Here is a 57671-nt window from a genome sequence, read left to right as displayed (position 1 = left end):
CCCAACAAATTCACCATTACAGCTCCGGCTGAGGTCATCGCAGTGCTACCCAGCGGCAAACCACAAATTGCTCTTAATTGCTGCTCAAACTGAGACGTTTCGCAGGCATCCAAGGTGTAGTGTCCAGAATTATGGGTGCGGGGTGCAATCTCGTTGATCAACACCGTGCCATCTTTCGTCAAGAAAAACTCAATTCCAAAAATGCCCACCACTTGCAGGTGTGTCAATAAGGTCCGAACAATTTTTTCAATCAATGTGGTGGTTGATTGATTGACCCTCGCAGGCGCAATCACCCGGCGACAAACTTGGTTCTCTTGCTGCGTTTCCACAATGGGATAGATGACAATTTCTCCAGCTTGCGAGCGCGCTGCCATCACAGCAAGCTCTTGTTCAAAAGCTACAAACTTTTCCAAAAGCACTGGCACCGATGCTAAATCAGCCAAGGTTGCTTCTAATTCGGCTGGGGTATGAACAATGAAAGTGCCCTGCCCGTCATAGCCATGCCGCCGGGTTTTAAGCACCACTGGAAAAGATTCTGCGTGAGGAGCTAGCTCCTTCAGGGTGAAGGAGGGAGTCGGCAATCCCAGGCTTTCCATGAGGGTTCGCTGATCGTATTTGTCGAGCAACGGTCTAAGAGCATCCAAACTAGGGCGAAAGCAGGTGCCTTGCTGGGCAAGGTGTGCCAATGCTGGGAGGTTCACAAACTCATTTTCAAAGGTGATCACATCACAGTGGACGGCAAGTTGAGCAGTTGCGATCGCGTCATCAACAGGCGCAAGAATAGTTTGGGCAGTGATCGCCACCGCTGGATCGGTATGACTTGGCGTTTGCACCCACAATTCAATCCCTAGTTTCTCAGCGGCTTCTGCCATCATCCAGGCGAGTTGTCCGCCGCCGATCACTCCCACCCGTTGCACCGAGATTTGCGAAGATGTCACAGAATCTTGGGACATTGGTACTGTCATATATCTAAGTTAAAAAGAACAGGTTTAGGAAGAGCAGCCGAGGGATTCTCGTGTGGAGATTCCAGTCTTCGTGTTAGTGCCCGCAGCCACTTTACATAACTGGCGGATTTGGGCACCATCCAAAATGGCCTCGGTAAAATCTGCCCCGGCAATTTCTGGATGATCAAAGTTGGTGCGAAGCAGGATGGCGTTGACCAGAACAGCATCTTGCAGATTAGTGCGAGTCATTCTGACTTGATCCATCATAGATTGGGTTAAATCGGCTCCTTGCAGGTTCGTTTCAACCATCGTAGAGGCACTCAGCACGGCACCCGTCAAATCTGCGTTAGTGAAATTTGCCCCGTTAAGATTGGCATTGGAAAATTCTGCCACGCGCAGGTTTTGTCCAGAAAAGTCCTGATTTTTTAACTCAGCGTTGCTATAGGAGGGTGGCGGAGCGTACTGCTTAGTATATTTTGCCCCAATAGGAGCAGCTTCGGCGGGCAAAGTGCCGCAGAGAAAGGCGATCGCGCAGAGTACCCCAACCAGCCAACGACTAAGCCGGGAAAAGAGAAACGGATGATGAGTCAGCATGGACAGCGATCGCGACAGAGCATCTTTTAGTGTAATCATTCTGCTGTACTCAATCATAAAGTGCTTCAAGCCAGTGGGATCACTGGATCGGTGTATTCTTGCTCAGCTTGGGCGATCGCGAGCGTCACGGCTCCGGAGTGATCGGGGAGCCGGAAGATTTGTTTTGAGACTAGAAGAGGTTGGGGAGTGCGGGGTGCGGAGTGCGGAGATAGACACTCTAGAGCGGCGAGGATGGCGGCGGCTTCGGCAACGCTGGGAGTTCCTACTTCAGCTTTTACAATTGCAGAGGGATTGGGAACCGCGATCGCTTGCAGCTTTTGGGCTGAAAAACAGTTGAGCGGCAAATTTTGCTCGCGGCAATAGTCTACAAGTCCAACTTCATCGGATTTATGATCAATGGTGGCAATTCCAGCGATCGCGCCTGCTGCCAAGTGGTGCGTCCGCAGGGCTTGGTGAATGGCATGGGCAATGACCACTTGGGGTGTACCGCGTTCACAGCCTACGCCGACCCACAGCACCCGTGGATGCCACTGTACTTTGGGCAATTCCACGCTATGCCCAAAGCGGCGCTGAATCGGACTGATCCACACTCTCGCTTTGGGGTTGGTCGGTCTTCTCGCACCTCGGCAGTGAATTCTGGAAACCCAAATTGAAACGGATGATGGGCTGGCAAAGCGGCTTGCCACAGGGTTGACCCAGCTTCCTGAATCACCTGAACCGAATCCCCACGAGCGATCGCGGCACGGACACCTGCCCAATCTCCCGTTCCTTGCCGCCAGCCAAGAGGCGTTCCTAACACATCAATTTCCGGCAAACTTGAAATATCTTTGGTCATTCGTTCGTAAAGATTGTTCGTTCCTAAACCTTGCAAAAAGCCCCTCCTGATGGAAGGGCTAGCTTTCAGGAAATTGGAAAATTGAGCAGTTTATGCAGCTAGATTAGCAGCAGCAAAATCCCAGTTCACCAAATTATCCAAGTAGTTCTTGATGAAAGCGGGTCGAGCATTGCGGAAGTCAATGTAGTAGGCATGTTCCCACACATCCAAAGTCAGCAACGCCTTTTGACCTTCTGCCACAGGGTCAACCGCATTGGGAGTTTTGGTCACTTTCAAGGTGCCGTTGTCATCAATTAACCAAGCCCAGCCACTACCAAACTGAGTGGTGGCAGCAGCAGTGAACTCTTCCTTAAACTTGTCAAAGCTGCCGAAATCTTTGTCAATCCGAGCAGCGAGATCACCTGTAGGAGCGCCACCACCACCGGGCTTGAGGCTGTTCCAAAAGAAAGTGTGGTTCCAAACTTGAGCGGCGTTGTTAAACACACCCTGTTTGCTGGCATCGTTGTAAGTAACTTTAATGACTTCTTCCAGGGGCAAACTTGCCAATTCGGTGCCATCGGTGAGCTTATTTAAGTTGTCCACATAGGTTTTGTGATGTTTGCCATAGTGGTATTCAAAGGTTTCGGCTTTCATGCCATATGGCTCTAGCGCGTTAAAGTCGTAGGGTAGCGGGGACTGTTCAAATGCCATGAGTTCTTCTCTTTACTAAATCTAGGATCAGGATCTAAAGCCTTTCTGCAAGGTCGTTACCTGGACGGATTACACGTTCCGCAATGGGAACCTCTCATCTAGCAGAAACAGAACTTTACAACTAGATTCTAATGCGAAACGTCCATTTCAGGGAATGTCCGCAGGGTTGATGGGAGTAATTTATTGGGTGAAATGCAGGGTTTGGGATATTAAAAATGACCTTGGTGAAGTGGGAGTTAAAAATTAGCTTGATGAAGCAGTCGATTGTTGGATTGGCAATGGGTTGGGCAGTGGTATCGCTGGCTAGCTGTACGCCGGAGGGTGGGTTGGTGAGTGAAACGGAGTGTACAGAGGCGATCGCTCGTGCAACTCAAGCATGGCGAGTCAACTACTATAGCGATCGCAACCGCCAGAACCCAAACAATCAGCGTCTCGTCGAGTTTGGCAGTGCCGAATTGGTAACCCGCAATGGCAAAGTAGAGCCGCCCAAGCCGCAAGCTAAACCGATAGAACCCGGCACCCAGGAAAATGGGGTGTGGTATTCAGCCGTGCCGACTCAGCCAACGGCTAGAGAAATGGCAGAGAGTCGCCAAACGGGGGAACGGATTGGTTCGCCGGAGCTTTATCGAGCCGTGAAGTATACCTTGGTGTGTGGTGCGGGAGAATTGGAAGCGCGAGCAGGTATCTATCAAGCGGTGCTAAAGCAAATTCAGGCGGAACAGACGGTACGGGTTAACTACAGCATGGGACGGGTGCTGAGAACGATTCTGCCTAACGATGCGATGATTGGCAACAATCCAGAGCCAGAGTGGACTCCACCAGCAGATGACCCTAGCTCCAAGTCTGTTGAGCCGCAGAAGCCAGCGCCCTTACCCACAATTTTGTATGTGGATGCTAAAAATGGTAGCGATCGCAATCAGGGCAAGGATCAATCGCCATTTAAGACCATTACCCAGGCGATCGCCCAAGTGCGTCCCGGCATGACCATTCAACTCAGTCCTGGTGCTTACAGTGCGGAAACAGGCGAGGTATTTCCGCTAAAGCTGCCCCAAGGTGTAACTTTGCGAGGCAACCCAGAATCTCAGGGTAAGGGCATTCAAATTACCGGAGGCGGTAAGTTTCTCAGCCCCAGTTGGGCAGGGCAAAGTGTAACGATAGTGGCGACCGATGGCAGTCAGGTTGTGGGGGTAAGCCTGACCAATCCGAATACTCGCGGCACGGCAGTTTGGGTCGAAGCAGGTGCAACCTTGATTGAAGCCAATCGCTTTGTAGGCAGCGATCGCGAAGGTGTGTTTGCTTCGGGCACTGCCACTCCAATGATTCGCAACAATCTGTTTGAGCAAAACGGCGGCAATGGCATTTCCTTTACCCGTGACAGTGGCGGCACCATGGAAGGCAATACGGTGCGCTATAACGGCTTTGGCGTGTCGATTAGCGATCGCGCCACGCCCAACCTCATTCGTAATCAGGTTAGCCAAAACAAAGACGGCATGGTGATCAACGGCGATTCACGCCCCATGCTCACCTCCAACAAGATCACCGACAATGGACGAGACGGTATCGTGGTCACCAACAACGCCAGCCCCACCCTCAGGCAAAATTCCTTCAGCGACAACGAACAATTCGACTTGCACAACACCAGCAAACAGCCCCTTAATGTGGAGGCAGGCGCGATCGCGGGATTAAAAGTGGAAGGTAAAGTGAATTAAATAGGGGCGTGGCTTTCGTCGATCTGCTGCCGTGAAGTGCTAGCTGGCTGCATTATATAGAACCCAGAAAAAGCAACAAGCCTTACTAACATCAATTCCTCTGGACTTCCAAAACTCGATACGTTCTTGTCTTACTTTCTCAAGCTTCACTTGTCTTAAATTCTCATTCAGCACTTCTGCAACTTGTTGGCTCATGAAGCTACTGTGGTTGTCCTGTAAACTCTGGACTGGTTGCAAAAGACTAATAACTTCTGCCCCTAAGCATTTCCACCATGTGTGTTGCTGGGAAGAAAAATTAATGCCATGGAGGACATATAATGCCATGGAGGACATAGTTAGCAAAATGCTCACAGTTGTTGACTGCGATACCGTATCTAGCAACGGAGATAAACCTTTTTACACGTTCAAGCTCTTTCGGCGTTATTCTGACTAATCCATGCAACTCAAGCCCACTCGCACCCCAGCTCATAGAGTCATAAAGATTTGCGGTTTCAGCAAGGTAATAGTGATCAGCAAAACCTGCAAGTTCCTGGATCGGCATTTTGAAAAGTTCTAACACGCTGGATTCTACAACTTCAAATCCCACACTGTACCTACAGTAAACAGTAATTACAGATAGGATGCCCCTGTAAAATTGTAAATGTCCCACAAACAATCTTGTGGGGGCTTGTCTCAAAGATCAACAGATAGCCCCGCGCTACCTGCTAAAACCCAGCGCAAACTACTGTTTAGACTGACTCGATTCTAAGGGGGCGATCGCAGAGGTTTGACCGGTTGCAGGCAGCCAGCGGTTAGCGATCGGCATGCGCCAGCCCACACCAAAGGCGCGATCGGTGATTTTGAGTACGGGGGGAGCCTGCCGCCGTTTGAATTCAGCGCGGGAGACGAGGCGAATGATTTTGTTGACGATCGCGGGATCGTGTCCGGCCGCCACAATTTGGTCGGGCGTTTGCTGATTTTGGATCAGTCGCGCCAAGATATCATCCAAAACCTCGTAGGCAGGTAAGGAGTCTTGATCCACCTGTCCCGGCTTAAGTTCGGCGCTGGGCGGCTTGGTCAGGATATGGGTGGGAATAACAGCAGGAAGAGAAGAGAAAGTCTGATTGTTCGCCCTTCTATTTAGCCATTCGCAGATGGAATAAACGCGGGTCTTGGGCACGTCGGCGATGACGGCAAGACCGCCATTCATGTCGCCGTAAAGGGTGCAATAGCCGACTGCCATTTCAGATTTGTTACCTGTGGACAGGAGTAGCTGCCCAAATTTGTTGGCGATCGCCATTAGCAAGTTGCCACGAATTCTGGACTGGATGTTTTCCTCGGCGATGCCAAACTCAGTTCCGGTGAACATGCTGTCCAACGTGTGATCGTAGCCAGTCATCAGTTCGCCAATCGCTAAGGTGTGCGTATGGATGCCCAGATTTTCTGCTAATTTCAGCGCATCGTTGACGGAGTGGTCAGAACTATAGGGCGAAGGCATTAGCACACCGAGTACCTGCTCTGCACCCAAGGCTTCAGCAGCGATCGCGGCAACTAAAGCAGAATCAATCCCACCGCTCAATCCAATCACTGCCTTGCTGAAACCACACTTCCGGGCATAATCGCGTACACCCAACACCAAAGCTCCCCAAATTTCCGGATCTTCATCTTCGGGAGGCAGGGCAATTTCCTCTGGCATGGCGACTAAATCTTTCGCTTCCAGGTCATATTCCACCACTACTAGATCAGTGGCATAGGCATAAGCGCGGCAAATTAATTCTCCCTGTCGATTGAATGCCACGCTATTCCCGTCAAAAATCAGGTCATCGTTGCCACCAACTTGGTTCACATACACGAAGGGCTGATTGAACCGGGTGGCAGCGTGCTTCAACATAGCTTCCCGCAACTGCTGTTTGCCTGCGGTAAAAGGTGATGCCGAAAGATTAATGATTAGATCGACTCCAAGATCTGCCAAGTCAGCGATCGGGTTGACCTGATAATTGCGTTTGCCCCAAAACTCTTCGTCGTTCCAAAGGTCTTCGCAGATGGTTACGCCGACGTGGAGAGGGCTAGTAGTTTGTTCTGTCGTCAGCCGAACGGGACTAGGAGTGAACCAAAAATGGCTGGCTTCCTGTCCCGATTCAAAGTAGCGGTCATCATCGAACACGTCGTAGGTAGGCAGTAGGCGCTTGTGAAACACTTGCTGAATGCATCCGTTTGCCACCAACGCCATGCTATTGAATAACGGCTTGCCACCATCCTGTCTGGCTTGGGGGTTGACTGTGACAATGCCAATCAAGGCAGTCAATTGAGGCGGCAGGTCGGTGGCTAGCTGATTTAGGGCGATCGCCATCGACTCAATAAAATCGGGATGCATCAATAAATCACGGGGCGGATAGCCGCAGAGGGAAAGCTCTGGTGTGAGAAGTAACTGTGCGCCTTGCTCAGATGCCTGGAGCGCCGCCGCTAAAATCTGCTGGGCGTTGCCAGCAATATCTCCGATGGTAGGGTTGAGTTGGGCGATCGCAATTTTTATCATTCTTGTGTGGTTATACAATTTGCAATATCGCTAATGTAAACGTAATCATCTGTCATAAGAGTATTGACTCTTTCAAAAAGCGATCGCGAGTCGGTTTTGTGCCTTAGCGACATCCGCTATGAGTTTCGGATACATTTCTGGATGGACGAAATGACCATGGGTTGGGTCTGTAATTTAGTCTGCCTGCGGGTGCAGTTTGCCTCATATCACGGGTCTAGCAGTGTGCCAAACACCTTTCTTTTACTCTTAAACTTATTCTTAAAAATGTCTAATCTACGAGCGACTATATAGCCATGCGGTGACTCCATCAGCGATCGCTCGTGCTAGTTTCTTTTGCTCTGTCCCATTCACAATCCATTCATATTCATTGGGGTTAATCATAAACCCTAGCTCTAGCAGCACCGCTGGAGTGGTGGATGGGCGAGTCAATGCCAAATTGTTCCAAAACACTCCATAGGAAGAACGCTTAAGCGTTTTGACCAGGTAGTTGTGTAAAAACACTGCCAGACTGTGACCTTGAGTTTGATACCAAAAAGTTGAAATGCCCTGAGTTTTGATTGCATCTCCACTATCTGGGAGAGCGTTGTAGTGAATACTCAGGGCAAGGGTTGGCTGTGATGTAGCAATTAGGTTCACACGGTCTTGCAGCCCTACATCTGCATCTTTGTCACGGGTCATCACCACGGTTGCGCCACGCTGAATCAATTCGTCTCTTAGTAGTTTGGAAGTCTTTAATGCTACGGCTTTTTCTGGCAGCCCCGTGGGACCGACTGACCCCAAATCTTCGGGTCCTCCATGCCCTGGGTCAAGCAGAATTTTCGTCCCGGCAAGAGGTTTTGCTGCGATCGCGTTTTTCCCACCACTTTTCACATTGGGTGGATGCTTGAGCGCTAGCACTAGACTGGTGCCTTCATACCGCAGCGTGTAGCCCCACTGCTGAGTTGTTTTTAGGTTAAAGGTATATTGCACCTGCCCTGGCTGATTTTGTTGCCAGTCCAGACGAGCAATTAACGGGTCGTCGTCTAGCCTGACGGTATCTGTTTGGGCGGTGGTGTTGTGGAGGGTAAGGGTGAAGGTGCGATCGCCCTGCTGCACAGTCACCGGAACAGGCACCTGTAACGGAAACACAATCTCTGTCCAATTGCCTGCGGATCTTGCTTTGACGCTCCGAATTAAAGAAGTGGGCGGAACCGCCATACGACGCACTTGCACTTCCTGGCGCTTAATCCAGGCACCATAATCCAATCGCACCCAGTCGCCTTCATAGCCTGTGACGCTTGCGAGTGTACCTTTAGGCAACGGAGTTAGGCGAGAGTAATCGGTGCTGGGTCCTGTGCGTGCGGTGCCAATGTCGGCGGTGACTTCTGCTACTTCTAGCTGCGTGGGCGAAAGAATTTGGATATTGCCCGTTCCCAGTTGTCGTGTGGTATTACCGCCCAAGTTTAGTTCAAATACAGGTCTGCCCAAATCCCCAATTAACACAGTGCGTCCACAGCCCCGGTAAAATCCTGCTTCACTAACGGTAACGGGTTGATTTTGCTGGGTTAACAGCGCTGAATTCGGCGGCAATTCGACAAACTGCGCCTGAGGTTGAAGCGGCACGGTTTGACTGGTGCCTAAGCGAACCCCAACGGTGGCTCCAGGTGGGGCGATCGCGCCAAAACAGATTAACTCATCCGGTAGCCTGCCAATGTTTACGGCGGGTGTGAGGGAATCTTTGGCAAAGGTGTTGCCAACCGGCAAAGTGACACCGCTCGTTTCTCGGGTAACGGTGCGCTTTATTTCTTGCGTGCCATAGCGAAAGGTGAACTGGTTTGCTCCAATCTGAAGCGGAAAACTAGGGGCAAAATGTCCAGCGGCGCTGCGGGCGATTGCCTGTCCGTTGACCAACACTGGTCCACTCACTGGAGCCGTACCAATAAAAAAGATTTTGTTCGCCGTCGTTTGATGGGTAGGCGGTGGATAGGCGATGAATAGTTTGGGCTGTGCCGCGATTGCCCGAACCGAGACTAGGATTGTGCAAACGATAGAAAGACAAAAACAAGTCACTAGGGTAAACAAAACAGGAATTTTCATGGGCGATTTTCGCGAACCTCACTGCGTTGAAACAAAGCGATGTCCTTCAGCATAAAGTCTGTACAAGCTGGATTGTCTAAAGCAACTTGAATAGTGGAAATTCCTTTAGCAAGCAGCCAGCGCGGAGCCGCATCCAACGGCACTAACTGCATCCCTGGTCTAGGCTTGAATTGAATTGAGATATTTGGGTCAGGTGCGCCATCCGTTTGGCTACCCCACAACACCTTTAAAGCAGAAGGAGTTTTACTAGACTGGCAAGAGAAATTGAATGCCAGCAATCCTGCATCTCGCCCATCTAGTTTCAAGGCGCGCAAATCTAGGCTTAAGCTGGGCTGCGTTCCAGTGACTTTGTAGTGATTCCTATCAGTTTGTTTTAACGAGTTGAGTGCGATGGGAGTTTTTTCATCTATTTTTGCCACAGGGCGAATTTGGGATTGAAGCGAACTGAGCGATCGCCCCCACGAACTGGGCAATCCATCCATAAACGGAACTTGAAATGCTTTTTCTAACAACCGCAGTTGAATTTCTCGTATAGTTTCAGTTAATCCATTCGCGGGCAGTTCATTGCCTATAGATTGGTAAAGATTGAGCTTTTTCAATCGATCTACGCGATCAGGACGCACCAACAAAATGAACTGATCGATCGCAAACGGAACATAATTTTCTGCTGCGAACCGATAGAGCAAATGGGTTCGCAACGCGGCAGAACCCCCATCAAAATAACCTGACGAAGCATAGGCTAAGACGACAGGAGGTGGGTTATTTTCTAATTTTTTTAAGGCTCGAAGCTGCTGATTTGTGTGGATCAAGTTATAAGGAGAACCCGATTGAATGGGTAAAGGATAGCCTAAATAATAATGTTGAGCACCGCGGTTACTGAGATCCAGGTAGGTTTCTCCCGAATCAATTAAACCGTTGAGCAATGGTTTTAAGGTTAGCAATCGATTCAACTGATCGGGTTCAACAATGCCTTTATTAAGACCTGGCATACCGAATCTGTTGCCATCTACAAAATTCATTCCCGTAACATTGATGGCTTCAACAGGTTGCCGCACGGCTAATTCAAAACTGGGCAACCCTTGCAAAGCTGATGAAACAATGCCACCTAGTAAGGCAACCGAAATTAAAATCAGTGGCTTTCTTTTCTGTTCAAATGCAATCAATAAGACAATTGGCAAGAGCAAACAAATCACCCAAGCAGTCGTGTTTCCTAATCGAGACATTGACCCCGGATCAATTCGACCCACTGATCGCGGAATTAGTAGTAGTGTAATTAAGAATATTGGAACGGAATATGCTAAAAAGCTTGCCGTATCTATCGACTTTTTCTCAACTAAAACTCGATAGATTAGTAGCCCAATTGCAACACTCCCTACAATCCAAGCTGTGCGAACAAACTCCCACAGTGGATAGGTTAAGAAACTTTGGCTCCCCCGGCTTTTGAACCATTCCACGCCATAAGCCGTGCTGTTGAGAGAAGATTGTTCGGCACCGTATCGGATTGCACCAAGCAACATTTCATCTAGGGGTGTTAGTAAAGCAATGATACAGAAAATAATTGCTGTGACGATCGCCGTCCGCATCAACGCTTTGCGATCGCTCCGAATCAATTGATAACTAACAAAAGCGACTAAAGGAAGCGTTGAAATTACAAATAATCCTCCTTGTCCTGGGGCAAATAAAATCAAAGCAATGCTAATCGCTAACCAAGTGAGTAACCAAGTAATCGGGGTTTGTTTGAGGAACGTATTTGCCAGAATACAAAGTCCTGCCGTAACCATTAAGTCAATTTCAAACAGTCCTCCGGGGCTAGGCATCAACACCAAGGTTAAAAATGTAGGCATCAAGCCAATGGAGGGAGAAATTGCAAAGAATGCGATCGCAAAAAATGGCAAAAACAGAATCGCTTTTCCAGATATTGCCATATAAGATGCGGCAGTTCCATCAAGAAACAGGTTCGCAAATAGTCCCAAAACATAATTCACCAATCCTCGCGCAGGTTCATAATCCTGATAAGGAATAAAGCCAAAGGTTTGAGTCAACCAAAAAGGTAGAATGAATTCACCCCAGTGGTAGTCATCTGCGGGAAGGTAACTCACCCCAACAATCGGTGCTTTGATATACAGCAGTAATGCAATTAAACAAATTGGCGAAACCGCAGAAAATGAGATGCGCGCTTGCTCAGATAAGGTGATTTTCTGAAAGCGTTTTACCAAGTCAACCCATGAAATCACAACCAAACTGATGATCAAAACGTAAAGCGCGATTGCAATTGGAAAGCCGTAAAATTTCGTTTTCCCATCTGTCCAAGGGTTTGGCAGTAAAACAAAAAAGCAAAGAGGTAAAAAGCCTTGAGCAATAACTAATAAACGACTTAGCTTTAATAGTAACGGGTCAGCTGCAGTTCGTTTTAGCAACCAAATTGTTAACAGCGCAATGATTAAAGCAATGGTAATGACAGATGCAGTAATAATGACTGTATCTATTGTAAGTTGCCAGCTTAAGTTAAGGCGACCTATTGCGAGACAGAGAGCAATACCATTAAACAAGCCTAATAAAATAATAAGCAAGCTGCTACCCACACAAGCAAGGTAGCGATCGCCCATCTCAAACCACAAGTTCTTAGCTAGTAAACCTGCGGAAAATGCGATCGTTAGTATGACCAATACGGTAGAGACAATCACTAGCTCTAACGTAGGTATGCTAACTAGGAAAATGTTTCCAATCCAGAGGCAGACTGGAATCATGGAATAGATCAATAGTTGACGATGGGCTGATTCTGCAGCTATACCATTGTGTTTTCGAATAGACTCTGCAAATAGGCGAAATCCTAGGTAGATGGCAAAAAATCCCACTACAAACCCCAGCAGAATTAGGTAATCAGGATTTTTTGAGCCTACCTCCCACGTAATGCTTCCAACTGTTAGCTGGGAATATTTCTGGGGAATCAACGCAGCGTATCCCGCAGCAATTCCTCTAGAAAGGACAGTTGCTAATAATAATGAAACAAACCCATATTCCCACACTAAAACTGGCGGAATAAGTAAAGGTTTCAAATAATTGAAGTTTCTCATTTTATCTTCTTACTGCCAGAGCCAAAAATATGAATAAACCAAGGATGACTAGCACTTGGATACATTATTCGCGTGGTCTAGCTTCATTTTGAATGACGTTAATTTCTTCTTTGCGAGCCAATACTAAGCTTCTACTTTCTCGTGTGACTAAATAAAAGGGGCGATTTTGACTGGTCATTACTAAGCGAGAAACATATTCGCACAGCACTGCTAAAATCATAAATAAAATGAAAAACATTACCGAATTCTGCAAAGAAAGCGTTGTCCATCCTTCTGCAACTCTAGACTTAAACAGATTTATAAATAAGACATAAATACTGTAAGCTACATTCAAAAAAGCGCCTGCCAATGCCGTTAAAGTGAGTAAGCGCAGGGGGTAATGGGAGGATAGAAAAATTAGGCGAAATGCTCTTGAAATTGCTTCTGAATAGCTTTGATTGCTAGCTTTGCCAGTGCGGTTCAGGCGTTGATAACTAAAGGTTTTATATCTCAGTCCTGAGAAGGCGGCAATGACTGGGAAAAGATTATAGCGATCGCCGTTATCCAAAAAAGCATTAATTGCTCGACGGGTGTATAAGCGCAGAGTTGATACTGAAAGTGGAAGATTCTCTTTGGTAATTTGACGATAGAACCGGAAAAAGATGCGGCTCAGCGAATTATAAAGGCTTCGTTTTCCCCCTTGAGCGCGATCGCTCCTTGCCCCATAGACAATATCTATTCCGCCATAGCTCATCTGCAACATTTCAGTAATTGGCTCCACCGGATCATAAGCAGCATCCAGAGTGATCAATACATCCCCGATCGCTTGCTCCAACCCAACCACAAAAGCACTTTCATGGGGAATTTTTCGTGCTAAGCAATAAAGCTGAACGTTTTTTAATTCTTGCTGAAGGTGCTCAACCACCTGCACCGTTTCATCAGAAGATGCATTGTCAATCAACACAATTTCATAGTCTTTAAATTCTTCCGATAAAAGAGATGAAATTTCGTGCAAATAGCTGGCAATCCAACTTTCTGCATTGCTGATGGGCGATATCACAGATACCATCACGTCAGATCGACGATTTAAACGACTACTCATGATCAAATAATGCCTTTTATGCTCCTCAGCAACCCACAGATCAGACTGCAAAAAATTAGAGTCATCTTAGCTTAGCCGTGATGGGGTTTGGGTAACCGTTCTTGGATAGGGTCTGGTGTTTAAGGGTCAACAGCTTAAATTTTTCTCTATGTTTAACGCTCAACTTTAATGCTTAAAGTAGTCATCAATCGCAGTATATGCATCATAAATATTGTCGATTTTCGACCCCAACATTGATACAATTCGAGGCTCATTAGCATCCACTTCAAACAAAATAGGTCGTCCGTCGTCCCCTTCATTGCGAACCAGTACTGTTTTTATTTCAAATAGGGAATCTTGATGGGTGGCTGTTTCTAAGCAAGGAATATAGCGTTGAGCATCTCGAATCATATAACCGAAATTCGTAGCGCGATCGCAATTTTTTAGCATCTCGTAAGGGTTCAGCCCATCATTGGCTGCTTCTATCCAGGCCGCGTGAGGAGTGTAGCGAACGTGGGTAAACGTAGACAAGCCACGATCAGGAAAGGGCATAAACGAGAAAAACGGACCGTCCATCACTGTCACTGCGATATTTTCTAGTTCCGGCGGCAGTTGAATCAGGCTCAGTTCAGTAATCTCGTGTTTCAGCTTCAATTGGGTGGGCGTGATACCTACAACTCCATTCAACCCAGAATAAGTGCAGTTAAACACATACTCAACAGGAGTGCTGTTTCCTTGATGATCGATGACTTGCATAGGCGCAGGGCTAATGCTGGAAATAATTTGCTCAATGGGTGTATCAAGCCGAATTTTGACTCCCGCTTTTGCTAACCGTTCCGCCAATAAACGGCGTAGTACTGCCGCATCGAAGGCATATTCCTGAGTTTCATATACCGCCGCAATTAGGCGCGGCGAAAACAAATCGGCAAAACTTGTGCGGGCAGGAGTGAAGGGTGCTTCGATGTTTTGGCAAAAATATTCAAACTGGCGTGAACTGACTTTGGAAGACAGCCGCGCGATCGCGTAGAGTTTGACAAAATTCGTGGCGATCGCTGGACGATAATCATGCAGGAACCGCGAAAAATTTAGCCGACTGCGATAGGCAGTACTGAAACTGCGAGGGTAGTGATAGCCGTTATGCAAGCGAGCCTGATTGTTGTAGGAAGCACGAGTCATCAGATCAGATGCTTGCTCAAACAAAATCACCTCGGCTCCTTGCTTCGCCAAATATTCTGCAACGCTGCATCCATAAAAGCCGCCGCCAATAACTGCGATCGCGTGATTAAGCTGCACCACCGATTGTTTTTAAGCTCCTAAAATTCAGTTGGATGATGGACGGTAGAACCCCAGCGCTGTTTTGAACAGCTGGGTTAACACATGCCATTCTCCCTTAAACCCTTTGATTTTGCTAGGCGTTGGACCCTCAGCGGGATACACTCGCGACACAGGTAGTTCTTTCACCCGATAGCCCAACCGGGGAGCCATCACTGATAGGTAATAGTGCAAATTATAAGTGTTGAACACGTCGCGAAAGGGTTGCAGTTTGCTATCAAGCAAGAAGCGACGGCTGACAGCTCTAAATCCGTTAGTCGTATCAGTGTAGCGATGACGGGCTGCCAAACTAATCACTGGCGCATGGATGAACATGACCGCTATTTTGCGAGACAGCGGTGTGTTTTTCTCTTCGCCACCAGGGATGTAGCGTGATCCTTGCACATAATCCCAGCCTTGCTCCAGGGCGGTTAGAAACTTGGGAATCGCGTCTACACCATCTTTATTATTGCCATCAATAATCACCATACCGTCGTAGCCTTGGGTAATTGCATAGGCAAAAAACATCCGTAATTGGGCACTGAGCTTACCCTTTCCAGTTTTGGTGAGCAATGTCCGAATGCCAAATGGGGCAAGTTGATCGCGATCTGTTGATCCGTCAGTGCTGCCGCCATCAGCAATTACAATATCGGCAAATTTATGCAGCCCTAAATCATACATCCGCTGTAGCTGAGCTCTAATTCGCTCCCCTTCGTTGATGATAGGAATGCCAATGCAATAAGCATGGCGACGGGGCGCAAACTCCGATACGGTAAAGGTTGGCAATTCCCACTCGGTCGGCTCTGAGGACGATGATTGTGTGAATGGATTGCTCATGCCACCTCATAGATTTCTTTAACCATAGCGATCGCCTGTGTAATATTAGCAATCGCATCATCCGACGCTCTCATTTCAATCGAAATCCACTTGTTCCAGTCGAGCGATCGCAGCGTCGCAGCAACCTGCTTATGGGCAACTTGGGGCGCACTGAAAGTTCCCAAATTCGGTTCGCTAATGTGGATATGTTCCAGCACGTCTATTGTGGATTCCAGTGCTTGAGGAATATTTTCGCCAGCTAAATGCATTCCTGCTGCATCCAGATGGAGTCGAAAACCAGGGGAATTCACTGATCGCACTAGTTGCGCTCCACTTTGACTATCAGTAATAAAGTTGCAGGCATAGTCTGTGGGATTTGGTTCAATGCACAAACACACGCCCTGCTGCTGGCAATAGTCCCCCACCTCTGCAAACAGATCCGCTGCTTGGGCAAAGGCAGTTTTATCATCTAAGTTGCCGCGATCGCGGTTTTTTGGTGCCCCAAACACCAGTGGCTTTGCCCCCAACGCTACTGCCAGATCCGCCACCCGTTTCAAATGGGCAATCAGTCCCGCCCGTTCTGCTGCCGACCCAAACACCTTCAAATCGGGCTTTTTGTAAACAATTGCCTGCAACGAAGAACACACCAGCCCTTGCGTTTGCAAATACTCCCGATAGGCAGAAATCTCTGGTGGAGCAAATTCCCACTCTGACCAAATACGTGTGGGTGCCAATTCCACAGCGTTCACGCCCAAACTAGGCAGCAGCGCCAGCACTGCTTCATCCTCTGCATCCGTCCAGGCAATATTAGAAATTGTTAGCTTCATTCGGCTTGCCTCGGCTCTGTTGCAACAAATCGTCCAATGTCTTGCAGCACTTGTTCTTTAGTCAGCAGATACTTGCCACTGCCACCTAATGCCTTAGCATGGCAAGTATGCACATCATAAAACGCAGATCCACTTGCCTCTGCACCGATCTCTACCGTCGGGAAAAACTGCTCCTGAATCTCTTTCGTAGCAACGGGTTCAGTTGCCAACATCACCAAGCGTAAGTCTTTCTGAACCACCGTTTGCAGGTCTGCCCACAGCCGTGTCACGTCATACCATTGAAACCGACTGTCTGGATCAATCTTTTCAGGCTGATTGTGGTTAATCATGTCAAAAATCACGTTCTTTCTCAGCCCAGGACCAAACAATCCTGGTAAGCGCACGATATGAGCTAAGGGAAAGTGTGCCGCCACAAACTGCTCCAGCATCAGCCGATTACGCCCATAGGCATGATTTGATTGACTAGCACAATCAAAGGTTTCATCCACCCCAACCACCGTCGGAAACACATCAATTGAAGAAATCAAAATAAACCGCTCTACCTGAGTGTGCTTCAAGTGGTTGATTAACTGCTTCACCAAAGCACAGTCTTCATCCGGATGCTGATTTGCCCACCATTTTTTCGCTTGCGGTGCAGCACAGACCAGAGTTTCAAACGCTTGCCCTGAAATCTCTGCAATATTTTGGGTGTTGTAGCACGCATCAAAAACTGTCAGCCGAGTTAAATTGCTGCCCACAAAGCCGGTATACCCAATCAAGCCTGTTTGAAACATACGGTGAAAAAACTGCTGACGGATGCAAAAATTCCTTGCTCAGCAGAGATTACCACAGATTGGGAACGGTTATGGAAGGGCGGCAGTGCCGGAATTTGGACGAGTAAACGCAAGGGCAATAAGCAGCAGAATAACTCCGGCGATCGCAAAGCCATAAGCCGTTCTCAACCCTGGCGGCACATAGCGGAGTGTGTAGAGCTGATTGGCATTAAATGTGCCCTGCCATGTATTAAACGCGCCGCAAAATTTGGAAGCTGGAACACCATTCAAGCTCCAGCCCGGAGAAAAAGCTTGTAGAGAGACAAGTGTGCCAGAACCAGCCTGCGCTAACTCAAACTGAACTTGATTAATGCTTTTATGAACAATTTGGGGCTGACTAACCAGCAGCGATCGCGTAGCAGCTAGTGCGCTGGAATAATTTTGAACTTGACAGCTCGCTTCAATGGTTTGATTGGATTTTAGTAAAAAAACTTTAGGTAAAGGATCATTGATTTTCAAAAATTCTTTATCCACTGGAGTTACAGCATTGGCATCTGTGACTTTGTATCCATAAATAGAAGTTACTCCCATTAATTTCAATAGAGCAATTTGGTTGGAGTTTAATATTACTTCCTTCGGCAATTGAAGATGGAGTACTCCACTCAAAACACTAAAGTTTTTATTCATTAAATCTGCAAAGCTGCGATTTAGGATTGGGTCAAACACTTCTACACGCTCATACCCTCTCAGTAGATTAGTATTGGCTGAATCTGCATTAGAAAGAATACGTTCTTGACTTAGATCGACTCCTGCAACTGGGAAAGGAGCATGGTTTGGAAAAGCGTTGGAAAATCCATAGGGTCGCATCAGAAAGGCTGTTAGAATCATTCCAAATAAAAACAGTTTCCAATTCAGCTCAGTAGAATTCGATAGCAATATCCAAACCAAAATGATGATGGAGATCGCCCAACCAATCCAAATTTGCAAAAGCGAGCTGAAGCTACCCCAATCAAAGTTCCATCTAGGGTCAGATAGGTGAAAGAAAACAATTAGAAAAACGATACTTACAAAGCCAATGAGTGCATAACGAGTGATACAATGGCGAGTTTTAAGCGGCAAATTGATGAGTATCGATAAAGCGATCGCGCCACTGGTAGAAATTAGCAAATAAATGTAGTTAACATATTTTGTCATACGAATAGTGTTGACAAATGGAATTTTAGTAAGAAGAGACGGCAACAAGCTAAAAGATGAAATAGTTGAAATTCCAAGTATTCCAGAAATTAGAAAGACCAAAAAAATGCTTTTATTTGAAAGGCTAATTTTTCGAGTAAAACATAAAATAATTCCTATAATTACTAGAAATATAAACACTGGATGTATGGCAAAAACTGCTAACTCTTCATTGGATATAACAGTTGGACGAAAGTAATTTGCATAGGCACCATTGATATACGGAATAATTCCTCCAGTTAACCACTCAGGGCTAAGTGAAGCTCCTGAGCGGGCTGGAGTCGCAAGCGAGTTTAACAGGCCTGCTTTTTTGCTAACGAGATAGGGATAGATTGACGGAGAACTGATTAAAAGCCCTGATGCTAATGAAAAACTAAATACAAAGAGAGATCGCCATGGTATTCGATGGCTTTCAATGACTGCTCGTAATAATTCAGCTAGCACAAATACCAGCACCGCAATTACATCAAAAAAAGCTTCTTGCGGATTACCTGCCGTCAAACAGCATGTAATTGCGAAAACGCCTACTAAGATTGTCCTTTTGGAATAAGCGACTCGCAGAATTTTTACTGCGGCCCAAGCAATTAGAGGAGTCCAAACAAAGGCGCGGTAATGCACCATGTTAATTTCAAGAAACGAGAGCCAGCTTAGCGAAAAAGCAGTAGAAAGTGCGATCGCAAGCTTCCAAGAAATATATAGTCGGAATAACAAGAATGTATTAATTGACAGTATCAATACATGGAAGACTTCAAACAAATCAAAAAATTGTGGTGAAGACAAATCCATCAATATCAATAGCAAATTAAGTGGATAAAATACTCCTGATTGCATTGACTCTACAAGCAGAGCACCTAACCCATTTTCCAAGTTAACTAAAGGAATAGAACCCTGTCTTAGTGCTATTCCAATGTAGGATAACCACGGGTGATCCTGTTGACTTCCGGCAGCCGGGTCTAAGACGGGTAAAAGTCTTCCAAAATGTTGAGAAAAATCTGTCGATGCTTCATTAAATGAAATCGTATGACCCAGAATCAAAACATCATAATAAACAAGAAATGGTGCAAAAAAAAACAAAATAATTAGTGTTTGCTTTCTCATTAAAAAATTAAACGTTTGACCTATTCTTTTTTTAAATCGAAGTAGCATTTTCTGATGTCTTGTAGGAGCGTTAGTAATACGAAGAGAAGCTTCAATAAAATTTGCTTTCTAGAACCACCGTTAAGTACTGAGATGGGCAAGATGTTCTTCTTATTCAGCCTATCTTGATCAAACCTTGCCAGATTAACGGTGTAACGACAGCGGAAGATCAAAAGACTGTGGCAGAATAAACGGGATGTGTATGCTTCCCAGCTAAGTGCCCCTCTGAAATTTATGACCAAGTTTGTATTTGTTACGGGTGGCGTTGTCTCTAGCATCGGCAAGGGTATTGTTGCTGCAAGTTTAGGACGGTTGCTAAAGTCGCGCAACTATTCGGTTTCTATTCTTAAGCTAGACCCTTATATCAACGTCGATCCGGGCACGATGAGTCCATTTCAGCATGGCGAAGTGTTTGTTACGGAAGACGGCGCGGAAACCGATTTAGACTTGGGGCATTATGAACGCTTTACCGACACTTCCATGTCGCGTTTGAACAGCGTTACTACAGGTTCGATTTATCAAGCGGTATTGAATCGAGAGCGACGGGGAGATTATCAGGGCGGCACGGTGCAGGTGATTCCGCATATTACTAATGAAATCAAAGAGCGGGTGCTGCGAGTTGCAAAAAACACCAATCCTGATGTGGTAATTACCGAAATTGGCGGCACTGTGGGAGATATTGAATCTTTGCCGTTTCTTGAGGCGATCCGCCAGTTTCGCAAAGATGTGGGACGACAAAATGTACTGTACATGCATGTCACCTTGGTGCCTTGGATTCCAGCAGCAGGCGAGATGAAAACAAAGCCGACTCAACATTCGGTGAAGGAACTGCGATCGATTGGAATTCAGCCAGATATGTTAGTTTGCCGCAGCGATCGCCCCTTGCCAGAAGGCTTTAAAGAAAAAGTGTCAGGCTTTTGCGATGTGGCTGCAGAATGTGTAATTTCCTGTCCTGATGCCAACAGCATCTATGAAGTGCCGTTAGTCCTAGAACGCGAAGGCTTAGCCAATCAAGCATTAGAGTTACTGCAATTGGAACAGCGCAGCCCTGATTTGAAGCAATGGGCAAGACTAGTCGATCGCCTCTATCACCCAACGAAGCGCGTAGAAATTGCGATCGTCGGCAAATACGTGCGGTTGGGCGATGCTTACTTGTCAGTTGTAGAAGCATTACGCCATGCCGCGATCGAGTTAGACAGCGATCTCAATATTCGTTGGGTCAATTCTGAAGATATTGAGGCTCAAAATCCCGAACAATTTTTGCAGGGTGCAGATGGAATTATCGTGCCTGGCGGCTTTGGTGCCCGTGGAATTGATGGCAAAGTTGCGGCAGTTCAATATGCGCGATCGCGTCAAATTCCCTTCTTAGGGTTGTGCTTAGGGATGCAATGCTCTGTGATCGAATGGGCACGACACCTTGCCCATTTAGAAGATGCCAATAGTTCAGAATTTAACGCCAATGCTCAGAATCCGGTGATTAATTTATTGCCAGAACAGCAAGATGTTGTAGATTTGGGCGGCACCATGCGGCTTGGGCTATACCCCTGTCGCCTTACTCCCAACACCCTCGCTTTTAGCTTGTATCAAGAAGAAGTAATTTACGAGCGCCATCGCCATCGTTATGAATTCAATAACGCCTATCGTAATCTGCTTGTAGAGTCTGGGTATACCATCAGCGGCACCTCACCCGATGGACGTTTGGTAGAAATTGTTGAGCTTTCCAATCATCCATTCTTTATAGCCAGCCAATTTCATCCAGAGTTTCAGTCTCGTCCTAACTTGCCCCACCCTTTGTTCAAGGGATTTATCCGAGCAGCTCTCCTGCAACAGGAGCCAGAGCAAACAACAAACTACGGGTCTAAAGCCACCAATCTTGTCATAGATAGGCAAGATTCATCCTTGATTGCTCCGGCTGAAATTTCTTAACTGTGAAGTAAGAAGATTTCCAACAGACAAGTTATCTGTAAGGGCAGGTTTAAGACTAGATTAAACGGCTTAAGGTACTAAGGTGTTGGGGAATGAGGGTAACTTACGAAGGGGGTGAACCCAATTTCATACTTACTATATGTGTTATCCCTTTAGCTATATTAAGTATCATCCTTAAAGATGAACATTACCATCAGGCATAATGGCATCTCGTAAATCTGCTGTGCTAAGGTCAACGCTTTCATCAAAAGAGGCGTTCTTGAAATTAGCACCTCGGAAATTAGTTCCCATGCAATTAGTCTGTGGATTAGACAAGGTAGGTTCTGACCTATCATCACCTATCCATGCATTGCTGATGTCTGCACCACTCAATCTTGCTTCACGGAGATTAGTTCCTTGAATATACGAAGCTATCAAAGTTGCTTTTACTAAGTTTGCTTTATATAGATTGCTTCTACGAAAAGTTGCCTTTTTGAGATTTGCATCACAAAGATTAGCTTCTTCAAGATTAGTTTCTGTGAAATCTACGCCTTCCAAGTTGGCACCAGACAGATCCGAATAGCGTAAATCTGCATGTCTAAAGTTAGCATTCTTCAAATTGACATCTCTAAACTTTGCACCATAAAGAATGGCACGTGAGAAATTGGCTGATTCAAGATCAACTCCCTCAAATGATGTTTGAACACAATAAGATTGACTAAGGTCAACATCTCTAAGATTCAAAGGCCATTGATGATTAGGCAGTCTATTCAAAATAGGCTGAGCAAATGAGCTACGCCGCCATTCATTCCATGCCTGAGTGCCTTTCCGAAGAATCTTTAAGTGTTTTTTATTCGCTGGTCTTTCTGGAGATAGCTGCCAGGGTTGCAATATAAGCAATAGCCAGCAAATCGTACCTACAATTAAAAAGATCAAGATATGCATGATTGATTTTCTATAAAAGTTTGTGTTGCCGACGATAGATTTTTAATCTGAAAGTAGATTCACAACTGAACATTAAGAGAAACCCATATAAAAAATGATCTTGTGATGCTGAATAAACCTATCGTTGATTTCAACTTCTTGATTCACCGAAAATTTAGCGCTGTTCCACCTTACTTCGTTGCGCACAGCATAACAGTGGATCATTTATTTCTTAGCTTTCTCTAAGGTTCACAATTTGGGGCAGAATAAGATTCTCATGGTTTTTGCCCCTAAAAATTAGATATCAATTCGCTTATTCCGCCGCCAATTGCCACGCTAGTTTTGCCGCGCCTACAATTCCCGCCTGATTGCCCAATTCCGCCTTCAAAAGTTGCAGACCAGCCAGGGAGCAAGGCAACACTCGCCGTTCTAGCTCAGTCTGAATCGATGGAAAAAATAAGTCAGCGCTGGCACTGACACCGCCGCCAATGATTATTGCTTCTGGTGCCAGCACATAGATTAGGCTTGCCAAACCCGCGCCTAAATCATGTCCATAATGCTGCCAAAATTCTAACGCTTGGGCATCGCCAGAGATCGCCATTGCGCCCAGCTTATCCGGTTCTAATCCAGTGCGGCGACGAATTGCTTGCACCGAGGCATATTGTTCCAAGGAGCCTTGATTGCCGCTGTTGCAGGCGGGTCCGTTGGGGTTGAGGGTGATTAGTCCCAGTTCACCTGCTGTGCCATGATGCCCCACAAACAGTCTGCCGTCTAGAATAATGGCTCCTCCTACACCCGTGCCCAGGGTGAGCAAAATCAGGTTACGAAACCATCGCCCTGCACCGAGCCATGCCTCTCCCATTCCGGCGCAGTTGGCATCGTTGGCAATGGTGGTGGGTAGCCCAGTTTTTGCTTCAATCCAATCAGCAAGCGGAACATCGTGCCAGTCTGTAAGGTTAATCGCAACTCTGGCAATTCGTCCGGTTGCATCGGCAGGACCCGGAGTGCCAATGCCGATCGCCGCTGCTTGGTGTTTTGGGTCGAGTTGGGCGATCGCATGAATCATTGCCCTGACCACCGCTTCGGGAGTAGACGGTTGTGGAGTAGGCACCGTTAACGACTGCAAGCAATCTCCATTCTGACTAAAACGCCCTAGCTTAATCGCAGTTCCACCTAAATCAATCCCCAGAACCTGCGGACCCTGCTTCAGCGTTTCCTGGGGCACTCCTAACACACTATTCATAAGTAGCAATCCATCGTGCGCGGCTAACCTGCCCGTTTAATTGAAGGCATGACTGCTCTAGATTAACAGCAACGATCGCATTTTCTTAAAAGGGAAGAATCAAGCTAAAGGCTACTGGAAGAACGAGTGCTATGAGGAACAAGCAAGAAACGAACAGCGGGTTGGGCAGACATGCTCACTGGTCGCATATTGCGAGGAAACAGCCTGGATTTATTTTTAAGCAACGTTCTTGTAATTTTGGCAGCTTGGGCTATTTCAGGATTCCATAGCTGCTGAGCAGTGCTATGCATCCATCCGCTAGAGATTGCAGCGAATGATGTCAAACCGACCACACAGAACCAGACAGCCTGCGATTTCATTGAATACCTCTCACCCAAACGGATAAATCTAGCTAGAAGAACCAACCTATTCTCAACTACGGGTTGAAGCATGAACTTTCCGGTTTTCCCTTAAGCTGAAGGATGCGGCATGAGCCACTACAGAAGCATCAGGAGTTCTACAGGACTTTATGCAACAGTCAGAAGAGGCAACCGCGTTTATACTTGGCGCGATCGCCCTTAAAATCAGGACATGCAAAATCAATCCACATCGCCTCAAATTCCTGACTGCACCTGGCAGCGTCCCATCGGTTTAGGCTGGGAGACCCCTTACACTGTCCGCTATCCTAGCAATCTAGATGATGGTCCTTGGCATGGAATGCCCCTGGGCGGATTTGGGGCTGGCTGTATCGGGCGATCGCACCGAGGAGACTTTAATTTATGGCATATCGACAGCGGCGAACACGTCTTCCAAACGATGCCTGCCTGTCAGTTCAGCATTTTTGAGCAAAGTGGTGACCAATCCCAAGCCTATGCATTATCCACAGAACCGCCTACGGATGGAAGCTTAAAATCCTGGAAATGGTATCCAGCAAGTCATTCCCCTCTCATCCCGCCCCCCTCACTCTCGACAGGCACTTACCATGCCCTTTACCCCCGCAGTTGGTTTGTTTACGAAAATGTGTTTCAGGCAGCCCTGACCTGCGAACAGTTTTCACCCATCGTGCCCCACAACTACCAGGAAACTAGCTATCCCGTCGCGATTTTCGAGTGGACGGCTCACAATCCCACCGATCAACCCATTACCCTCAGCATTTTGTTGACCTGGCAAAATATGGTGGGCTGGTTTACCAATGCCTCCAAGTCTCCGGAAGTGAAACTGCGGGATGATGGCAGTCCCGTGTATGAGTATCAGCCACGGTTAGGCGAAAGCACTGGAAATGTGAACCGATGGATGAAAGACGAGATGCGCGTTGGAATAGTGATGGGCAAGGAGCAAGGAGAAACAGCCGATCGCCCTGCTGAAGGCGATGGACAGTGGGCGATTCTCGTGGGAGATCCGCAGAGCGGAATCGCGCTTCAACCACCTGCCAATACCAACATTTTTTATCAAACTCGCTGGAATCCGACTGGTGATGGCGCCGAAGTGTGGCATTCCTTTGCTGAAAATGGCTCGTTACCTAATCGAGATAATGCAACAGCCGCAAAATCCGGTGAGCAGATTGCAGCTGCGATCGCAGTCCAGTTCACCCTGCAACCGGGCGAAACCCAGCACATTCCTTTCACCCTAAGTTGGGATTTTCCAGTGATGGAATTTGCTCAAGGGGTGGAGTATTTTAAGCGCTACACCGATTTTTTTGATCGCAGCGGCAAAAATGCCTGGGCGATCGCCCACACTGCCCTAGAACACTACCAAACCTGGCAACAGCAAATTCAATCTTGGCAGCAGCCTATTTTAGAGGAGCCAGACTTACCCAACTGGTTCAAAATGGCGCTGTTCAACGAACTATACATCCTGACAGATGGCGGAACTTTGTGGAGTGCGGCAACCGAGCAAGATCCGGTCGGACAATTCGCCGTGCTGGAATGTATTGACTATCGCTGGTATGAAAGCCTGGATGTGCGCTTGTATGGCTCCTTTGGCCTGCTGATGCTGTTCCCAGACCTGGAAAAAGCAGTGATTCGTGCCTTTGCCCGCGCCATTCCTGCCAGCGACGATCGCACCCGTGTGATCGGCTACTACATGACGATTGGCGCAGATAGCCCCATGGCAGCTCGCAAAAACGCTGGAGCCACCCCCCACGACTTGGGCGCACCCAATGAGCATGTCTGGGAAAAAACTAACTACACTAGCTATCAAGATTGCAACCTGTGGAAAGATTTGTCCTGCGACTTTGTGCTGCAAGTCTATCGAGCCTTTTTACTAAGCGACCCAACGGATATTGGCTTTTTGCAGGAGTGCTGGGGAGCAATTTCCCAAACCTTGCATTATCTCAAGGGCTTTGATAAAAATTTTGATGGCATTCCCGAAAACTCTGGTGCCCCCGACCAAACCTTTGATGATTGGAAGCTTCAGGGAATCAGCGCCTATTGCGGCGGTTTGTGGTTAGCAGCCTTGGAAGCCGCGATCGCGATTGGTCGTCTCCTTGCTGAAAATACCGCCGATATTCGTCTGCTCACTAGCCTATCCAACGACATCGGCAATTTCCAGGTTTGGCTAGAGCAATCCTATCCCTTGTATCAAGAGCTTTGGAACGGTCAGTATTACCGGATTGACAGCGATAGCGGCTCCGATATTGTGATGACCGATCAACTGTGTGGACAGTTCTACGCCCGTTTATTGCACCTGCCCGATATTGCGCCGCGCGATCGCATCCACACCACCCTCCGCACGGTCTATGATGCCTGCTTCATCAAATTCAATCAATATCTTGGCTCTGGCAACCTGCAAGCTCAACAATTCACCACCGTTCAAGAAGCCCGCCTAGCAGAACAGCAAACGCTGGAAACAGCTAATCAACTCGCCCCCCACCCCTTGCCCCTCGCCAGTTCCTCCCTTCCCCTTGGAGCCGCCAATGGAGTTCGACCCGATGGTACCCCAGAAAACCCCAATTCCACCCATCCCCTCGAAGTGTGGATCGGCATTAACTTTGGGCTTGCCGCTTTCATGGTGCAAATGGAGATGAAGGACGAAGCAATGGCGATCGCCCAGGCTGTTATCCAGCAAATCTACGACAACGGCTTACAGTTCCGCACGCCAGAAGCCATTACTCCATCCGGAACCTTTCGCGCTAGTCACTACCTACGAGCAATGGCAATTTGGGCAGTCTATGGCGTGCTCACTGGAAAATTGTAGAGTTTTACAACCTTCGATAATGTGACTCTGGTCAATTAAATCGCTGCCATTGCAGGTAGCTAATGCAAGCAGCTAGTCCTAAGCGAGCCTCAATTCTCGCTATCTGTAGGCAAATGAACACTAAACTTGATATATTGATTGTCTGGTATGGCGGCATGGCCAAGTGGTAAGGCAGAGGATTGCAAATCCTTTACCCCCAGTTCGAATCTGGGTGCCGCCTTTAGGGGTTATGACTGTAAAAGGAATCGTAAACATTCTTAAATCGTGCCAAATCTTGACAGTATTTGGTCGAACGATGCTAGACAACGTCGTAAAAATAGTTGCGATTTGGCCACATCCAATGGTTTGGATGAGCGGTCGGAGTAGCGGGTAGTGAATCAAAATGTAGTGGGTTGGGTAAAGTAGAGGGATAACTACTCCCCAGCAAGACTTATGGAATGCCGTCTGTGCAGTCATCCCAGCACTCATAAACATGGTAGAGCACCCAATGGTAGCCAACGGTATTTCTGTCCGCAATGCAAGCAAACATTCAATGAACGGTTTGACACCTTGTATTATCATCGCCACATCACGCCTGAACAGATTCGGCAGGTGCTACAGGCGCATAGTGAGGGTAGTAGTTTGCGAGGAATTAGCCGAACGAGCTTGCTTGCCTACAACACTGTCGTGAGCATTGTTCGCGCTGCGAGTCAGCAGGCTCAGTTGGTTCACAACGCCGAGGTGCAAGCTGTACAAACCGGGGAAGTAAGTGCGGATGAGTTGTGGTCGTTTGTTTCAAAAAACAGAAGCAATGCCTGCCCCAGGAGCTAGAAGCGGGAGATTGTTGGATTGCAGTGAGCTTGGCAGATTCGAGTGGGCTAATTCTGGCCGCTAGAGTAGGAAAGCACACGGATGAATTGATCGAAGAATTAGTGGTCAGCAGTGAAGGAAAAACCGCTTGTAAACGTTTCAATAGCGATGATTGGGGAGGCTATGTGCGAGTCTTGCCTCCCGAAATTTTGCACCATATTGGCAAAGACAAGACCCAACGCTTGGAGAGAACCAATGGCATTGTTCGACAACAAACCGGACGATGGCATCGCAGACAGAATAAGTTTGGCAAGCTGTGGGAGCAAACGAAGGTAACAGCGCGATTAGTGGTGAGTTATTTCAACTGGATTTGGCAGCATAGCCGATTGAAGACGACCGCAGCGCCACGAGCAGGATTAGCCCACACATCTTGGACGTGGCACGAACTCGTTACCTACCCCACCATTATTTGATGCACTACCGAGTAGCGAATGGCACCTATAGCTGTCGCCGGGTGTGTTAGGACAGATTGGTGATGAACATCAACACCCGTGAGCTTTGTGAATTGACCCTTGTCCTAAGTCTTCCGTCCGTTGCTATAAAGGTGGCGCGGCTGGGCGTATATACGAGCGTCATCGTCAAGCTCAGCGCTGGCAGGCTGTAGAGGCTGAAGCAGACGAGGTATAAATTTAGTCTATCTAATACGGAATTGAGTAGGGGAGTATCATTTAGCAAGATGAAAAAGGTACTCTGTCCATGCCTCGACCCCGCACTCAAATTAGCCCTCATCTAGACTACGCAGATCTAACTCAGCGGTATGTTCAGTGCCAAGATGCTGGCGAGAAAAACCGTTGGTTGGTGATTCGATTGCTCAGTCATCCAAAGACTCCGATGAGCATCGAACAAACCGCTGAGATTTGTGGACTCAGTTGTAGTGGAGTGCGGAAAATTGCCCGTCGCTACAACGCCGAGGGTGCGGTCGGACTAGTCAATCGGCAACGCTTGAACCCTGGGGGCAATCGGTTGGCTTTACAGCGGTTCTTGCTTGAGTCAGCCACAATTTGCCAGTCTAAGAGGCAACCAATGCAATATCAAAATTGTCGCCTATGCCAGCCGCCTTATCTGTCGATTTACGTCAACGAATTATGGCAGCGTATGAAGCCAAAGAAGGGTCACAGCGGCAACTGGCAGAGCGCTTTAAGGTGAGTTTATCCTTCATCAGAGATCTGAGACGACACCATCGTGAAACGGGCACCGTGCAACCCAAGCCCCACGGGGGAGGAGCAGTTGCCAAGTTAGGGAAAGAACAGTTGCCCATCGTTGAAGCGTTGGTTACGGCCCAACCGGATGCCCTGCTCGAAGAGTTGTGTGAGCGCTTTGCAAGGGCAACCGGGGTGGAGGTGAGTGTATCGACCATGCAACGAACTGTCTGTAAGCTCAAGTTAAGCGTCAAAAAAAACACTGATTGCCTCTGAACAAGACACGCAACGAGTCAAAGATTTACGATTTGCTCATCGGATGTGGAGTTTCACGATAGACCCGCGTAACTTGGTCTTCATTGATGAGACTGGCATCCATCTGGGCATGACTCGGCTCTATGGTCGCGCCCCAATCGGTGAACGCTTGTACGACAGTGAAACTCCTGGCGATCAAGGAAAGAATATCTCGTTAATCGGAGGGATGAGTATCGATGGTTTGATTGCCACGATGAGCCTTGTCGGTAGCGTCAATACTGAGGTGTTCTTGTTCTACATCCAGGAGATTTTGATTCCTCAACTGTGGATAGGAGCGATTATTGTCATGGATAACTTACCTGTTCATCATGCCGTAGTAGTGCGAGAGGCAATTGAAGCGGTGGGGGCAAAAGTTGTATTTTTGCCCCCTTATTCACCAGATCTTTCACCCATTGAATTGTGTTGGTCAAAACTGAAGCAACTTTTGCGCTCGGCTAAGGCTCGAACCCGTGAAGCACTCGACCAAGCCTTGAGCAAAATTATCAATGACTGTATTTCCGCTGATGACGCGCTCGGTTGGTTCGCTCACTGTGGCTTATTTATCTGAAAATCGCTTTAAGTGATGAACAGCAACGGCTATTGCGGCAACGCTTACAGAGTGCCCCGGATGATGGCGGACTCTGGAGTGGACCGAAAGTTGGGGAGTATATCGAAACCTACTTTGGCATTTGCTTACACCCCTCAACAGCCTGGAAGTATCTACGACGTTTGGGGTTGAGCTTGCAGGTGCCGCGTCCGGTGCATCATCAAAGCGCAACCCTTGAGCAGCAAGCAGAGTTCAAAGCAGGATTAGCAGGTCATGTGGCGTGGTTGCGCTCGTTGTTTCCCAATCGGGAGATTGTAATTTGGGCGGAAGACGAAGCTCGATTAGGCTTGCAACCCATTGTCAGGCGGGTTTGGGCACCCATAGGAGAACGCCCATCAGCGCATCATTCTCGCCGCTATCAATGGGTCTACACCTATGGTTTTGTCCATCCTGCCACTGGAGCGAGCTACTTCCTTTTATTGCCCCGTGCCAATGTCTCCATGATGCAGATGGCGTTAGAGCTATTTGCGGCTCAGGTCAATCCCCATCGTCAGCAGTTGATCATTCTATTGGTTGATCAGGCCGCGTGGCATATGAGCCAAAAACTTCAGGTGCCCCCCGGCATTTTCTTCTACCCGCTATTGCCCTATACCCCCCAACTGCAACCCACTGAATGTGTCTGGTCTTTGCTGCGCGAAGCAATCGCTAATCAAGTGTTTGACAATCTTGATGCTTTAGAGGATGTCTTAGTCAAGCGGTGCCAATGGTTGATGCAGCATCCTGTGATAGTTCAAGGCAAAGTGGGCTTTGATTGGATTCAAGCAATTTAATCTGGTCAAAAAGTACTGCCTTCCGCAATTCCGTATAACATTGCGGCGCAACGCTGGTTATGGCACGTGACGACTATCTAATAGGCGGAGTATTGGCATACGGGGTATCAAACTATTAAGACAGTGCTTTTCTCGAACTAAAATCATTGTCGGAGCACAAAAAAGGACGTAGGTTATACGCCCTTTTTGATTTTGATAATTTGTGAAAGGTGACTTAACTTGCTGCTAAGACTGCCTTTGCTTTAATCAACATATTTTCTAAGGTAAAACCAAATTTTTCCATGCACACGCCACCTGGAGCCGAAGCGCCAAAGGAGTCGATGCCAATCACTGCGCCTTGATCGCCGACATACTTATGCCAACCCATAGTGATTCCAGCTTCCACCGCCACGCGCCGCTTCACTGCTTTAGGAAGAATGGATTCTTTATAGGCGGCATCTTGGGCTTCAAACAGATCCCAAGATGGCATCGAAACAACCCGCACCTTCTGCCCTTCGCCGGTAAGTTGCTCCGCCGCTTTGACGCAAAGATTCACTTCAGACCCCGTCCCGATCAGAATGATGTCAGGGGTTCCATCGCAGTCAATCACCGAGTAAGCTCCTTTTGCCACACCATCAATCGACGATCCAGCTAAGTTTGGCAACCCTTGACGAGACAACGCCAGCAAGGTTGGACGATTTTGATTCGCGTTCAGCACCGCGACTTTGTATGCTCCAGAGGTTTCAGTGCCATCAGCAGGACGCAAAACAGTGAGTTGAGGAATGGCTCGTAGAGACGCGATCGTTTCCACAGGCTGGTGCGTGGGACCATCTTCACCCAACGCTACCGAGTCATGGGTCATCACCCAAATAACACCAGCTTGCGATAGTGCGGAGAGCCGAATGGAACAGCGCATGTAATCGGTAAAGATTAAGAAAGTTGCACCGTAAGGAATCAAGCCAGAGCCATGGAGGGCAATCCCATTGCAGATTGCGCCCATGCCATGTTCACGCACGCCAAAGTGAAGATTGCGGTTTTCATAGTGCCCTGCTTGAAAATTTCCGCTGTGTTCTAGTTCAGTCAGGTTGGAGTGGGTTAAGTCTGCCGAGCCACCAAACAGTTCCGGCAAAACAGGAGCCAGCTTATTCAAGCAGATTTCAGAATGTTTGCGGGAAGCCAGGGTTTTGTCTTCGGGAGTGTAGGTAGGCAAAACTTTATCCCAACCATCAGGCAGTTTACCGCTGACTAAGCGCTCAAACTCAGCGGCTTCTTGAGGAAACTTAGTTTTATATTGTGCTAAGGTTGCTTCCCATTCTGCTTCTAGGCTAGCGCCACGCTCAACGGCTTTGCGGGTGTGCGCCAATGCATCCTCAGGAATCACAAAGGGTTCGTGTTCCCAACCTAATTTTTCACGAGTCAGATTAATTTCTTCGGTGCCAAAAACCGAACCGTGCGCACCTGCGGTGCCTGCTTTATTAGGAGAACCGTAGCCAATCGTGGTGGTAACTTTAATCATCGTTGGCTTGTCGGTGACGGCTTTTGCAGCCGCAATCGCCTTACCAATTCCTGCTAAATCTGTGTTGCCATCTTCGACATGCAACACATGCCAACCATAGGCTTCAAAGCGTTTGGAGACATCTTCGGTAAAGGCTATGTCGGTAGAGCCGTCGATCGAGATGTGGTTGTCATCATAGAGTGCAATCAGTTTGCCCAGACCCAAGTGACCTGCCAAGGAGCAAGCTTCGCCAGAAATTCCTTCCATGTTGCAGCCATCGCCCAAGATGACGTAGGTGTAGTGGTCAACGAGGGTTGCGTCGGGCTTGTTGAATTTGGCGGCAAGATGGGCTTCGGCAATCGCCAGGCCCACTGCATTGGCAATCCCTTGTCCTAAGGGTCCAGTGGTCACTTCCACACCGGGAGTTTCAAAATTTTCAGGATGTCCAGGTGTTTTCGATCCCCACTGGCGGAACTGTTTAATGTCATCAATGGTAACGCTGTCGTATCCAGTCAGATACATGAGGGCATATTGCAGCATGCAGCCGTGACCCGCTGACAGCACAAAGCGATCGCGGTTGAACCACTGCGGATTTTTAGGATTAAACCGCAGGAACTGATCCCACAGCACAAATGCCATCGGAGCTGCACCCATGGGTAGCCCAGGATGCCCCGATTTTGCTTTCTCAACAGCATCTACCGCCAAGAAACGGATTGAATTAATACAAAGTTCTTCAAGTGATTGAGTTACGACAGCCATGATTCCTACTCAGTGATGAATTAGCGTTAAAACGTTGATAAATAAGACGCTGGGTAAGACAAGCCACCCGATATTCCTTTGCCTAATCATCCCATCATTAGAGACGGTAAGCAATAATCCCTATTGGAAAAACTAATAGCTTGAGCGGGAACTGAACAATTCTTCAAATCAGCCAGCAAGACTCATTCTGCTCGCCCTACAAACTATTAGGCAACAAACTTCTTGAATGCAAGCGTCACATTGTGCCCCCCAAACCCAAAAGAATTTGATAGCGCTACGTTAACAAACTGCTCTCGGCTGTGGTTAGGCACATAATCTAAATCACAAGCCGGATCAGGATTGACCAAGTTAATGGTGGGAGGAATACGGTTGTTTACAATTGCCATCACTGTTGCAACCGCTTCAATGCCGCCTGATCCGCCCAATAAGTGCCCTGTCATCGATTTCGTTGAGCTAACGGCAATCTGATAAGCAGAGTCGCCTAACGCTTTCTTAATTGCAGCCGTTTCTGTGGAATCGTTTGCGGGGGTGCTGGTGCCGTGAGCATTGACGTAGCTTACTTGGTCAGGAGTGAGGTTACCATCTTTGAGGCACAAGGAGATAGCGCGGGTTGCCCCTTCGCCCCCAGGAACTGGAGAGGTCATATGATAGGCATCGCAGGTCATGCCATAGCCCACGATCTCCGCATAAATCCGAGCGTTGCGTGCTAGGGCATTATCCAGCTCTTCTAGGATCAAAATACCTGACCCTTCACCCAAAACAAAGCCATCCCGGTCTTTATCAAAAGGGCGACTGGCATGGGCAGGATCATCATTACGAGTAGACATAGCTTTACAAGCCGCAAACCCTGCAACCGATAAAGGAGTGACTGCTGCTTCTGTACCCCCACAGATCATGGCTTTGGCATATCCTTGCTGAATCAGGCGAAACGCATCACCGATCGCGTTTGAACCCGCCGCACAGGCTGTCACCGAGCAAGAATTAGGTCCTTTAGCTCCCGTGTGAATGGCGGTTAACCCTGCCGCCATATTGGCAATCATCATTGGGATCATGAAGGGGCTACAGCGATCAGGACCTTTGGTCAGGTAAATTTCCTGCTGATCTTCCAACACTTTTAAGCCACCAATGCCGGTACCAATCAACACACCGACTTGTTCAGCATTCAGGTCGTTGATCACAAACTGAGCATCAGCGATCGCTTGTTTACTAGCACATACGCCAAACTGGGCAAAGCGATCCATTCGCTTCGCTTCTTTGCGATCCAAATAAGTTAATGGATCAAAGCCTTTCACTTCCCCAGCCATCCGGCAGTCATGGCGAGAAGCATCAAATAAGGTGATGGAATCGATCCCGTTGCGTCCACTCATTAAGCCATCCCAATAGTCACCCACTGTATTTCCAATTGGGGTGATTGCGCCAAGCCCAGTGACGACAACGCGCTTACGAACAACGTTTGTCATGATTTCAACGTAAAAATTAATAAACCCAACCTCAAAAAGCTCTGAGTTATGAAAGCTGAGTTTTAGTCTGAAATGATGTCTCAGGAAACTCAACACTCATAACTCATTACCCAATATCTGGTTAGGCAGATGCAGTAGCTTTGTTACTGATATAGTCCACTGCCGATTGTACGGTAGCAATTTCCTCAGCCGCTTCGTCAGGAATTTCAATGTCAAATTCTTCCTCTAATGCCATAACTAGCTCAACAGTGTCGAGGGAATCAGCTCCCAAGTCGTTAGCAAAGCTAGCTTGAGGAGTCACTTTGGTAGTGTCAACTCCCAGTTGTTCAGCCACAATTTTCTGAACTTTATTGAAAATTTCGGTTTCGCTCATAAGCTCCCTCGCTGAATGCAGTGGCAATAAACTCATGCCGGAGTGTGTACAATGATGCCCAGACATAACTGGTTTAAGCGCTGATGACACTTTATTCCAGATATATCTATATTTAAGCATTCCACCATCTTAAGCTGAAAGCGCGATCGCTCTGAAGGAGAGTGGACGCTTTCTAGTTTTAACACCGCAAGAATTTTGAGAATCTGGTAGATTTCAGATCACAACATTGACCATAAAAACCTTCAGAATAATCGTTGCTTAGTCAGAAACTAGGACACTGCTTAAAAAATCACCATTGCGCCCAACCTTTTCTCTTATGTCGCTGAATCCTTTGAAATATGCTTATTTTCCTGGCTGTGTCGCCCAAGGAGCTTGCCGAGAACTTTACCAAAGCACTCAAGCCTTGACTCAAGCCTTAGACATTGAGTTAGTCGAACTGAAAAAAGCCTCCTGCTGTGGCTCCGGTACTTTCAAGGAAGATTCTCAACTGCTGGAAGACACCGTGAATGCCCGTAATCTTGCCCTCGCCGAGGAACTAAACCTGCCCCTATTAACCCATTGCAGCACCTGTCAGGGCGTACTCGGTCATGTAGATGAGCGCTTAAAAGACGCTCAAGCAAAGAATCCAGATTACGTTGAACAGGTGAATGGATTGCTCAAAAAAGAAGGGTGTTCGCCCTATCGAGGCAGCGGTGAGGTGAAACACATTCTCTGGGCACTGGTCGGAGATTATGGCTTGGAGGCGTTGCAAGCAAAAGTGACACGCAAACTGGAAGGGCTAAACTGTGCTGCGTTCTATGGCTGCTATTTGCTGCGTGCCCAAGATCATATTCCCTATGATGACCCATACAATCCACAGTCGATGGAAAATGTGTTTCGCGCAGTAAGTGCCACGCCGATTTATTTTCCGGGGCGGACTCAGTGCTGCGGATGGCCTCTTGCTAGCTATGCAACGGAACAGTCTTTTACTATGGCAGGGGGACACATCCAAGCGGCGATCGCCGCTGGAGCCGATTGTATTGTCACTCCCTGTCCTCTGTGCCACCTCAATTTAGATTCTCGCCAACCCGAAGTTGAAAAAGTGATTGGCTCCAAATTAGGACTACCCATTTTGCATTTACCCCAGTTGGTAGCGCTGGCATTGGGTGTTAGCCCCCAACAACTCGGCTTAGATCGCCACATTGTCTCAACAAGTCCCGTTCTCAAAAAACTTGGGCTATATAAAGATGGCAGATTTTAGAGTTCTAAGTTTTGAGTCAGGTGTGTCGTTGAAAGAAATACTGTATTCAAAATCCACCTGGCTAAACATGGCAATAGCTATAAATAGAAGCTAAAGCCGTTATGCGATAGGTGAAATTTGAATGAGCAAATTATCGAGCGCCAAGATAAGTTCTCATAAACCAGTTCTTTACCTTTGCAGCACTAAGCATTCCTGCTTCATTAGTCTGAGCAGAAAAAGAGACCCCTAACACCGCTGCAAAATCGCTATCTGACATTTCGCCAGCCTGATGCTTTTGAAAAGCATCCACGACCGTCACCAATTCATCTACAGAAAATGAGTAGCCTTTTTGCGCAGCAAACTCCGCAACTACTGGCGCACGCTCACCTTTCAACGCCTCCGATTCAGCCGGATCTAAATCTGCTTCGCTGCTAATATTGCCATCTCCAACGCCCAATAGAGTTTCAAGCTGCTGGCGCAAAGCTTCATCTTCCGCCGTTTTCTGCATAAACTTCAAAACCGTTGCAGTAGCCATGTCGAGTCAATGCTCCACTCGTTTTAAGTCGCCAATATCATATCAAGGGTTTTTCAGATAGACTAGCATTCTTTATTTTCATGTAAGGGTTGGCAATGGATGATTGGCTAACTTCTCTATTACGTTGTTTAAACTTTTGCAGCCTTTCGTCGAGCGTGTCTCAGGCGTTGGGGTAAACTGACGTTCATCCAAAGTTTGGCAGCACTATGCTGTCGATCCGATGGGCTAATAAATATTGCGAAGTGTCAAGCAATCATTGGAGCCTTTAATAACATGTCTCATAGCGTCAAAATTTATGACACCTGCATTGGCTGCACCCAATGCGTTCGTGCTTGCCCTACAGATGTCCTAGAGATGGTTCCCTGGGATGGCTGTAGAGCAGGGCAAATTGCTTCTTCTCCTAGAACGGAAGATTGTGTGGGCTGCAAACGTTGCGAAACGGCTTGTCCAACCGATTTCCTTAGCATTCGTGTGTATCTAGGTGCTGAAACGACTCGCAGTATGGGTCTGGCTTACTAAACAGTGGATTTATGCGATCGCTTTAGTCCGTTGGTTTATTAATAATCCAGACTTAAAAAGAAAGAGGGAGTAATTCCCTCTTTCTTTTCTATTAATCAATCAACACTTTATTACTGAATCGCTTTCATCAAAAATTCTGCTATTTCAATCAATTGCTTTTTGTTAAAAGCATCTAGTAACGCTCTAGCCGCCGCACGAGGTTCTGAAGGAATAGAAATCTGTTGAGTTCGGGTTGACCCGTTTTGCTCTGAGGCGATCGTAGCAGCGGGAAAAGTCGTGGATTGAGCGACTGTAGTGAGTGCAAAAGCAACCGTTGGAGCAAGCTGTCGCAGTTTGCTGCTAGGAGTGATTTCGCTTGATCGTCCCGCAACTAGCAAATCACCGGATAGCTTGATTTCTTTAATGATTAGCGGTGCCAGCACAGAATAAGAACTCTGAGAATTGGCGATCGCTCCTTCAGACACCCCTAATAATCCTCGCCAAGCTGAGCAATTGCTGAGTTGCCCCATGCGCTTACAAAGGGTCGATAGTTGCTGACGGCAAACTGGCGTGTCGCCCTGTTTAAACAACTGCAACATTTTCCTTAAAGCCGCGTTAATGAATGCAGGCGCTTCAGCACTTACCTTAATGGCAGAAGCTGCTTTATTTGATCTATTTTTGATTAAATGATGCAAGTAAGCTTCAACTTCTACAAAAGCTGGTTGTGCATCTTGAACAATCTGCTCAGCCTGCGCCTCCTGAAAACCAAATGGAGATTGAAGCGCTTCAACCAGTTCTTTGAGCACATCAAACACTTTTAGAAACAAGTTTTCTAGCTGGCGATCGGGCTTGACCGGATTGTCCTTCAGAATCTTAAAGGCATCCTCTAAGTGATGGGCAGTTCGGTGGATGCTGTCAAAGCCGAGCATTGCCGCACCGCCCTTTACCGAATGAGCCGCTCGAAATACTTCATTCATCTGCTCAGAATCTGCCAAGGTTGCCTCTAGATTTAGCATCCCTTGTTCGATCGTATCGAGGTGTTCTTTCGCTTCCTCGATAAAGAACCCCATAATTTGCTGTTGTTTCGTCGCTTGCACAACCCAAATCCTCTGAATGTTAACGTTGTACGAGCCACAGAGATGCAATCCTCCGTTGTCTCTCGCTTTTAATGTTCCCTCATTAGTTCGCTTTTTATCGGTTCATAACAAGGAAATCTGATGACGCAAATGAATGACCTAGTGAGTTATGAAGGTGGCTGTCATTGTGGGGTTGTGAGGTTCCAGGTGAGGGCAAACCCCAAACAAGACGAGGTTTCAGATTGCAACTGTTCCATTTGCCGAAAAAAAGGTTTTCTCCATTTGATTGTGCCGCTGGCGCAATTTACTTTGCTACAGGGTGAAGATGCTTTAACGACTTATACCTTCAACACGGGCATTGCGAAGCATCTCTTTTGTCGTATTTGTGGAATTCACGCTTTTTATCGTCCGCGATCGCATCCTCATAAAATGGATGTCAACCTGCGCTGTTTAGATAAAAACGTACTGTCCCAATTTCGCATCACTCCATTCAACGGTGAAAATTGGGAAGCCAATGTGCATCAAATCCAGTGAACTTTGTCTCGTCAAGCGCCACTCGTCAATCACGACTCTACTCCTTATCCTTCCTCTTCTATTTTTGTCTTCTCCTCTACAGGTTTATTAATCAACACCTCTGGATTAAAGGGACGATTAATTTGAGTGAGAGCCGCGTTGGGTTCTGTTTGAGATAGGTGCCGCGCCAAATTCACGAAATCTGAAGGAATCATCACGATAGTAGTCGTGTTGTTTTCAGCCCCAATTTCGGTCAGCATTTGCAGGCGACGCAATTCTAAACCCGTAGGGTTGGCGCTGATGGTTTGAGCCGCTTGTGCCAATTTTTGAGAGGCTTCCTGTTCAGCAGCGGCTTTGATGATCCGCGCCCGTTTTTCACGAATGGCTTCGGCTTCTTTTGCCATTGCCCGCTGCATACTGGTTGGAATTTCTACATCTTTCATTTCTACCCGTTCAATCACAATGCCCCACGGCTCGGTGATTTCATCTACAATTTCCTGCACTTTGACGTTGATTTTGTCGCGATTTTGCAGCACATCATCCAAAATGTTTTGCCCAACCACATTGCGAAGAGTAGTAAGCGCGATTTGGTAAACCGCCATTTCGTAGCTTTCTACTCGGTTAATCGCCTTGGCGGGGTCGAGAATGCGGTAATAGAGAACAGCATTCACCCGAATGGTTACACTATCGGCGGTGACGGTTTCCTGCGGCTCGATGTTGACCGTTTTAGTGCGGACATCAACCTGCATTTTTTGGTCAACCCAGGGAATGATCCAATACATGCCGGGTCCGAGAACGCCACGAGATCGCCCTAATCGAAAAATCACTCCCCGTTGATATTCGCGATCGAGCTTGATTCCACCTGCCGCCAAAATCAGTGCGCCAAATAATAAACCAATTAAGCTTTCCATTGCACTTTATTCTCATGCTGTAGCTCCATTTTAGGAAGGCTGCCTGAGATTCATCTAAAGATTTATACGGAATTGAGTAGGGGAGTATCATTTAGCAAGATGAAAAAGGTACTCTGTCCATGCCTCGACCCCGCACTCAAATTAGCCCTCATCTAGACTACGCAGATCTAACTCAGCGGTATGTTCAGTGCCAAGATGCTGGCGAGAAAAACCGTTGGTTGGTGATTCGATTGCTCAGTCATCCAAAGACTCCGATGAGCATCGAACAAACCGCTGAGATTTGTGGACTCAGTTGTAGTGGAGTGCGGAAAATTGCCCGTCGCTACAACGCCGAGGGTGCGGTCGGACTAGTCAATCGGCAACGCTTGAACCCTGGGGGCAATCGGTTGGCTTTAAGTGATGAACAGCAACGGCTATTGCGGCAACGCTTACAGAGTGCCCCGGATGATGGCGGACTCTGGAGTGGACCGAAAGTTGGGGAGTATATCGAAACCTACTTTGGCATTTGCTTACACCCCTCAACAGCCTGGAAGTATCTACGACGTTTGGGGTTGAGCTTGCAGGTGCCGCGTCCGGTGCATCATCAAAGCGCAACCCTTGAGCAGCAAGCAGAGTTCAAAGCAGGATTAGCAGGTCATGTGGCGTGGTTGCGCTCGTTGTTTCCCAATCGGGAGATTGTAATTTGGGCGGAAGACGAAGCTCGATTAGGCTTGCAACCCATTGTCAGGCGGGTTTGGGCACCCATAGGAGAACGCCCATCAGCGCATCATTCTCGCCGCTATCAATGGGTCTACACCTATGGTTTTGTCCATCCTGCCACTGGAGCGAGCTACTTCCTTTTATTGCCCCGTGCCAATGTCTCCATGATGCAGATGGCGTTAGAGCTATTTGCGGCTCAGGTCAATCCCCATCGTCAGCAGTTGATCATTCTATTGGTTGATCAGGCCGCGTGGCATATGAGCCAAAAACTTCAGGTGCCCCCCGGCATTTTCTTCTACCCGCTATTGCCCTATACCCTCCAACTGCAACCCACTGAATGTGTCTGGTCTTTGCTGCGCGAAGCAATCGCTAATCAAGTGTTTGACAATCTTGATGCTTTAGAGGATGTCTTAGTCAAGCGGTGCCAATGGTTGATGCAGCATCCTGTGATAGTTCAAGGCAAAGTGGGCTTTGATTGGATTCAAGCAATTTAATCTGGTCAAAAAGTACTGCCTTCCGCAATTCCGTATTATATGGGAAGTAGGGAGTGCGGAGTCGGAGAGAAAAAGTTTCGAGTTTCGTAAGTGCTTAAAACCGGCTTTGCCAGCGCGAAGCGTTTTCATAGAAAATATTTTGGAGAGACTTTGAGGTTTTGAGTTCTAACTTTTTGTCGTCCCTGACTCCTTATCTCTCATCGCTCGCCTTATTTCACCACATTGGTTGAGCCTGCTTCACACGCGATCGCGCCACCCAAAATTTCAGGGGCGGCAGGTGCCAGGGTCGAGGGTTGGGCGCTTTCACACAGTATGGTTGTCATTCCCGCAGCACTGTTATTCACTGAATTAGCTAGCACTGCGCTGACATAGCTTTTCAGCTTTTCGGTTTTAGGAACCGCAGTTAGCCTTGCTTGAGTTTGGTCGATGACCGTCAATTTATAAGCATAGTAATCACTTTTAGGGATGGAAGCTTGCTCCAACGCAGCCAAGCTAGAAGAAAAACGACCATTCGTTTGATAAAACGCTTGTTGCGTTTGGCTCATTTTAGTCAGGTAGTCTTTTACCTCGTTCTGTTGCACCGCAATGGTGAGATCGGTGAGGGATTGAGTCGTGTGCTGAGGATAAGTTACCGCTGGTACCATTGCTGCGGCAAAAGATTGCTTGGTAACGGCACGGGCAGTTGAAGTTGGCGTCGAGATAGCAACATTAGTTACAGCTGCCACAACACCGCCCGAAGCAAAGGCGATCGCTGCCATTCCACCCAGCACCATCCATTGATTTGAGGGATTAATTTGCAAAAGCAACTGCTGCATCATTGGCGGCATTGGCATCGAGAGAGGGATCGCTGAAGGCAGTTTTGGCATCGTCAAGCCTGCTTTAAGAAACAGTCTATTGATCAATGCATTGCTAGAGACTCGCTGAATGATTCGTTGCGTCCAAGAAGAAGTGCTAGTTGCAGCACGAAGAGAGTGTGACTTTAAGCCTTGGCTCGATAAATCTAAGGTGGGAATTGGTTCACCAGGAGTAGGATTTCCCAGTTGAAGTTTTTCTACCCATAGCGGCGCTTCCCCTGCTTTTTGAGCGCATACTTTGACAGTGCGAATGGATTTTGCCCCTAGTGATCCAATGCCGCTGCGAATGAAATTAACGATCGCCGCTCGATTTAATGGCTTTTCTGACTGCACCACTATCAACAAGCAATCATCGGTCAATTCAGCGCTTGTTGTGACTCCTTTTGGCTCCAACACCAGGTTCATTAGTGCCGCGATCGCTTGAGGATTTCCCTGTTTTGCCAGATTGAGTAATTGGGATTGAGTCACCATAAAAGATGCTAAAAGCAGGAAGTAAAAATGCACTTCTAAAATACTCGCAAACTTTTAAGTAGCAACTTTTTTTTGAAGTAGTATGCAATTCTTAAGCAAGTGAAATAGGCTCCACCTTAAGGGAGTCAGGATGGGGCAAACAGACTTTACGATTCTGCCAACCATCCGCCAGACACTGCATATATCCCTAAATGCTTTTCGTTCCCATTTCGCCTTACAATTTTGGCAATTACTCTTTGCCCCTTCCGTTTCACCTGTTTTTATGAGTATTGGCTACCTCGCGCTCGTTCTTCATGCTCACCTGCCCTACGTGCGGCACCCAGAGAGCGATTACGTCCTCGAAGAAGAGTGGTTATTTGAAGCCATCACCGAAACCTACATTCCCCTAATTCAGGTTTTTGAAGGTTTGAAGCGCGACGGAGTAAACTTCAAGCTCACCATGAGTTTGACCCCCCCGTTAATCTCTATGTTGCTCGATCCTCTCTTGCAAGAGCGTTACAACGAACATCTTGCCAAGCTGGAAGAATTGACCGAACTGGAAGCGACACGGAATGCTTTCAACGGGCATCTAAAGTATTTATCAGAACACTACGCTAAAGAATTCAATCAGGTTCGCACCACGTGGGAGCACTATAACGGCAACCTGGTCAAAGCCTTCAAGCAATTTGCCGACAGCAATAACCTAGAAATCATCACCTGCGGTGCCACCCACGGCTACTTCCCGCTGATGAAGATGTATCCTCAGGCGGTGTGGGCGCAAATTCAGGTCGCGTGTGAGCATTACGAAGAAAACTTTGGGCGCAGACCCAACGGCATTTGGCTGCCGGAATGCGGTTACTACGAGGGTGTGGAGCGGATGCTGGCAGATGCCGGATTGCGCTACTTTCTCACCGATGGGCACGGGATTTTATATGGTCGCCCTCGTCCTCGCTTTGGCACCTATGCCCCTGTTTACACTCAATCTGGAGTGGCAGCCTTTGGGCGCGACCACGAATCGTCTCAGCAGGTATGGTCGTCGGAGGTGGGCTACCCGGGTGCACCTGAATATCGAGAGTTTTATCGCGATTTGGGCTGGGATGCGGAATACGAGTACATTAAACCCTACGTCATGCCCAACGGTCAGCGGAAAAATGTGGGCATTAAGTATCACAAAATCACTGGACGAGGCTTTGGGTTAAGCGACAAGGAACTCTACGATCCTTACTGGGCCAGAGAAAAAACTGCTGAACATGCGGGAAACTTTATGGTTAATCGAGCGCGGCAGGTGGAGCATCTCTATGGCATTATGCAGCGCAAGCCGATTATTATGTCGCCCTATGATGCGGAACTTTTTGGGCACTGGTGGTATGAAGGTCCCTGGTTTTTAGATTATCTGTTTCGCAAAACCTGGTTTGATCAAGGCAGCTATGAAATGACTCATTTGGCGGATTACCTGCGGGAAAATCCAACTCAACAGATGATTCATCCGGCACAGTCTAGCTGGGGTTACAAGGGCTTTCATGAATATTGGCTGAATGAAACCAATGCCTGGATTTATCCTCATTTGCACAAAGCAACCGAGCGAATGATTGAGTTGGCAAAGCGGGAAGCAGTCGATGAACTGGAGCGTAAAGCACTCAACCAGGCGGCGCGTGAACTGTTGCTGGCGCAATCTTCTGATTGGGCGTTTATTATGCGGACGGGAACAATGGTGCCCTATGCAGTACGACGGACCCGATCGCACTTGATGCGGTTTCAGAAACTCTACGAAGATATCCTGCAAAGCAAGATTGATTCAGGTTGGGTGGAAAAGGTGGAAGCGATCGATAATATCTTTCCAAACATTAACTATCAAGTATATCGACCGCTCTAAGCCAATTACTACATCAAAAAATAGGTAGGGCAAGCCTGGGCATCAAATTCTAAGCTGGCACTGTCTGAGATGGATGAATTTAGCCAAGTGTTCGGTTGACTATCAGAAAAGTCGCGATCGCTCTCGATTGTTTTGGCTGAATCACCAGACGCGATCGGTGCCGTAGCACACTGTTCAATTTCTTTGTTCCAATTCCAGTAGGTGTAAGCAAAGTTTTCCATCAGAGGGTTCCACACTTTATAAATAGGTCATACTACCTAACACACAGGGGATGAAGTAATATCCGAACAATTCACTGTCGAAAATTCACTATTATTTCAAACACTGAGTCGTTGACGTTATCCTACCTTTTCGGGCTAGGGGGTCTGACCCCTCAGATGAGTGATTCTTTGTAAAAGTTCCCAATCTAATCAATTGGTGGTTTTGTTCAACCTTAAGCCCAAGGGTTAGGCAGCGATCGTGAGGAGCGTCTGATAGAACACAGCATTGCGCTTAATGAGTGGATATAGTTCAGCTAGTTCGTTGGGTAAGTTCTGTTAAACCGCTGCAATGTCTAATGTTTCTTAGACGATCACTTCTAGAAAAGCGCCTTGCACTCAAATTTTACCCAGTGTGCCCTTGCTTTCTAATGTGCAATTTTTCAAAGATTTGGAAAGATGAAACAGGATTCAGTTGCTACGCTGTCCTTTAACTAAGTTTGATTGAGAGGAACTAGATGACTGATACGTTTGGGTTGCCCCCTATTTTTGCGGAAACACCTCTTGCTCTTGTAGATGCCCATCAAATTACAGAATTTCCTGTTAATACATTCTTGGAAAGCATTGTTATTGGCCCTGGTGGTGCTCTGTTTGTTACTAGCCATTTAGAGGGTAAGATCTTTCGGATTGAAGCAGAGAGATTGCCCGTTGTTCATGCGGCAATCGCGGGTAAAGCAACAGGACTCGCCTTTACAGCCGCTGGCAACTTGTTGCTGACTGCATGGAATGATAAAGATGTCCCCACTGTCTTCACGATTTCACCCCAAGGAGAAGCCACCGTACTGATAACCATGCCGGATGCCATTTTCTTGAATGGGTTAACGCCGCTCATGGGCGATCGCTACCTCATTGCCGACTCTTACCGAGGAGCCATTTGGGAACTGAATACAACCGAAAAAACGGTCAGAATTTGGTTAGAACATCCCGACCTTGCCCGTAGTTCCTCCGACAGCGAATTTCCGGCGGTGAATGGGTTAAAGATCTACGGAGATGTCCTTTATGCCTCAAATACCGAAAAGATGCAGCTTGTTAAAATCCCAATTCAACTAGATGGTCAACCTGGTGAGCCAGAGATTTTCCTGCAACCCGTCAATCTAGATGACTTTGCCTTTGATCAGGATGGCAATCTATATGGCACCACTCATATTTACAACAGCGTGATCAAAATTACACCTGATGGTTGCATGACCACCATTGCCCAAGCCGCACAGGGGATGAGCGGCAGCACAGCGCTTGCCTTTGGGCAGGGTGACGATCGCACTAATCTCTATGTTGTCACCAATGGGGGCATGTCCTTGCCGCCATCCACCGGACTCGAATCCGCTAAAGTGATGCGATTAGACATTGGCATTGCAGGACATCCACTAATTTAGCAAATGCAAACCCTGATCTCTGCCATGAGCAATGTTGAAAATCTGAGTCATGACCCGCCTACAACCATTGATATTCTCCAGCGAGTAAAACCAGGTTGTGAAGCCGCATTTGAAGTCGTTTTGACTGACCTGCTTGAAGCCGCAAAAGGTTTTGAAGGCCATCTAGGGGTGAATGTCTTTCGCCCCAGCGATCATGCTAATCCTGAATATCGCATTGTGTTTAAGTTTGATCGCGTTAGCCATCTTAAGCAGTGGGAAGCATCTGCTATTCGCCAAAAGCTGCTCGAGCGAGCCAAGCATCTCACGGTTGGCTCTAGCCAAGTTTCAATTCTCACGGGTTTAGAAACCTGGTTCACCCTGCCCCAACAACCGAGCGTGCCGCCACCGCCTCGTTACAAAATGATGGTGATTTCAGGCATAACCATCTATGTTTTGATCAGTTTGATTAACCTGTTGATTGTGCCGTTGATCAATCCGCTTCCGTTATTCTTACGAACCTTGGTGGTGACGCTGCTCATGGTTGCAATCATGACCTATGTTGCGATGCCACGCATGACAAAACTATTCGCGGGTTGGCTCTATCCCAAAGTCAAACATTAATTTTGCCCAGCAATCAGTTGCCTTAATCTCCTGAAGCCAGACTTCTATGGGCTAAAAATTGGGACAATGTATTTTGCTATATGTAAACCTAAATCAAAGCCGGAAGAGGGTAAAAAGTTTGTCTTCCGGCTTTTGACGCTACACCCGTTGAGCAACTTGATAGGGATGAGTCAGGCGATCGAGTTGTTGAATCAGCAAGCTGAGAAACAAGCCAACATCGGTGACGACACCTACAGATTCGACGGAGCCGCGATCGCTGAGTTTGGTCACCACCGCCGGGTTGATATCCACACAAACCATTTTCACGCCAGCCGGAGTCATGTTGCCCACCCCAATCGAGTGCAGCATTGAAGACAGCATCAAAATCAGGTCAGCCCCTTCGATCAAGCGAGAGTAAGCTTCTTGCGCTTTAATCAAATCCATTTCGGTATCGGGCAAGGGACCATCATCTCGAATAGAGCCAGCCAGCGAAAAGGGAATATTATGGCGAACGCATTCATACATCACGCCGCTGGTGACCGCTTCGGCTTCCACGGCTTTGGCAATGCTGCCATACCGCCGAACGGTGTTGATCACTTTGAGGTGATGGCGATGTCCGCCCCGTACGGAAACCCCGCGCTTCATATCCATGCCTAAAGAGGTGCCTAGCATGGATTGCTCCATGTCGTGAACCGCGATCGCGTTGCCGCCCAGCAATGCCTGCACATAGCCCTCACGAATTAGATGAGACAGGTGTTCGCCGCCGCCGGTGTGGATGACCACAGGACCTGCCGTGACCACTACTTTGCCGCCATGGTCACGGATCTGGCGCATTTCCCAGGCGATTTGCTCCACCACCAGTTCTACCCGCCGTTCGCTGGAAACTCCTGCCCCCATAAAGCTAAATTCCTGGCTGCGAGTGTCACGCGATTCGGGTTTGCGAACTGTGCGAATGCCTTCCACACCCACGACCACGCGATCGCCCACTTTCAAATCTCGCAATAATCGACAGACTGCTGTTGGTGTGCCTGATGTCATATCTACCGCGATCGCGCCATCCATCCGCTGCTTTTGCACCTGCACCCATTCACAATTGATCCGCACTTCCGTCGGATAAATCGTGGATACATAGAAATCATCAGGAGCCACACCATCCTGGACCACCGTCTCCCAAAGAATGTCACACTGCTCATCAATCCGAGGCAGTGCCCCTAAGTCGATGAGCTGCGACATGATCGCTTCCATCACATCATGGGAAGGAGCCGTTACTTTCACTTCAGCCGAGGAGGTGCTTTGCCGCTGTTCGCCCAAGTTGAAGTTCAACACTTGGAAGCTGCCACCGCCTTCTACCACCAAATCTAGCGTCTGATTAATCAAGCCTGCATCCAGCAAGTGTCCTTCCATCCGCACCACCCGACTTTCTACCGTGCCACTAGCGTGAATATCCGCCAGCACAGGTTCCGTCGTCCGCAGGGTCAAACATTTTGCAGCCCCCCCCGCTTTTAGAAACTCCGTCAATGGCGTTTCCACGACGTCAAAGCCTGCTGCACTCAGCCTGCGCTTTAGCTCATCGCTGGCTTGATTCATGACCAATACATTGCCAATGTTCACCGCATTGCAGGCAAAGTTGAGTGCATCCGGTTCACCAATGGGAATGCGTTTTGCTTCCGGCACCCGCAGTTCGATCAAGCGATTGGAGTAGGAATCAAATGCAGGCGGGTAGTACAGTAGATAGCCACCGGTCAGTGGGCAAAAGCAAGTATCCAGGTGATAGAAGCGCTCATCCATTAGCCGCAGAGATAACACTTCTACATCCAGCCATTTTGCTAGATATGGATGGGAGTCGAGTTCAGAGCGGAAGCCATACCCCGCCCATAGCCAGCGTCCTTCGCGATCGAGCAAGGCATCTCCCGCCCCTTCAAACGGCAAATCTTTGGGCAATTCATGCACCGTAAACCCTTGATCCGCAAACCATTGTTTGAAAAACGGTTCTTCGCCCTGTCGCTCTTTATGGAAGAAGCGGCTAAGCACCACCTCTTTACCCAGCACCAAGCCAGCGTTGGCAGTAAACACCATATCCGGCACGCCTTTCTCAGGTTTGACCAGATCCACGATCGCCCGTTCTTTGAGCACTTGAAACAGCCCTTGCCATTGTTCCACGGCGCGATCGCGAGAAGACTTGTGGACATTCCCTTCCATCCACGGGTTAATCACATAGTCCACGTCATAGTGGTCAGGGGCACACATCAAGATGCGGATTTCAGAAGTCATAACATTAAACTTGTAGATGGGTAGGAAGCAAACATAAACACAGCCAAAAGACCAGCCAATCTCCTATCTTACTATTGACCGGATTGCCAAAAAGCCAATCCAAATACCTTACGGTTATGAACCTTTGACAATCTACCTAGCAGCGGTTACCTATCCAGTAGTTTTCTGTGGCAAGCGACAACATTAGCAATTAAGCATTGCTGCATCTGGGGACAATCCTTTGTGTTTGTCCTTAATCTCTGCTAACGAGCACAAGACATTCCGCCAAAACTGAAAGTCATAGATGAATTTAGCAACGCCCATCAACAAGCACACTTAATCTTTAGTGGCAGAGAAATCATCTAACATCTGGCAAATAATATACTTGTTTTTGCTAAAGCTCTGCTTATTCTTAGATCTATAGGCACCTAGGGATGTTTGCGCTCCACGCAAATTCTCATACTTTTGAGCTTTATCTAAAGAATCCGCAAATCCTTGCGGAAACCCATCGCTAGGTGCCCAACCCATTGGAAAAAACTTGGTTAAACCATTTGGAGTGATGACTAGAACGAAGCACTTTTTATTATTGCCCAACATCATTCACCTTCTATCGAATCAAATATTGGTTCATTTTCAAGCACAAGCTTGGAATAACTGGACTCCTGGTCTTTATAATCTAGACCCATCTCTAGCTCTGCATCTCTTAAGGCTGCTTCAATTAACTCCGCACAGCAAGAGCTTCTAGAAACTCCTAATTTTTTGGCTATATACTTTAATCTTCGGTAGTCAACAGCGGTAAGAGTAATCGAAAACCTGACGGGCTTTGCTTCAGGCATCGCAGATAGCTTCTTTTCGAGAAGCATCTCTTGAATCAGGACTTGAACATTAGACATGTTTTTCAGAACCAAATATTGAACCAAATTTTAGTTCTTCGAATGACGGTTTGTCAATTACTGCATTGTGTAAAAACTATTGGAGTATTGGTAGAACATGAGGCGAAATTCAAAATTGGTCGAAAGCAAGCCAGTTAAAGAAAAAACAAGTTTGGTAGAAGCAGCGATCGCGGCTGTTGATTGGTAAGGTTGGGAAGTGCGATCGCCTTTGTGAAACCCGAAATGACCGACTATCTTTATCACTATCCACCGCTGTTAGCAGGCAAACTCGTTAAACGCTACAAACGATTTTTTGCCGATGTGGAATTGTTTTCTGGTGAAGTGGTGACGGCGCACTGTCCCAATACGGGACCGATGACGGGCGTTTCCACCCTAGGCAGTCCGGTGTATGTCTCTGAAAGCGATAGCCCAACTCGCAAACTGCGTTACACCCTGGAAATGATTGAGGTGTATGACAATCAGCCCACCTGGGTAGGAGTGAATACCAATTTGCCAAACCGAATTATCCAATTAGCATTGGTCAACAAGCTGATTCCTGAACTGAGCAGCTACAGCGAGGTGCGGGGAGAGGTGCCCTATGGAGAGGATAAAAAAAGCCGCATTGATTTTTTACTAACAGGTGCGGACAAACCGATCTATGTGGAGGTGAAAAGTACGACTTGGGCGCAGGGCGAGTTGGTTTTATTTCCCGATACGGTGACGACTCGCGGACGAAAACACTTGAAGGAACTGATGGCGCTGCTGCCCGATGCTGTTCCAGTGATGCTGTACTTCATTAATCGAGCAGACTGTCCCTACTTTGCCCCTGGCGATCGCGGTGATCCAACCTATGGCAAGCTGTTTCGAGACGCGATCGCCCTGGGTGTAAAAGTATTGCCCTGCCGCTTTGAGGTTTCACCTGTAGGCATTCGCTATCTGGGGTTAGCAGAGCTGAAGCTATAAGGGGGTAGCGATTTAGCAGACGGTCTTCAATTGAGTTGCCAAGGTGATTGCTCCTAGCTTACTTCCCGCAGGGTATGCCACGCTACTTACGCCAATAAAAAACGTGCCAAATTTGCAAGCTAGAGTACCATGCTCCGGAGGAGTATTTCAGTTTCCAAAAGCGGCTTCTAAAAGCCACCCTAAACTGCCTATAGTTTCAGGTTCTCAAACCATATTGGTTTAGTTTCGATTTCAATTGAAAGCTTTTTTAATTACTGTGTTTAGAAATATTCGTGCGCTGATTAATCGTTTGAATCTGGGTAAAATGCTGTCGAAGTTTATCTTTCTGCCCCGGCGGAAGCTGATAGCTGTTGGTTATGCACTCCTCACAGCCGCGTTAGCAGTAGGTTTAGTCTCCCAGCCCATCCGTCAAGAGGCTGCTCATGCAGTGGAAGTGAACTCTAGCCAAACTGCTATGGGCGCATGGGTGGGGGCTTCCTTTCCGGTAGAAAATTTTCAAACCTACACCTCTCCATTCGGATTGCGTCGGTCTCCTGATGGTTCTTACACTCAGGAATATCATCGTGGATTGGACATGGCAGCACCCCAGGGTAGCTACATTCGCAACTGGTGGATGGGTACCGTGGTGGAGGTGTCAGATGATAGTGCCTGTGGAACCTCAGTGGTGGTGCAATCTGGACAGTGGGAACACATCTACTGCCACATGAGCGGACATGTAGAGAAAGAAGCTGGCAAGCGCTACATGATCGATCGCGAAGGTGCTATCCAAATTTGGGAAGGGCAAACAGTTCAAGCAGGCGTTCGGATTGGACGAGTTGGCATGACAGGTCGCACCACTGGACCACACCTACATTGGGGGCTAAAGTTTACTGGAAAATGGGTCGATCCAGCCTTGGTTCTGCGGGCGATGTATAGCGAACAGGCAAGTGGGCGATCGGTTTCAGCAGTCCCCCAATCAGAGCGTTAGTCAACTCACTGCAACTCTACTTACCTGAGTCGTCCAAATACTCGGATAATGAAAGAGCGCCATTCACTCCAACGTTGCCATGCAGACCACTGATCGATTAATTGACAATTCACTTTTGTTGCCCAACCGTAGTGCCTCCGTCAGCCGCACCACCGGCGAAACCGATGTGCAGGTGACGATTAATCTGGATGGCACGGGCCACTGTGTCGCTAAGACGGGAATTCCTTTTTTGGATCACATGCTGCATCAAATTTCGTCCCACGGCTTGATCGACTTGGAAGTGCGGGCAACGGGAGATATCGAAATTGATGACCATCACACGAATGAAGATGTGGGGATTACTTTAGGAATGGCGTTAGGCAAGGCCTTGGGCGATCGCAAGGGCATTACCCGGTTTGGTCATTTTGTAGCACCGTTGGATGAAGCCTTGGTGCAAGTAGCGCTAGATTTTTCGGGTCGTCCTCATCTCAGCTATGGCTTACAAATTCCGACTCAGCGCGTGGGCACCTATGACACTCAACTCGTGCGCGAGTTTTTCGTAGCGATCGTTAACCATGCCCAAATGACCCTGCACATCCGCCAGCTAGATGGTATTAACTCGCACCATATTATTGAAGCAACCTTTAAAGCGTTTGCGCGATCGCTGAGAATGGCAACTGAAGTAGACTCTCGTCGCGCCAACACCATTCCCAGTTCTAAAGGGGTGCTTTAGCAAGCAATACCGGGTTTTGCATAGTGGCGATTGCCAAAATTTAAGTGTTAGATTTGACCTTCGAGTTTGTCACTTAAAACTTAAGAGGGGTTAGGCTTGTGGGTATGCGAGTATTATTTGTCCAATATGCTGGCGATTATCGTGAGGCTGTTAAGAATCTCGCTCAAGGTAAAGGCGATAGCTATTATGCTCAACAATATTCTGTTGAAGTAGTAGCTACAATCGCTAAGAGTGGAAATGAGGTCGCCACATTATGTTGCCTAACTGATGCTCCATACAACGAGATGCTTGAAAATGGAGTTCGAGCGATTGGTGCAGGATTTCGTACTGATGTAGATGCGAAAGAAATACTCAAGTTAGTTAAAAACTATAATCCAACTCACATAGTTGCCCGGACACCCATCCGAGAAGTATTAAATTGGGCAATTCAAAACAATGTTGAAACGCTCGTCACTCTGGCAGATTCTTTTACTGTAGAAAAACTGAAAGACAGAATTCGGAACTATCGCCTAGCAAGATTGTTGAACAGCAAGGGAGTTGCGTGGGTCGGAAATCATGGAATCAACGCCTCCACTTCATTGGCAAAAATAGGCGTTAAAGCAAACAAAATTGTTCCGTGGGATTGGCCTCATGAGGTGACACCCAGTGACTATGCACCTAAAACTCTACCTACTCAAAAATCTGTTTGGGAGATTGTTTTTGTTGGCGCAATTACAGAATTGAAAGGCATTGGTGATGTTTTAGAAGCGGTAGCAATCCTGAAATCTGAAGGAGTTTCGGTTCAATTAAAGGCGATCGGTCGAGGTGAATTAGAAACTTATATTAATCGCGCACGTGAGCTAAAAATTGAAGATAGAGTTGAGTTTTTAGGCTTGATTCCTAACAAAAATATTATCCCGACTATGAGGGAGGCAGATGTGGTGATAATTCCTAGTAGAGATAAGTATCCCGAGGGATTTCCCATGACAATTTATGAAGCTTTATGCGCTCGGACTCCAATTATTGCTTCAAATCATCCGATGTTTCGCGAAAAGTTGACCGATCAAACCAATGCTTTAATTTTTCCGTCGGGCAATTCAGCTGCACTAGCGAACAGCATCAAAAAGCTCACTTCTTCTCCTGATCTGTATGCGAATTTTTCTGTGTCAGCCGCTACTGCTTGGAACAGCCTACAAATTCCAGTCAAGTGGGCTGACTTAGTTAACCGCTGGTTGTCAAACTCTTCAATCGATAGGCAGTGGATCATTAGTAATACGCTGTCTTCCGGTCGTTACAAACAAGCCTCATAATTAGTAGTCACGCTTTGTCGTCATGCAGCAGGGTAAATAAATTTAAATCGCTTGAAGATTTCCGTTCATCCAAGGTTTCAACACCCGGTTGGCAACTACCTCCCATAGCACAGTATTAATTTGCATCACATTATCAAAGCAACCTTCAAAGCGTTGCGCGATCGCTGAGAATGGCAACCGAAGTAGACTCTCGCCGCGCCAACACCATTCCCAGTTCTAAACGAAGTTTTTACTATATTTTTAATTCTTATGGTGCTGAATATTGGCGATCGCGCTCCCGAATTTAGCTTGCCTGATGCCCAAGGCAACATCATTCGCCTTGCCGATTTGCAAGGCAAACACGTTGTCTTGTACTTTTATCCCCGCGACAATACTCCCGGCTGCACTAAGCAGGCTTGTGCCTTTCGTGACTCCTACGCCGAATTTCAGAATCGGGATATCGTGGTGTTAGGGGTCAACACCGATGATGCGAAATCTCACAGTAAATTCAGCGCTAAATTCAATCTGCCCTTTCCATTGCTGATAGACGAAGCCGGAACGGTTGCCACTGCTTACGAGAGCTACGGTTTGAAGAAGTTCATGGGTAAAGAATACGTCGGCATTACTCGCAGTACCTTTGTGATTAGCCCAGAAGGGATGATCGCAAAAATCTATAAAAAAGTAAAACCTGACATTCACATCGAACAGATTCTTGCAGATACGGCGGATTGCAGTGTTAAGAGGGACAGTAACAGCAGTGTGCAAACCAGTTGTGCAAATGTTGAGGATCTATCAAATCCATCGCTGTGGCAATGAGGGTATCTACCCTTTTCGAGGTTGTCGGCGAGAACTGTCTTAGGAAAGCCTTTAACTGTGACCACCAATGCTCAATCGGATTAAATTCGGGAGAGTAAGGAGACAGATACAGAACCTTCGCTCCAACCGCCTCAATTAAAGGTGCAATGGCTTTTACCTTGTGAGCAGGCAGGTTATCCATGACCACGACAGCCCCTTTCCACAGTTGAGGCACAAGACACTTTGAGACGTACACCTCAAAGACAACCGCGTCCATCGACTGATCTATCGTCATCACAGCCAGCACCTTTGAGACGGTAATCGCGCCCATGACACTCACCTTCTTGCCCCGATAAAAAGGTTTGAAGTCATACGCTCGTTCCCCAGGTGCAGCACGGGCATGGGTTCGCATGAGTCCCAGTAGAACACCCATCTCATCGAGAAACACTAAATCTTTGAGTTCTATACTCGTCACCTGTGCCCAGTACTCCTGTCTCAGGAGTTGGACTCGTTCGCTGGTGGCTTGGCTGGAGCGGAGCGTTTTTTTTTGCGCGGTAAATTGAGTCTCTAAAAGGTTCGGCACATAGTACTTTGGCTAACCCATAGCCCAGTCTCATCAAAGAGTAGCTCACAATATTCCGCTAAGGTCGCATCGCGCTGGTTCTCGAAGATCGCCACTAACTGGTCTTTGTGCTCCATCACAGGACTCACCGAACCACCCTGCTTATGGGGAACGACGTGACCTTCTGTGCGCTTCTGAATCATCCATCTCTCGACGCAACTCTTGCTGACAGCAAAGCGGGCAGCAACTTTTCGGATCGAGCTATCACCCTTCTCCATAGCACTTACAATCTTCTCTCGAAAGTCTATGGAATACGGCTTCATTTTTGACCCAACGTTGTAATCCTTCATTGTCCTCTATCTGACTGCAATCCGCTGTATGGGTTGAAGCATTTGCCTAGTTTAGAATGGCAGATACGTCGCAGGAGATCGCAAGCATCTACCGATTAGATTTTTTTAGTGTTATCACATTGCAGAGTGGTTTCTTGATTTCACTCATAGTGCGATCGCACTATTGTTCTCTCAATATTCTGCTGGAGCAGTCACTTTAGCTTATGGGTCAGTTATGGCATTTTGCACAAACAGTCTTGGGCATTATTTTTCGCCATCCCGTTACCGGCACGAGCATTATTCCCCTATTGCCCGATGGTCAGATTGTGTTAATCAAACGGCGAGACAACGGTAAATGGGCACTTCCTGGCGGCATGGTCAATTGGGGCGAGGATATTGAAACCACCGTACAGCGCGAACTAGAAGAAGAAACTGGACTCAACCTTGCGAAAGTGCGACGCTTGGTTGGAATTTATTCATCTCCAGAACGGGATGGGCGGGTTCATTCGATTTGCATCGTGGTAGAAGTCGATGCGACAGGAGCGATGCAAATTCAAGATCCAAAAGAAGTTTTAGACATCAAAGCCTTTCCACCGGAAGCAGTGCCTATTGGCACCCTTTCTCACGATCACGATCGCCAACTGCAAGATTACTTCAACGGCTATACCACCCTGGCATAGCCACTCATTCACGCTCGTAGAGATTTTGTTCCGAGTCTCTACGAGCATTTACCTACAGCAAGAGAACGATAACTTTTTTTATTTGTAACCAGCAAAAAATCAATCAAAATCGAAACTCTGCTAGATCTATAAAATCTGTATATCTTAAAAATTTTGAGATAGTTTGTAATTTTTCCTAAAAGTATAAAAACCTTGTCGTTTTAAGCGCCTAGCGGCTAAAGCGCTCTCAGAGAAGATATTCAGTCCTTAGAGCAGCGGGCGACAACTTATGGGAATGATTTTGATTGGAGATTATCATCAAAATGACTGAGCCTTAGTTCACTGACTCTTAAACCATGCAACTTGCACCCAAAGCAGACATTTTAATCGTCGATGATGTACCCGACAACCTACGCGTCCTGTCTGCAATGCTGAGTCAGCACGGATATGATGTCAGAAAAGTACTGAATGGACGGTTAGCACTTGCGGCGGCGAACTCTACACCCCCCGATTTAATTCTGCTAGACATTCGCATGGAAGGAATGGATGGGTATGCAGTCTGCCAGCACCTAAAGGCTTCTGCACAGACCTTTAATATTCCAATTATTTTTTTAAGCGCTTTGAATGATGTATTTGACAAAGTAAAAGCGTTTGAAGTAGGCGGAGTTGACTACATTACCAAACCTTTTCAGATAGAAGAAGTTTTAGCACGGGTAAAAAATCAACTCGCCATTCGCACTCTACAAAAACAGCTTCAAGAGCACAACACCGTTTTAGAGAGTCGCGTAGAAGAGCGCACCATTCAACTTCAAACGATGCTGGAGTATGAGGCATTGCTGAAAGCGATTACCGATCGCGTGCGTGATAGTTTTGATGAAGAGCAAATTTTGCAAGCGGCTGTGCAGGAAGTGGCAACGGGGCTACGGATTATCTGTTGTAATGTGGGCATCTTCAACCGTGAAGCAAATACAGAAACTATCCGTTATGAATATCGTTGTGCCGAAATCGCATCTGCCCAAGGTGAAGGGGTCAGCCTAGATTTATCACCTGAGTATCAACAAATTTTGCAAGGGAATGCCGTTCAATTTTGTGGAATTTCCTTTTTTCAGGCAATGACTCCCAATATTGCAGGTCAGTTTGCGATTTTAAGCTGTCCTTTAATTGATGAGCAGGGAGTATTTGGAACTTTTCGGCTATTTAAGCCGCCAGAAGAATGGTTCAGTGCTTTAGAAATTCGGTTAGTGCAGCAGGTTGCCAATCAGTGCGCGATCGCCCTGCGACAAGCCCGACTTTATCAAGCGGTGCAGCAGCAGGTAGAAGAGTTAGAGCGGCTGCACTTATTAAAAGATGATTTTCTTAGCACGGTTTCTCATGAGTTGCGATCGCCGATTTCTAATATCAAACTGGCAACCCAGATGTTAGAAGTGATCCTAAAATCGACCGGCCTTCTTGAAGATGCCTCCAGCAAAGCTGCTAGCTACTTTCATATCTTGCAAGACGAATGCCACCGCGAAATTCATTTGATCAATGATTTATTAGACCTGACACGCTTAGATGCTGGAGTTGAACCCCTGACGCTAACTAGGATTAATTTAGCCCCTTGGATTGATCATTTGACAGAACCTTTCCTCGCTCGAACCCATTCGCAGGAGCAATACTTTCATGTGGATGTTCCCAGCTCTATTCCTCCTCTAGCAACAGACTTACATTATCTAGAACGAATTTTGACTGAACTACTAAACAACGCTTGTAAATATACCCCCCCTGGAGAAAGCATTACCCTTTCAGCCCAAGTGATTCTTGAGCAAACACAGCAAAACCCACTTCAATTCATTCAACATTCTGAAGAAGATCGATCTAACCCTGATCCGATGAGTCTGCGGATTTGTGTCACCAATACCGGGGTTGAAATTTCTGAAGATGAGCGCGATCGCGTCTTCGATAAGTTTTACCGAATTCCCAACAACGACCCTTGGAAGCACGGCGGCACGGGACTTGGGCTAGCGCTAGTCAAAAGAATGTCAGAGCACTTGGGTGCTAAACTTTCAGTCTATAGTGCGAACCAGCAAACTTCCTTTGTTTTAGAACTGCCGATTCAGTAAGTTGGGGAACAAGCGGTTAGAGATAGCAGGTGTCTTATTCATTCCCCTCTCCAAACTTAAAGTTAGAGTTTTTCTCCCTCCTGTAGATAATGCTGAAATCGCTGTTGTAGCTGTTCTGTAGTCAGAGATTGCGTCCAATATTCAGTGATTGCATGACCAAATGCCCAAGCGTTGAGTTCCGGTGAGGCGGTGTTTTCCAGCAAAATTGACCATAGGGCTAGCAGGTCAAAGTTGCGGGCGTTTGGGTTATCGGCGCTGAGCAAGGAAAATAGATCGTATGCCATTTGAAGCTTGCCAATCACGATGGGCAACTGTTC

The 57671-nt window shown here is 47.3% G+C and carries 53 protein-coding genes, 1 tRNA gene and 1 pseudogene (2 of these 55 cut by a window edge); 23 read left to right on the top strand and 32 right to left on the bottom strand.

Features of this window, described 5'->3' with window-relative positions; translation table 11 throughout:
- The 5 genes in view from JOY44_RS05245 to JOY44_RS05230 are tightly spaced (at most 54 nt apart) and all read right to left on the bottom strand, a layout consistent with a single transcriptional unit that may run on beyond the window.
- A protein-coding gene (locus JOY44_RS05245; protein ID WP_171573712.1) for a 5-(carboxyamino)imidazole ribonucleotide synthase crosses the window boundary here: on the bottom strand, nucleotides 1–953 show its 5' portion. 208 nt of this gene lie to the left of the window's left edge; 953 of the gene's 1161 nt are visible here — the first part of the coding sequence; it begins with the start codon at nucleotides 951–953; its stop codon lies off the left edge, out of view.
- Between the two features lie 36 nt (nucleotides 954–989).
- Nucleotides 990–1577, bottom strand: coding sequence for a pentapeptide repeat-containing protein (locus JOY44_RS05240; protein WP_197984972.1), 588 nt, complete (start codon nucleotides 1575–1577; stop codon nucleotides 990–992).
- 26 nt (nucleotides 1578–1603) lie between these two features.
- Nucleotides 1604–2089: a cobalamin biosynthesis protein gene (locus JOY44_RS31285; RefSeq protein WP_197984971.1), complete on the bottom strand. Its 486-nt coding sequence runs from the start codon at nucleotides 2087–2089 to the stop codon at nucleotides 1604–1606.
- The gene (locus JOY44_RS31280; RefSeq protein ID WP_242541717.1) at nucleotides 2038–2409 is read right to left on the bottom strand and encodes a cobalamin biosynthesis central domain-containing protein; all 372 of its coding nucleotides are present in this window, start codon (nucleotides 2407–2409) and stop codon (nucleotides 2038–2040) included. Before JOY44_RS31280 ends, JOY44_RS31285 begins: the two co-directional genes overlap by 52 nt.
- 54 nt (nucleotides 2410–2463) lie before the next feature.
- Nucleotides 2464–3063: a superoxide dismutase gene (locus JOY44_RS05230; RefSeq protein ID WP_171572638.1), complete on the bottom strand. Its 600-nt coding sequence runs from the start codon at nucleotides 3061–3063 to the stop codon at nucleotides 2464–2466.
- A 215-nt stretch (nucleotides 3064–3278) separates the two neighbouring features.
- Here JOY44_RS05230 and JOY44_RS05225 point away from each other — a divergent pair, with 215 nt between their 5' ends.
- Entirely contained in the window at nucleotides 3279–4772 is a 1494-nt protein-coding gene (locus tag JOY44_RS05225) for a DUF1565 domain-containing protein (protein ID WP_203031939.1), read from the top strand.
- Between the two features lie 295 nt (nucleotides 4773–5067).
- Here the strand turns inward: JOY44_RS05225 and JOY44_RS05220 are convergent, their stop codons facing one another.
- From JOY44_RS05220 to JOY44_RS05175, 10 genes are all read right to left on the bottom strand, one after another.
- The gene (locus JOY44_RS05220) at nucleotides 5068–5358 is read right to left on the bottom strand and encodes a hypothetical protein (RefSeq protein ID WP_171572635.1); all 291 of its coding nucleotides are present in this window, start codon (nucleotides 5356–5358) and stop codon (nucleotides 5068–5070) included.
- Nucleotides 5359–5493: 135 nt separating this feature from the next.
- A complete protein-coding gene (locus JOY44_RS05215) occupies nucleotides 5494–7287 on the bottom strand; it encodes an NAD+ synthase (RefSeq protein ID WP_197984969.1) in 1794 nt (597 codons plus the stop codon).
- Nucleotides 7288–7560: 273 nt separating this feature from the next.
- The gene (locus JOY44_RS05210; protein WP_171572634.1) at nucleotides 7561–9363 is read right to left on the bottom strand and encodes an N-acetylmuramoyl-L-alanine amidase; all 1803 of its coding nucleotides are present in this window, start codon (nucleotides 9361–9363) and stop codon (nucleotides 7561–7563) included.
- On the bottom strand, nucleotides 9360–12437 hold the full coding sequence (locus JOY44_RS05205) for a hypothetical protein (protein ID WP_171572633.1): 3078 nt from the start codon (nucleotides 12435–12437) through the stop codon (nucleotides 9360–9362). The genes JOY44_RS05210 and JOY44_RS05205 overlap by 4 nt, the downstream gene beginning before the upstream one ends.
- A gap of 64 nt (nucleotides 12438–12501) precedes the next feature.
- Nucleotides 12502–13518, bottom strand: coding sequence for a glycosyltransferase (locus JOY44_RS05200; RefSeq protein WP_171572632.1), 1017 nt, complete (start codon nucleotides 13516–13518; stop codon nucleotides 12502–12504).
- A 165-nt stretch (nucleotides 13519–13683) separates the two neighbouring features.
- Nucleotides 13684–14793 (bottom strand): FAD-dependent oxidoreductase, encoded by a 1110-nt coding sequence (locus tag JOY44_RS05195; protein ID WP_207211157.1) that lies wholly within the window; start codon nucleotides 14791–14793, stop codon nucleotides 13684–13686.
- A 24-nt stretch (nucleotides 14794–14817) separates the two neighbouring features.
- The gene (locus JOY44_RS05190; RefSeq protein ID WP_171572630.1) at nucleotides 14818–15645 is read right to left on the bottom strand and encodes a glycosyltransferase family 2 protein; all 828 of its coding nucleotides are present in this window, start codon (nucleotides 15643–15645) and stop codon (nucleotides 14818–14820) included.
- Nucleotides 15642–16451: a sugar phosphate isomerase/epimerase family protein gene (locus JOY44_RS05185; protein ID WP_171572629.1), complete on the bottom strand. Its 810-nt coding sequence runs from the start codon at nucleotides 16449–16451 to the stop codon at nucleotides 15642–15644. The genes JOY44_RS05190 and JOY44_RS05185 overlap by 4 nt, the downstream gene beginning before the upstream one ends.
- Nucleotides 16448–17224 (bottom strand): NAD-dependent epimerase/dehydratase family protein, encoded by a 777-nt coding sequence (locus JOY44_RS05180; protein WP_171572628.1) that lies wholly within the window; start codon nucleotides 17222–17224, stop codon nucleotides 16448–16450. Before JOY44_RS05180 ends, JOY44_RS05185 begins: the two co-directional genes overlap by 4 nt.
- Before the next feature lie 69 nt (nucleotides 17225–17293).
- Nucleotides 17294–19582, bottom strand: a complete 2289-nt coding sequence (locus JOY44_RS05175) for a hypothetical protein (protein ID WP_203031938.1) — start codon at nucleotides 19580–19582, stop codon at nucleotides 17294–17296.
- A gap of 225 nt (nucleotides 19583–19807) precedes the next feature.
- Here JOY44_RS05175 and JOY44_RS05170 point away from each other — a divergent pair, with 225 nt between their 5' ends.
- The gene (locus JOY44_RS05170) at nucleotides 19808–21499 is read left to right on the top strand and encodes a CTP synthase (RefSeq protein WP_171572626.1); all 1692 of its coding nucleotides are present in this window, start codon (nucleotides 19808–19810) and stop codon (nucleotides 21497–21499) included.
- Between the two features lie 174 nt (nucleotides 21500–21673).
- On the opposite strand, the gene JOY44_RS05165 is transcribed toward JOY44_RS05170, so the two are convergent.
- From JOY44_RS05165 to JOY44_RS05155, 3 genes are all read right to left on the bottom strand, one after another.
- A complete protein-coding gene (locus tag JOY44_RS05165) occupies nucleotides 21674–22423 on the bottom strand; it encodes a pentapeptide repeat-containing protein (RefSeq protein ID WP_171572625.1) in 750 nt (249 codons plus the stop codon).
- 292 nt (nucleotides 22424–22715) lie between these two features.
- Nucleotides 22716–23645, bottom strand: a complete 930-nt coding sequence (locus JOY44_RS05160; RefSeq protein WP_171572624.1) for an ROK family protein — start codon at nucleotides 23643–23645, stop codon at nucleotides 22716–22718.
- 104 nt (nucleotides 23646–23749) lie between these two features.
- The gene (locus tag JOY44_RS05155; RefSeq protein ID WP_171572623.1) at nucleotides 23750–24004 is read right to left on the bottom strand and encodes a hypothetical protein; all 255 of its coding nucleotides are present in this window, start codon (nucleotides 24002–24004) and stop codon (nucleotides 23750–23752) included.
- A 211-nt stretch (nucleotides 24005–24215) separates the two neighbouring features.
- Here JOY44_RS05155 and JOY44_RS05150 point away from each other — a divergent pair, with 211 nt between their 5' ends.
- From JOY44_RS05150 to JOY44_RS05120, 7 genes and pseudogenes are all read left to right on the top strand, one after another.
- Nucleotides 24216–26819 carry a GH116 family glycosyl hydrolase gene (locus tag JOY44_RS05150; RefSeq protein WP_171572622.1) on the top strand — a complete coding sequence of 868 codons (2604 nt, stop codon included), beginning with the start codon at nucleotides 24216–24218 and terminating at the stop codon, nucleotides 26817–26819.
- Between the two features lie 149 nt (nucleotides 26820–26968).
- A tRNA-Cys gene (locus JOY44_RS05145) sits at nucleotides 26969–27039 on the top strand.
- Between the two features lie 212 nt (nucleotides 27040–27251).
- Nucleotides 27252–28081, top strand: a protein-coding gene (locus JOY44_RS05140) for an IS1 family transposase (protein ID WP_171572536.1) whose coding sequence is annotated in 2 segments (ribosomal slippage) — nucleotides 27252–27593 and nucleotides 27596–28081 — 828 coding nt in all. Because the reading frame shifts where the segments join, the coding sequence is not laid out codon by codon here.
- A 283-nt stretch (nucleotides 28082–28364) separates the two neighbouring features.
- Nucleotides 28365–28814, top strand: coding sequence for a helix-turn-helix domain-containing protein (locus JOY44_RS05135; RefSeq protein ID WP_171571755.1), 450 nt, complete (start codon nucleotides 28365–28367; stop codon nucleotides 28812–28814).
- Nucleotides 28754–29083, top strand: a complete 330-nt coding sequence (locus tag JOY44_RS05130) for a helix-turn-helix domain-containing protein (protein WP_197984968.1) — start codon at nucleotides 28754–28756, stop codon at nucleotides 29081–29083. The genes JOY44_RS05135 and JOY44_RS05130 overlap by 61 nt, the downstream gene beginning before the upstream one ends.
- Nucleotides 29084–29126: 43 nt before the next feature.
- Nucleotides 29127–29669, top strand: a complete 543-nt coding sequence (locus JOY44_RS05125) for an IS630 family transposase (RefSeq protein WP_203031937.1) — start codon at nucleotides 29127–29129, stop codon at nucleotides 29667–29669.
- Nucleotides 29669–30478, top strand: a pseudogene (locus tag JOY44_RS05120) (IS630 family transposase); the annotation flags it as partial. The gene JOY44_RS05125 and the pseudogene JOY44_RS05120, both read left to right, overlap by 1 nt.
- Before the next feature lie 214 nt (nucleotides 30479–30692).
- Here the strand turns inward: JOY44_RS05120 and tkt are convergent.
- The 3 genes from tkt to acpP all read right to left on the bottom strand — a co-directional run bounded on the left by tkt (nucleotide 30693) and on the right by acpP (nucleotide 34544).
- The gene (tkt, locus tag JOY44_RS05115) at nucleotides 30693–32711 is read right to left on the bottom strand and encodes a transketolase (protein ID WP_171572618.1); all 2019 of its coding nucleotides are present in this window, start codon (nucleotides 32709–32711) and stop codon (nucleotides 30693–30695) included.
- Nucleotides 32712–32917: 206 nt separating this feature from the next.
- Complete coding sequence (fabF, locus tag JOY44_RS05110; RefSeq protein ID WP_171572617.1) at nucleotides 32918–34171, bottom strand: beta-ketoacyl-ACP synthase II; 1254 nt, start codon at nucleotides 34169–34171, stop codon at nucleotides 32918–32920.
- 121 nt (nucleotides 34172–34292) lie between these two features.
- Entirely contained in the window at nucleotides 34293–34544 is a 252-nt protein-coding gene (gene acpP, locus JOY44_RS05105; RefSeq protein ID WP_171572616.1) for an acyl carrier protein, read from the bottom strand.
- A 316-nt stretch (nucleotides 34545–34860) separates the two neighbouring features.
- Between acpP and JOY44_RS05100 the strand changes: the two genes are divergently transcribed.
- Nucleotides 34861–35784 carry a CoB--CoM heterodisulfide reductase iron-sulfur subunit B family protein gene (locus tag JOY44_RS05100; RefSeq protein WP_171572615.1) on the top strand — a complete coding sequence of 308 codons (924 nt, stop codon included), beginning with the start codon at nucleotides 34861–34863 and terminating at the stop codon, nucleotides 35782–35784.
- A 130-nt stretch (nucleotides 35785–35914) separates the two neighbouring features.
- Here JOY44_RS05100 and JOY44_RS05095 read toward each other — a convergent pair whose 3' ends face one another.
- Nucleotides 35915–36298 (bottom strand): hypothetical protein, encoded by a 384-nt coding sequence (locus tag JOY44_RS05095; protein WP_171572614.1) that lies wholly within the window; start codon nucleotides 36296–36298, stop codon nucleotides 35915–35917.
- Between the two features lie 273 nt (nucleotides 36299–36571).
- On the opposite strand from JOY44_RS05095, the gene psaC reads away from it, so the two are divergent.
- Nucleotides 36572–36817: a photosystem I iron-sulfur center protein PsaC gene (gene psaC / locus JOY44_RS05090; protein WP_171572613.1), complete on the top strand. Its 246-nt coding sequence runs from the start codon at nucleotides 36572–36574 to the stop codon at nucleotides 36815–36817.
- 110 nt (nucleotides 36818–36927) lie between these two features.
- On the opposite strand, the gene JOY44_RS05085 is transcribed toward psaC, so the two are convergent.
- Nucleotides 36928–37893 carry an Hpt domain-containing protein gene (locus tag JOY44_RS05085; protein ID WP_197984967.1) on the bottom strand — a complete coding sequence of 322 codons (966 nt, stop codon included), beginning with the start codon at nucleotides 37891–37893 and terminating at the stop codon, nucleotides 36928–36930.
- A 120-nt stretch (nucleotides 37894–38013) separates the two neighbouring features.
- Between JOY44_RS05085 and JOY44_RS05080 the strand changes: the two genes are divergently transcribed.
- Entirely contained in the window at nucleotides 38014–38406 is a 393-nt protein-coding gene (locus JOY44_RS05080) for a GFA family protein (protein WP_171572612.1), read from the top strand.
- Between the two features lie 44 nt (nucleotides 38407–38450).
- Here the strand turns inward: JOY44_RS05080 and JOY44_RS05075 are convergent, their stop codons facing one another.
- Entirely contained in the window at nucleotides 38451–39296 is an 846-nt protein-coding gene (locus JOY44_RS05075; protein WP_171572611.1) for a slipin family protein, read from the bottom strand.
- Nucleotides 39297–39415: 119 nt separating this feature from the next.
- On the opposite strand from JOY44_RS05075, the gene JOY44_RS05070 reads away from it, so the two are divergent.
- Nucleotides 39416–40489 carry an IS630 family transposase gene (locus JOY44_RS05070; protein WP_171571797.1) on the top strand — a complete coding sequence of 358 codons (1074 nt, stop codon included), beginning with the start codon at nucleotides 39416–39418 and terminating at the stop codon, nucleotides 40487–40489.
- 209 nt (nucleotides 40490–40698) lie between these two features.
- Here the strand turns inward: JOY44_RS05070 and JOY44_RS05065 are convergent, their stop codons facing one another.
- Nucleotides 40699–41814, bottom strand: a complete 1116-nt coding sequence (locus JOY44_RS05065) for a type IV pilin-like G/H family protein (protein ID WP_171572610.1) — start codon at nucleotides 41812–41814, stop codon at nucleotides 40699–40701.
- A 262-nt stretch (nucleotides 41815–42076) separates the two neighbouring features.
- Here JOY44_RS05065 and JOY44_RS05060 point away from each other — a divergent pair, with 262 nt between their 5' ends.
- Nucleotides 42077–43666 carry a glycoside hydrolase family 57 protein gene (locus JOY44_RS05060; RefSeq protein ID WP_171573708.1) on the top strand — a complete coding sequence of 530 codons (1590 nt, stop codon included), beginning with the start codon at nucleotides 42077–42079 and terminating at the stop codon, nucleotides 43664–43666.
- An 8-nt stretch (nucleotides 43667–43674) separates the two neighbouring features.
- Here the strand turns inward: JOY44_RS05060 and JOY44_RS05055 are convergent, their stop codons facing one another.
- Nucleotides 43675–43887 (bottom strand): hypothetical protein, encoded by a 213-nt coding sequence (locus tag JOY44_RS05055; RefSeq protein ID WP_171572609.1) that lies wholly within the window; start codon nucleotides 43885–43887, stop codon nucleotides 43675–43677.
- 494 nt (nucleotides 43888–44381) lie between these two features.
- Here JOY44_RS05055 and JOY44_RS05050 point away from each other — a divergent pair, with 494 nt between their 5' ends.
- Both JOY44_RS05050 and JOY44_RS05045 read left to right on the top strand, forming a co-directional pair.
- Nucleotides 44382–45296: an SMP-30/gluconolactonase/LRE family protein gene (locus JOY44_RS05050; protein WP_171572608.1), complete on the top strand. Its 915-nt coding sequence runs from the start codon at nucleotides 44382–44384 to the stop codon at nucleotides 45294–45296.
- A gap of 3 nt (nucleotides 45297–45299) precedes the next feature.
- Nucleotides 45300–45896, top strand: a complete 597-nt coding sequence (locus JOY44_RS05045; protein WP_197984965.1) for an antibiotic biosynthesis monooxygenase — start codon at nucleotides 45300–45302, stop codon at nucleotides 45894–45896.
- Between the two features lie 138 nt (nucleotides 45897–46034).
- Here JOY44_RS05045 and JOY44_RS05040 read toward each other — a convergent pair whose 3' ends face one another.
- The 3 genes from JOY44_RS05040 to JOY44_RS05030 form a co-directional block, all read right to left on the bottom strand.
- Nucleotides 46035–48146, bottom strand: a complete 2112-nt coding sequence (locus tag JOY44_RS05040) for a TIGR00300 family protein (RefSeq protein WP_171572607.1) — start codon at nucleotides 48144–48146, stop codon at nucleotides 46035–46037.
- Nucleotides 48147–48461: 315 nt separating this feature from the next.
- Complete coding sequence (locus tag JOY44_RS05035) at nucleotides 48462–48725, bottom strand: hypothetical protein (RefSeq protein WP_171572606.1); 264 nt, start codon at nucleotides 48723–48725, stop codon at nucleotides 48462–48464.
- Nucleotides 48722–49045: a hypothetical protein gene (locus JOY44_RS05030; RefSeq protein ID WP_203031936.1), complete on the bottom strand. Its 324-nt coding sequence runs from the start codon at nucleotides 49043–49045 to the stop codon at nucleotides 48722–48724. The genes JOY44_RS05035 and JOY44_RS05030 overlap by 4 nt, the downstream gene beginning before the upstream one ends.
- A gap of 195 nt (nucleotides 49046–49240) precedes the next feature.
- On the opposite strand from JOY44_RS05030, the gene sfsA reads away from it, so the two are divergent.
- The 5 genes from sfsA to bcp all read left to right on the top strand — a co-directional run bounded on the left by sfsA (nucleotide 49241) and on the right by bcp (nucleotide 53723).
- Nucleotides 49241–49960 (top strand): DNA/RNA nuclease SfsA, encoded by a 720-nt coding sequence (gene sfsA, locus JOY44_RS05025; RefSeq protein WP_171572604.1) that lies wholly within the window; start codon nucleotides 49241–49243, stop codon nucleotides 49958–49960.
- A gap of 235 nt (nucleotides 49961–50195) precedes the next feature.
- The gene (locus tag JOY44_RS05020; RefSeq protein ID WP_197984964.1) at nucleotides 50196–50927 is read left to right on the top strand and encodes a M23 family metallopeptidase; all 732 of its coding nucleotides are present in this window, start codon (nucleotides 50196–50198) and stop codon (nucleotides 50925–50927) included.
- Nucleotides 50928–51045: 118 nt separating this feature from the next.
- Nucleotides 51046–51639, top strand: a complete 594-nt coding sequence (gene hisB / locus JOY44_RS05015) for an imidazoleglycerol-phosphate dehydratase HisB (RefSeq protein ID WP_198926164.1) — start codon at nucleotides 51046–51048, stop codon at nucleotides 51637–51639.
- 104 nt (nucleotides 51640–51743) lie between these two features.
- Nucleotides 51744–52928, top strand: coding sequence for a glycosyltransferase (locus JOY44_RS05010; RefSeq protein WP_171572602.1), 1185 nt, complete (start codon nucleotides 51744–51746; stop codon nucleotides 52926–52928).
- A 249-nt stretch (nucleotides 52929–53177) separates the two neighbouring features.
- On the top strand, nucleotides 53178–53723 hold the full coding sequence (gene bcp / locus JOY44_RS05005; RefSeq protein WP_171572601.1) for a thioredoxin-dependent thiol peroxidase: 546 nt from the start codon (nucleotides 53178–53180) through the stop codon (nucleotides 53721–53723).
- Here bcp and JOY44_RS05000 read toward each other — a convergent pair.
- Nucleotides 53644–54285 (bottom strand): IS630 family transposase, encoded by a 642-nt coding sequence (locus JOY44_RS05000; RefSeq protein ID WP_171572600.1) that lies wholly within the window; start codon nucleotides 54283–54285, stop codon nucleotides 53644–53646. The two genes, bcp and JOY44_RS05000, sit on opposite strands and share 80 nt — an antisense overlap.
- The gene (locus tag JOY44_RS04995; protein ID WP_171572599.1) at nucleotides 54270–54614 is read right to left on the bottom strand and encodes a helix-turn-helix domain-containing protein; all 345 of its coding nucleotides are present in this window, start codon (nucleotides 54612–54614) and stop codon (nucleotides 54270–54272) included. Before JOY44_RS04995 ends, JOY44_RS05000 begins: the two co-directional genes overlap by 16 nt.
- 203 nt (nucleotides 54615–54817) lie before the next feature.
- Here JOY44_RS04995 and JOY44_RS04990 point away from each other — a divergent pair, with 203 nt between their 5' ends.
- Complete coding sequence (locus JOY44_RS04990) at nucleotides 54818–55273, top strand: NUDIX hydrolase (protein ID WP_171572598.1); 456 nt, start codon at nucleotides 54818–54820, stop codon at nucleotides 55271–55273.
- Between the two features lie 335 nt (nucleotides 55274–55608).
- The gene (locus JOY44_RS04985) at nucleotides 55609–57354 is read left to right on the top strand and encodes a response regulator (RefSeq protein WP_171572597.1); all 1746 of its coding nucleotides are present in this window, start codon (nucleotides 55609–55611) and stop codon (nucleotides 57352–57354) included.
- Nucleotides 57355–57416: 62 nt separating this feature from the next.
- Here JOY44_RS04985 and JOY44_RS04980 read toward each other — a convergent pair whose 3' ends face one another.
- Nucleotides 57417–57671: the 3' end of a GTPase family protein gene (locus JOY44_RS04980; RefSeq protein WP_171572596.1), read on the bottom strand. 1659 nt of this gene lie beyond the right edge of the window; only the last 255 of its 1914 coding nucleotides appear in the window; its start codon lies beyond the right edge, outside the window — the gene reads right to left on this strand; the stop codon is at nucleotides 57417–57419.

The sequence above is a fragment of the Leptolyngbya sp. Cla-17 genome (assembly GCF_016807185.1).
Classification (GTDB): domain Bacteria; phylum Cyanobacteriota; class Cyanobacteriia; order Leptolyngbyales; family Leptolyngbyaceae; genus ULC077BIN1.
Note: the sequence above shows the minus strand (reverse complement) of the source record. Positions and strands in the feature narration are given on the sequence as shown.

Excerpts from the sequence above, each read along its gene's own strand:
- JOY44_RS05240 (WP_197984972.1), bottom strand. The coding sequence starts at position 1,577 with ATGATTACACTAAAAGATGCTCTGTCGCGATCGCTGTCCATGCTGACT.
- JOY44_RS05230 (WP_171572638.1), bottom strand. The coding sequence starts at position 3,063 with ATGGCATTTGAACAGTCCCCGCTACCCTACGACTTTAACGCGCTAGAG.
- JOY44_RS05225 (WP_203031939.1), top strand. The coding sequence starts at position 3,279 with ATGACCTTGGTGAAGTGGGAGTTAAAAATTAGCTTGATGAAGCAGTCG.
- JOY44_RS05215 (WP_197984969.1), bottom strand. The coding sequence starts at position 7,287 with ATGATAAAAATTGCGATCGCCCAACTCAACCCTACCATCGGAGATATT.
- JOY44_RS05210 (WP_171572634.1), bottom strand. The coding sequence starts at position 9,363 with ATGAAAATTCCTGTTTTGTTTACCCTAGTGACTTGTTTTTGTCTTTCT.
- JOY44_RS05205 (WP_171572633.1), bottom strand. The coding sequence starts at position 12,437 with ATGAGAAACTTCAATTATTTGAAACCTTTACTTATTCCGCCAGTTTTA.
- JOY44_RS05200 (WP_171572632.1), bottom strand. The coding sequence starts at position 13,518 with ATGAGTAGTCGTTTAAATCGTCGATCTGACGTGATGGTATCTGTGATA.
- JOY44_RS05190 (WP_171572630.1), bottom strand. The coding sequence starts at position 15,645 with ATGAGCAATCCATTCACACAATCATCGTCCTCAGAGCCGACCGAGTGG.
- JOY44_RS05185 (WP_171572629.1), bottom strand. The coding sequence starts at position 16,451 with ATGAAGCTAACAATTTCTAATATTGCCTGGACGGATGCAGAGGATGAA.
- JOY44_RS05180 (WP_171572628.1), bottom strand. The coding sequence starts at position 17,224 with ATGTTTCAAACAGGCTTGATTGGGTATACCGGCTTTGTGGGCAGCAAT.
- JOY44_RS05175 (WP_203031938.1), bottom strand. The coding sequence starts at position 19,582 with ATGCTACTTCGATTTAAAAAAAGAATAGGTCAAACGTTTAATTTTTTA.
- JOY44_RS05170 (WP_171572626.1), top strand. The coding sequence starts at position 19,808 with ATGACCAAGTTTGTATTTGTTACGGGTGGCGTTGTCTCTAGCATCGGC.
- JOY44_RS05165 (WP_171572625.1), bottom strand. The coding sequence starts at position 22,423 with ATGCATATCTTGATCTTTTTAATTGTAGGTACGATTTGCTGGCTATTG.
- JOY44_RS05160 (WP_171572624.1), bottom strand. The coding sequence starts at position 23,645 with ATGAATAGTGTGTTAGGAGTGCCCCAGGAAACGCTGAAGCAGGGTCCG.
- JOY44_RS05155 (WP_171572623.1), bottom strand. The coding sequence starts at position 24,004 with ATGAAATCGCAGGCTGTCTGGTTCTGTGTGGTCGGTTTGACATCATTC.
- JOY44_RS05150 (WP_171572622.1), top strand. The coding sequence starts at position 24,216 with ATGCAAAATCAATCCACATCGCCTCAAATTCCTGACTGCACCTGGCAG.
- JOY44_RS05135 (WP_171571755.1), top strand. The coding sequence starts at position 28,365 with ATGCCTCGACCCCGCACTCAAATTAGCCCTCATCTAGACTACGCAGAT.
- JOY44_RS05130 (WP_197984968.1), top strand. The coding sequence starts at position 28,754 with ATGGCAGCGTATGAAGCCAAAGAAGGGTCACAGCGGCAACTGGCAGAG.
- JOY44_RS05125 (WP_203031937.1), top strand. The coding sequence starts at position 29,127 with ATGTGGAGTTTCACGATAGACCCGCGTAACTTGGTCTTCATTGATGAG.
- tkt (WP_171572618.1), bottom strand. The coding sequence starts at position 32,711 with ATGGCTGTCGTAACTCAATCACTTGAAGAACTTTGTATTAATTCAATC.
- fabF (WP_171572617.1), bottom strand. The coding sequence starts at position 34,171 with ATGACAAACGTTGTTCGTAAGCGCGTTGTCGTCACTGGGCTTGGCGCA.
- acpP (WP_171572616.1), bottom strand. The coding sequence starts at position 34,544 with ATGAGCGAAACCGAAATTTTCAATAAAGTTCAGAAAATTGTGGCTGAA.
- JOY44_RS05100 (WP_171572615.1), top strand. The coding sequence starts at position 34,861 with ATGTCGCTGAATCCTTTGAAATATGCTTATTTTCCTGGCTGTGTCGCC.
- JOY44_RS05095 (WP_171572614.1), bottom strand. The coding sequence starts at position 36,298 with ATGGCTACTGCAACGGTTTTGAAGTTTATGCAGAAAACGGCGGAAGAT.
- psaC (WP_171572613.1), top strand. The coding sequence starts at position 36,572 with ATGTCTCATAGCGTCAAAATTTATGACACCTGCATTGGCTGCACCCAA.
- JOY44_RS05080 (WP_171572612.1), top strand. The coding sequence starts at position 38,014 with ATGACGCAAATGAATGACCTAGTGAGTTATGAAGGTGGCTGTCATTGT.
- JOY44_RS05075 (WP_171572611.1), bottom strand. The coding sequence starts at position 39,296 with ATGGAAAGCTTAATTGGTTTATTATTTGGCGCACTGATTTTGGCGGCA.
- JOY44_RS05070 (WP_171571797.1), top strand. The coding sequence starts at position 39,416 with ATGCCTCGACCCCGCACTCAAATTAGCCCTCATCTAGACTACGCAGAT.
- JOY44_RS05065 (WP_171572610.1), bottom strand. The coding sequence starts at position 41,814 with ATGGTGACTCAATCCCAATTACTCAATCTGGCAAAACAGGGAAATCCT.
- JOY44_RS05060 (WP_171573708.1), top strand. The coding sequence starts at position 42,077 with ATGAGTATTGGCTACCTCGCGCTCGTTCTTCATGCTCACCTGCCCTAC.
- JOY44_RS05055 (WP_171572609.1), bottom strand. The coding sequence starts at position 43,887 with ATGGAAAACTTTGCTTACACCTACTGGAATTGGAACAAAGAAATTGAA.
- JOY44_RS05050 (WP_171572608.1), top strand. The coding sequence starts at position 44,382 with ATGACTGATACGTTTGGGTTGCCCCCTATTTTTGCGGAAACACCTCTT.
- JOY44_RS05045 (WP_197984965.1), top strand. The coding sequence starts at position 45,300 with ATGCAAACCCTGATCTCTGCCATGAGCAATGTTGAAAATCTGAGTCAT.
- JOY44_RS05040 (WP_171572607.1), bottom strand. The coding sequence starts at position 48,146 with ATGACTTCTGAAATCCGCATCTTGATGTGTGCCCCTGACCACTATGAC.
- JOY44_RS05035 (WP_171572606.1), bottom strand. The coding sequence starts at position 48,725 with ATGATGTTGGGCAATAATAAAAAGTGCTTCGTTCTAGTCATCACTCCA.
- sfsA (WP_171572604.1), top strand. The coding sequence starts at position 49,241 with ATGACCGACTATCTTTATCACTATCCACCGCTGTTAGCAGGCAAACTC.
- JOY44_RS05010 (WP_171572602.1), top strand. The coding sequence starts at position 51,744 with ATGCGAGTATTATTTGTCCAATATGCTGGCGATTATCGTGAGGCTGTT.
- bcp (WP_171572601.1), top strand. The coding sequence starts at position 53,178 with ATGGTGCTGAATATTGGCGATCGCGCTCCCGAATTTAGCTTGCCTGAT.
- JOY44_RS04995 (WP_171572599.1), bottom strand. The coding sequence starts at position 54,614 with ATGAAGGATTACAACGTTGGGTCAAAAATGAAGCCGTATTCCATAGAC.
- JOY44_RS04990 (WP_171572598.1), top strand. The coding sequence starts at position 54,818 with ATGGGTCAGTTATGGCATTTTGCACAAACAGTCTTGGGCATTATTTTT.
- JOY44_RS04985 (WP_171572597.1), top strand. The coding sequence starts at position 55,609 with ATGCAACTTGCACCCAAAGCAGACATTTTAATCGTCGATGATGTACCC.